Source organism: Planktotalea frisia, assembly GCF_001890925.1.
GTDB lineage: Bacteria > Pseudomonadota > Alphaproteobacteria > Rhodobacterales > Rhodobacteraceae > Planktotalea > Planktotalea frisia.
In genome coordinates this window covers 1-57,478 of the sequence record NZ_MLCB01000057.1, presented here as the reverse complement: position 1 = coordinate 57,478, position 57,478 = coordinate 1, and the positions used below count along the sequence as shown (strand labels likewise).

At 53.6% G+C, this 57,478-nt stretch carries 55 protein-coding genes; 25 read left to right on the top strand and 30 right to left on the bottom strand.

Annotated elements, in window-relative coordinates; translation table 11 throughout:
* Positions 1-113 precede the first annotated feature (113 nt).
* The 6 genes from PFRI_RS03430 to PFRI_RS03405 all read right to left on the bottom strand — a co-directional run bounded on the left by PFRI_RS03430 (position 114) and on the right by PFRI_RS03405 (position 5,452).
* Positions 114-629 carry a DUF2799 domain-containing protein gene (locus PFRI_RS03430; protein ID WP_072629344.1) on the bottom strand — a complete coding sequence of 172 codons (516 nt, stop codon included), beginning with the start codon at positions 627-629 and terminating at the stop codon, positions 114-116.
* Between the two features lie 127 nt (positions 630-756).
* Positions 757-1,779 (bottom strand): aspartate-semialdehyde dehydrogenase, encoded by a 1,023-nt coding sequence (locus PFRI_RS03425; RefSeq protein ID WP_072629343.1) that lies wholly within the window; start codon positions 1,777-1,779, stop codon positions 757-759.
* Between the two features lie 114 nt (positions 1,780-1,893).
* Entirely contained in the window at positions 1,894-3,063 is a 1,170-nt protein-coding gene (locus tag PFRI_RS03420) for an MFS transporter (protein WP_072629342.1), read from the bottom strand.
* Positions 3,064-3,225: 162 nt separating this feature from the next.
* Positions 3,226-4,341, bottom strand: coding sequence for a CaiB/BaiF CoA transferase family protein (locus PFRI_RS03415; protein ID WP_072629341.1), 1,116 nt, complete (start codon positions 4,339-4,341; stop codon positions 3,226-3,228).
* A complete protein-coding gene (locus tag PFRI_RS03410; RefSeq protein WP_072629340.1) occupies positions 4,338-4,934 on the bottom strand; it encodes a DsbA family protein in 597 nt (198 codons plus the stop codon). The genes PFRI_RS03415 and PFRI_RS03410 overlap by 4 nt, the downstream gene beginning before the upstream one ends.
* 11 nt (positions 4,935-4,945) lie before the next feature.
* Positions 4,946-5,452, bottom strand: coding sequence for a DUF721 domain-containing protein (locus PFRI_RS03405; RefSeq protein WP_072629339.1), 507 nt, complete (start codon positions 5,450-5,452; stop codon positions 4,946-4,948).
* A 110-nt stretch (positions 5,453-5,562) separates the two neighbouring features.
* Between PFRI_RS03405 and mutY the strand changes: the two genes are divergently transcribed.
* Together mutY and PFRI_RS03395 are read left to right on the top strand one after the other, a co-directional pair.
* Positions 5,563-6,654, top strand: a complete 1,092-nt coding sequence (gene mutY, locus PFRI_RS03400; protein WP_072629338.1) for an A/G-specific adenine glycosylase — start codon at positions 5,563-5,565, stop codon at positions 6,652-6,654.
* Positions 6,651-7,784 carry an alkane 1-monooxygenase gene (locus tag PFRI_RS03395; RefSeq protein WP_072629337.1) on the top strand — a complete coding sequence of 378 codons (1,134 nt, stop codon included), beginning with the start codon at positions 6,651-6,653 and terminating at the stop codon, positions 7,782-7,784. Before mutY ends, PFRI_RS03395 begins: the two co-directional genes overlap by 4 nt.
* Positions 7,785-7,887: 103 nt before the next feature.
* On the opposite strand, the gene PFRI_RS03390 is transcribed toward PFRI_RS03395, so the two are convergent.
* Both PFRI_RS03390 and PFRI_RS03385 read right to left on the bottom strand, forming a co-directional pair.
* Positions 7,888-8,640, bottom strand: a complete 753-nt coding sequence (locus tag PFRI_RS03390; protein WP_072629336.1) for a phosphate/phosphite/phosphonate ABC transporter substrate-binding protein — start codon at positions 8,638-8,640, stop codon at positions 7,888-7,890.
* A gap of 72 nt (positions 8,641-8,712) precedes the next feature.
* Complete coding sequence (locus tag PFRI_RS03385; RefSeq protein ID WP_072629335.1) at positions 8,713-10,305, bottom strand: GMC family oxidoreductase; 1,593 nt, start codon at positions 10,303-10,305, stop codon at positions 8,713-8,715.
* Between the two features lie 110 nt (positions 10,306-10,415).
* Between PFRI_RS03385 and PFRI_RS03380 the strand changes: the two genes are divergently transcribed.
* The 4 genes from PFRI_RS03380 (at position 10,416) to PFRI_RS03365 (ending at position 14,760) form a co-directional block, all read left to right on the top strand.
* Positions 10,416-11,648, top strand: coding sequence for a TRAP transporter substrate-binding protein (locus PFRI_RS03380; protein WP_072629334.1), 1,233 nt, complete (start codon positions 10,416-10,418; stop codon positions 11,646-11,648).
* A 120-nt stretch (positions 11,649-11,768) separates the two neighbouring features.
* Positions 11,769-12,614 (top strand): TRAP transporter small permease, encoded by an 846-nt coding sequence (locus PFRI_RS03375; protein ID WP_072629333.1) that lies wholly within the window; start codon positions 11,769-11,771, stop codon positions 12,612-12,614.
* Positions 12,614-13,972 carry a TRAP transporter large permease gene (locus tag PFRI_RS03370; protein ID WP_072629332.1) on the top strand — a complete coding sequence of 453 codons (1,359 nt, stop codon included), beginning with the start codon at positions 12,614-12,616 and terminating at the stop codon, positions 13,970-13,972. Before PFRI_RS03375 ends, PFRI_RS03370 begins: the two co-directional genes overlap by 1 nt.
* Positions 13,973-13,980: 8 nt before the next feature.
* Entirely contained in the window at positions 13,981-14,760 is a 780-nt protein-coding gene (locus tag PFRI_RS03365; protein ID WP_072629331.1) for an IclR family transcriptional regulator, read from the top strand.
* Positions 14,761-14,845: 85 nt separating this feature from the next.
* Here PFRI_RS03365 and PFRI_RS03360 read toward each other — a convergent pair whose 3' ends face one another.
* From PFRI_RS03360 to PFRI_RS03345, 4 genes are all read right to left on the bottom strand, one after another.
* Positions 14,846-15,142 (bottom strand): hypothetical protein, encoded by a 297-nt coding sequence (locus PFRI_RS03360; protein ID WP_072629330.1) that lies wholly within the window; start codon positions 15,140-15,142, stop codon positions 14,846-14,848.
* A gap of 115 nt (positions 15,143-15,257) precedes the next feature.
* Positions 15,258-16,778, bottom strand: coding sequence for a trimethylamine methyltransferase family protein (locus tag PFRI_RS03355; RefSeq protein WP_072629329.1), 1,521 nt, complete (start codon positions 16,776-16,778; stop codon positions 15,258-15,260).
* The gene (locus PFRI_RS03350; protein WP_072629328.1) at positions 16,775-19,180 is read right to left on the bottom strand and encodes a GcvT family protein; all 2,406 of its coding nucleotides are present in this window, start codon (positions 19,178-19,180) and stop codon (positions 16,775-16,777) included. The genes PFRI_RS03355 and PFRI_RS03350 overlap by 4 nt, the downstream gene beginning before the upstream one ends.
* Before the next feature lie 87 nt (positions 19,181-19,267).
* Entirely contained in the window at positions 19,268-20,248 is a 981-nt protein-coding gene (locus tag PFRI_RS03345; RefSeq protein WP_072629327.1) for an AraC family transcriptional regulator, read from the bottom strand.
* 107 nt (positions 20,249-20,355) lie between these two features.
* Between PFRI_RS03345 and PFRI_RS03340 the strand changes: the two genes are divergently transcribed.
* Together PFRI_RS03340 and PFRI_RS03335 are read left to right on the top strand one after the other, a co-directional pair.
* Positions 20,356-21,546 carry an acetyl-CoA C-acyltransferase gene (locus PFRI_RS03340; RefSeq protein WP_072629326.1) on the top strand — a complete coding sequence of 397 codons (1,191 nt, stop codon included), beginning with the start codon at positions 20,356-20,358 and terminating at the stop codon, positions 21,544-21,546.
* Positions 21,543-22,682 carry an acyl-CoA dehydrogenase family protein gene (locus PFRI_RS03335; protein ID WP_072629325.1) on the top strand — a complete coding sequence of 380 codons (1,140 nt, stop codon included), beginning with the start codon at positions 21,543-21,545 and terminating at the stop codon, positions 22,680-22,682. The genes PFRI_RS03340 and PFRI_RS03335 overlap by 4 nt, the downstream gene beginning before the upstream one ends.
* Here the strand turns inward: PFRI_RS03335 and PFRI_RS03330 are convergent.
* The 3 genes from PFRI_RS03330 to PFRI_RS03320 form a co-directional block, all read right to left on the bottom strand.
* Positions 22,670-23,086, bottom strand: a complete 417-nt coding sequence (locus PFRI_RS03330; RefSeq protein WP_072629324.1) for a hypothetical protein — start codon at positions 23,084-23,086, stop codon at positions 22,670-22,672. The genes PFRI_RS03335 and PFRI_RS03330 overlap by 13 nt on opposite strands.
* A gap of 133 nt (positions 23,087-23,219) precedes the next feature.
* Entirely contained in the window at positions 23,220-23,924 is a 705-nt protein-coding gene (locus PFRI_RS03325) for a winged helix-turn-helix domain-containing protein (protein WP_072629323.1), read from the bottom strand.
* A gap of 14 nt (positions 23,925-23,938) precedes the next feature.
* Positions 23,939-24,178 carry a hypothetical protein gene (locus PFRI_RS03320; protein WP_072629322.1) on the bottom strand — a complete coding sequence of 80 codons (240 nt, stop codon included), beginning with the start codon at positions 24,176-24,178 and terminating at the stop codon, positions 23,939-23,941.
* A gap of 170 nt (positions 24,179-24,348) precedes the next feature.
* On the opposite strand from PFRI_RS03320, the gene PFRI_RS21065 reads away from it, so the two are divergent.
* The 3 genes from PFRI_RS21065 (at position 24,349) to PFRI_RS03300 (ending at position 26,885) form a co-directional block, all read left to right on the top strand.
* A complete protein-coding gene (locus PFRI_RS21065; protein ID WP_139292079.1) occupies positions 24,349-24,876 on the top strand; it encodes a hypothetical protein in 528 nt (175 codons plus the stop codon).
* A 172-nt stretch (positions 24,877-25,048) separates the two neighbouring features.
* Positions 25,049-25,669: a ribonuclease HII gene (locus tag PFRI_RS03305; protein WP_072629347.1), complete on the top strand. Its 621-nt coding sequence runs from the start codon at positions 25,049-25,051 to the stop codon at positions 25,667-25,669.
* A gap of 100 nt (positions 25,670-25,769) precedes the next feature.
* On the top strand, positions 25,770-26,885 hold the full coding sequence (locus PFRI_RS03300) for a site-specific DNA-methyltransferase (RefSeq protein ID WP_072629319.1): 1,116 nt from the start codon (positions 25,770-25,772) through the stop codon (positions 26,883-26,885).
* Positions 26,886-26,960: 75 nt separating this feature from the next.
* Here the strand turns inward: PFRI_RS03300 and PFRI_RS03295 are convergent, their stop codons facing one another.
* Positions 26,961-27,854 (bottom strand): hypothetical protein, encoded by an 894-nt coding sequence (locus tag PFRI_RS03295; RefSeq protein ID WP_139292078.1) that lies wholly within the window; start codon positions 27,852-27,854, stop codon positions 26,961-26,963.
* Between the two features lie 189 nt (positions 27,855-28,043).
* Between PFRI_RS03295 and PFRI_RS03290 the strand changes: the two genes are divergently transcribed.
* Positions 28,044-28,655 carry a GyrI-like domain-containing protein gene (locus PFRI_RS03290; RefSeq protein WP_072629317.1) on the top strand — a complete coding sequence of 204 codons (612 nt, stop codon included), beginning with the start codon at positions 28,044-28,046 and terminating at the stop codon, positions 28,653-28,655.
* Positions 28,656-28,657: 2 nt separating this feature from the next.
* Here PFRI_RS03290 and PFRI_RS03285 read toward each other — a convergent pair whose 3' ends face one another.
* From PFRI_RS03285 to hisD, 7 genes are all read right to left on the bottom strand, one after another.
* Entirely contained in the window at positions 28,658-29,179 is a 522-nt protein-coding gene (locus PFRI_RS03285) for a hypothetical protein (protein WP_072629316.1), read from the bottom strand.
* A 65-nt stretch (positions 29,180-29,244) separates the two neighbouring features.
* Complete coding sequence (locus tag PFRI_RS03280; RefSeq protein ID WP_072629315.1) at positions 29,245-30,339, bottom strand: alpha-hydroxy acid oxidase; 1,095 nt, start codon at positions 30,337-30,339, stop codon at positions 29,245-29,247.
* Positions 30,339-30,893: a sulfopyruvate decarboxylase subunit beta gene (gene comE, locus PFRI_RS03275; protein ID WP_072629314.1), complete on the bottom strand. Its 555-nt coding sequence runs from the start codon at positions 30,891-30,893 to the stop codon at positions 30,339-30,341. The genes PFRI_RS03280 and comE overlap by 1 nt, the downstream gene beginning before the upstream one ends.
* Complete coding sequence (gene comD, locus PFRI_RS03270; protein WP_072629313.1) at positions 30,890-31,396, bottom strand: sulfopyruvate decarboxylase subunit alpha; 507 nt, start codon at positions 31,394-31,396, stop codon at positions 30,890-30,892. The genes comE and comD overlap by 4 nt, the downstream gene beginning before the upstream one ends.
* 39 nt (positions 31,397-31,435) lie before the next feature.
* Complete coding sequence (locus PFRI_RS03265) at positions 31,436-32,416, bottom strand: alcohol dehydrogenase catalytic domain-containing protein (protein ID WP_072629312.1); 981 nt, start codon at positions 32,414-32,416, stop codon at positions 31,436-31,438.
* Positions 32,413-33,174 carry an SDR family NAD(P)-dependent oxidoreductase gene (locus tag PFRI_RS03260; RefSeq protein WP_072629311.1) on the bottom strand — a complete coding sequence of 254 codons (762 nt, stop codon included), beginning with the start codon at positions 33,172-33,174 and terminating at the stop codon, positions 32,413-32,415. Before PFRI_RS03260 ends, PFRI_RS03265 begins: the two co-directional genes overlap by 4 nt.
* A 3-nt stretch (positions 33,175-33,177) precedes the next feature.
* Entirely contained in the window at positions 33,178-34,485 is a 1,308-nt protein-coding gene (gene hisD / locus PFRI_RS03255) for a histidinol dehydrogenase (protein ID WP_072629310.1), read from the bottom strand.
* A gap of 200 nt (positions 34,486-34,685) precedes the next feature.
* On the opposite strand from hisD, the gene PFRI_RS03250 reads away from it, so the two are divergent.
* From PFRI_RS03250 to PFRI_RS03195, 12 genes are all read left to right on the top strand, one after another.
* Entirely contained in the window at positions 34,686-35,027 is a 342-nt protein-coding gene (locus tag PFRI_RS03250; RefSeq protein ID WP_072629309.1) for a RidA family protein, read from the top strand.
* Positions 35,028-35,105: 78 nt separating this feature from the next.
* A complete protein-coding gene (locus tag PFRI_RS03245) occupies positions 35,106-36,218 on the top strand; it encodes an S-(hydroxymethyl)glutathione dehydrogenase/class III alcohol dehydrogenase (protein ID WP_072629308.1) in 1,113 nt (370 codons plus the stop codon).
* A 159-nt stretch (positions 36,219-36,377) separates the two neighbouring features.
* Positions 36,378-36,752, top strand: a complete 375-nt coding sequence (locus PFRI_RS03240; protein ID WP_072629307.1) for a response regulator — start codon at positions 36,378-36,380, stop codon at positions 36,750-36,752.
* A gap of 107 nt (positions 36,753-36,859) precedes the next feature.
* Positions 36,860-38,767, top strand: a complete 1,908-nt coding sequence (locus PFRI_RS03235; RefSeq protein WP_072629306.1) for a sensor histidine kinase — start codon at positions 36,860-36,862, stop codon at positions 38,765-38,767.
* Positions 38,760-39,161 (top strand): response regulator, encoded by a 402-nt coding sequence (locus PFRI_RS03230; RefSeq protein WP_170124841.1) that lies wholly within the window; start codon positions 38,760-38,762, stop codon positions 39,159-39,161. The genes PFRI_RS03235 and PFRI_RS03230 overlap by 8 nt, the downstream gene beginning before the upstream one ends.
* A gap of 225 nt (positions 39,162-39,386) precedes the next feature.
* Positions 39,387-40,682: an ABC transporter substrate-binding protein gene (locus PFRI_RS03225; RefSeq protein WP_072629304.1), complete on the top strand. Its 1,296-nt coding sequence runs from the start codon at positions 39,387-39,389 to the stop codon at positions 40,680-40,682.
* Positions 40,683-40,855: 173 nt separating this feature from the next.
* Entirely contained in the window at positions 40,856-41,800 is a 945-nt protein-coding gene (locus tag PFRI_RS03220) for a carbohydrate ABC transporter permease (protein WP_072629303.1), read from the top strand.
* An 11-nt stretch (positions 41,801-41,811) separates the two neighbouring features.
* The gene (locus PFRI_RS03215) at positions 41,812-42,648 is read left to right on the top strand and encodes a carbohydrate ABC transporter permease (protein WP_072629302.1); all 837 of its coding nucleotides are present in this window, start codon (positions 41,812-41,814) and stop codon (positions 42,646-42,648) included.
* The gene (locus tag PFRI_RS03210; RefSeq protein ID WP_072629301.1) at positions 42,649-43,410 is read left to right on the top strand and encodes an SDR family oxidoreductase; all 762 of its coding nucleotides are present in this window, start codon (positions 42,649-42,651) and stop codon (positions 43,408-43,410) included.
* Positions 43,411-43,414: 4 nt separating this feature from the next.
* Positions 43,415-44,308: a helix-turn-helix domain-containing protein gene (locus PFRI_RS03205; RefSeq protein WP_072629300.1), complete on the top strand. Its 894-nt coding sequence runs from the start codon at positions 43,415-43,417 to the stop codon at positions 44,306-44,308.
* Positions 44,305-45,726 carry a mannitol dehydrogenase family protein gene (locus PFRI_RS03200; RefSeq protein ID WP_072629299.1) on the top strand — a complete coding sequence of 474 codons (1,422 nt, stop codon included), beginning with the start codon at positions 44,305-44,307 and terminating at the stop codon, positions 45,724-45,726. The genes PFRI_RS03205 and PFRI_RS03200 overlap by 4 nt, the downstream gene beginning before the upstream one ends.
* On the top strand, positions 45,714-46,748 hold the full coding sequence (locus PFRI_RS03195; protein WP_072629298.1) for an ABC transporter ATP-binding protein: 1,035 nt from the start codon (positions 45,714-45,716) through the stop codon (positions 46,746-46,748). The genes PFRI_RS03200 and PFRI_RS03195 overlap by 13 nt, the downstream gene beginning before the upstream one ends.
* Here the strand turns inward: PFRI_RS03195 and PFRI_RS03190 are convergent.
* From PFRI_RS03190 to PFRI_RS03170, 5 genes are all read right to left on the bottom strand, one after another.
* Positions 46,745-47,932: a cytochrome P450 gene (locus PFRI_RS03190; RefSeq protein WP_072629297.1), complete on the bottom strand. Its 1,188-nt coding sequence runs from the start codon at positions 47,930-47,932 to the stop codon at positions 46,745-46,747. The genes PFRI_RS03195 and PFRI_RS03190 overlap by 4 nt on opposite strands.
* A gap of 9 nt (positions 47,933-47,941) precedes the next feature.
* Positions 47,942-49,504, bottom strand: a complete 1,563-nt coding sequence (locus tag PFRI_RS03185) for a sulfatase family protein (RefSeq protein WP_072629296.1) — start codon at positions 49,502-49,504, stop codon at positions 47,942-47,944.
* Positions 49,505-49,519: 15 nt separating this feature from the next.
* A complete protein-coding gene (locus tag PFRI_RS03180; protein ID WP_072629295.1) occupies positions 49,520-51,856 on the bottom strand; it encodes a TRAP transporter permease in 2,337 nt (778 codons plus the stop codon).
* A 79-nt stretch (positions 51,857-51,935) separates the two neighbouring features.
* The gene (locus tag PFRI_RS03175; protein WP_072629346.1) at positions 51,936-52,979 is read right to left on the bottom strand and encodes a TAXI family TRAP transporter solute-binding subunit; all 1,044 of its coding nucleotides are present in this window, start codon (positions 52,977-52,979) and stop codon (positions 51,936-51,938) included.
* Positions 52,980-53,081: 102 nt separating this feature from the next.
* A complete protein-coding gene (locus tag PFRI_RS03170; protein WP_072629345.1) occupies positions 53,082-54,686 on the bottom strand; it encodes a GMC family oxidoreductase in 1,605 nt (534 codons plus the stop codon).
* Positions 54,687-54,796: 110 nt separating this feature from the next.
* On the opposite strand from PFRI_RS03170, the gene PFRI_RS03165 reads away from it, so the two are divergent.
* Entirely contained in the window at positions 54,797-55,564 is a 768-nt protein-coding gene (locus PFRI_RS03165; protein ID WP_072629294.1) for an SDR family oxidoreductase, read from the top strand.
* Here the strand turns inward: PFRI_RS03165 and PFRI_RS03160 are convergent.
* A complete protein-coding gene (locus tag PFRI_RS03160) occupies positions 55,561-56,520 on the bottom strand; it encodes an AraC family transcriptional regulator (protein ID WP_072629293.1) in 960 nt (319 codons plus the stop codon). The genes PFRI_RS03165 and PFRI_RS03160 overlap by 4 nt on opposite strands.
* Before the next feature lie 148 nt (positions 56,521-56,668).
* Positions 56,669-57,274 carry a hypothetical protein gene (locus tag PFRI_RS03155; protein ID WP_072629292.1) on the bottom strand — a complete coding sequence of 202 codons (606 nt, stop codon included), beginning with the start codon at positions 57,272-57,274 and terminating at the stop codon, positions 56,669-56,671.
* Positions 57,275-57,478: the final 204 nt, after the last annotated feature.

Here is a 57,478-nt window from a genome sequence, read left to right as displayed (position 1 = left end):
ATAAAGAATATGAAATCCAAACCCGCAAACTCTCGTTATGAATGAGGGAGCCTAGGGGGGCAGGTCACCGGCCATTTCAGACAACAGCCCGAGATGAACCTGATAGAGCAAACCTAGAGCGAAGAAACGAACGAACGCTGTAATTCCAGCAAACGTATATTGCGCGAAAGTGCCCGACGTTCTTGCACAAGAAGCGCACGTTTCTCCCTGCTCTCTTCTGCGATCAAGCTGCGCTCTATCTCATCGATGCGGTACTGCGCTTGAGTAATCTCTTCGTTGAATGCGCGATACTCCAAGCCTTTCTCATTGGCAGCCCGTAGCGATTGGGTTTGCGTGGCAGGGCACACAGGACGCAACTCATTGCCCTTTTTCCCCTCTGAATAGGCTTTCGCAGGGACGCAGTACGCAGGCAGGCCACGTTGACGGCCCTTTTCCCAAAGGCTTTGCACAGGACGCACATCGCTTTTTTCACAAGCCTTTGCATGGCTTTGCAGATAATCGCTGGTACGCCCGTTGGTGCCATCTCGGAAACCGATTTCTTCCCAATTTCCTGTGAGGCACTCTTCTTTCGAGAGCGTGGCGCAGCCAGACACTGTGAATGAAAGCAAAAGAATGAGAACGACGCGCATAAGGGAATCCTTGGAGTTAAAGCTCGCCCCAACCTTGCAATCCGACACCTATGTTATGCAATAACACATCCCTCAAATGAAAAACCCCGCCCAAAGGGACGGGGTAACCAAACTCGATGACAAGCGTTTAGCCTTTTTTCAGCACACGATTGCCAAGCGTCTCTGCGATCTGCACAGCGTTCAAAGCAGCACCTTTGCGCAGGTTATCGGACACGCACCACAGGTTAATTCCGTTATCAATCGTGCTGTCCTGACGGATACGCGAAATAAACGTCGCATAGTCGCCAACGCACTCAACGGGCGTGACGTAGCCACCATCCTCGCGCTTGTCGATCACCATGACACCGGGGGCTTCGCGCAGGATGTCGCGGGCCTCATCTTCGTCGAGGAAATCCTCGAACTCGATGTTGATCGATTCAGAGTGACCCACGAACACAGGCACACGCACACAGGTCGCTGTAACCTTAATTTTCGGATCGACGATCTTCTTCGTTTCCGCGACCATCTTCCATTCTTCTTTGGTTTCACCACTATCGAGGAACACATCGATATGCGGGATCACATTAAACGCGATCTGCTTGGTGAAGGTTTTCGGCGGCTTGTCGTCGGTCGGGTTGTAGATCGACTTGGTCTGATCCCACAACTCGTCAGCGCCGCCTTTGCCTGCACCAGAAACGGACTGATACGTGCTGACGACAACACGCTTGATGCGCGCGCGGTCATGCAAAGGCTTCAGTGCCACAACCATCTGCGCAGTCGAGCAGTTAGGATTCGCAATGATATTTTTCTTGGAATACCCATGGATCGCCTCTGGATTCACCTCTGGCACGATCAATGGAACATCCGGATCATAGCGATAAAGCGACGAGTTATCGATCACAACGCAACCGGATTTTGCGGCCACAGGCGCGTACTTCTTGGTGGCGTCAGAGCCAACAGCGAAGAGCGCAATGTCCCACCCCGTGAAGTCGAACGTGTCCAAGTCTTTCGTCTTCAACGTTTTTTCACCAAAGCTGACTTCCGTACCCATGGATTTACGGCTCGCCAATACGGCCAGCTCATCCACTGGGAACTTGCGCTCATCCAGGATGTTCAACATTTCACGGCCCACATTACCGGTGGCGCCAACGACGACGACTTTATACCCCATCGGGTTACTCCTTTACGGGTTTGAAGACGTGCGGGCGCACATCAACGCGGCTGCTATACGCCTATCTTGAGCATTGGAAAAGGGGGGCGCGCACTGCGATAGAGCGTTTGTGACTTAATCGAGCCTGTCTTCGCAAAAAGCATAGATCGCAAGGCCGAAAACCAGCAATCCCCCATAGAGCAAAAAGATCGCATGATAGGGGTCAGCCGGGCTTAGCGTATCCGTTGATAGGCTGGCATGCATGCGGCCAGAGATCATCTGCACCAGCCCAACACCGCCAATTCCAAAGAGGTTCATCAACGTCACCCCCCGCCCCGCCAGATGCGCCGGCACGAACGCACGCCCATGCGCCATCATCAAAGGGAAAGACATGCCAAAGAAGCCAACAAGACTAAAGAGTAAGACAGCCTCCCAATAGCCGCTCGCAAGACCTAACCCCAATGCGAGGCAAGTCAGAGCGCCAAAACTATTGCCCCCAAAGATCGCCCATTTGCGCGTCCCCAGCAAACGATCCAAAGGCCCATAACACAGCGTCCCCGCGATCATCGCGCTCGCCATGATAAGCGACGCGGTGCCAGCATTGCCACCGAACACCTCAGTGACATACGGCCCGATCCACAAACCTCGGATCGCCCCTGTTGGCGCATAAGCAACAAACATCAGCGGAATGATCAACCACAGCGCAGGCATCTTCAGAAGCGTCAGAACAGAGCCACCCGCATCACTCTCGACCCTCTCAGGATCTTTGATCGCAAAGAACAATCCAATGGCGATCAAACCCGTAATAACAGCCAAAACCATCACCGTTTCGCGCCATCCAAACGCATCAACCGCGAGCGCGAGCGGCACAGAGCCCGCAAGATTGCCCAAAGATCCAACGCCAATCATCACAGAGGCAAGTGTGGCAAACATCGCCGCTGAGTAGACCCGTGCAAAAACGAAAAAGCTCGCCATCAACACGGGTGCACAACCGACCCCAATCAGTAGCATAGCGATATTTAGATGAAGCGGCGTATTCGCCATTGCAAAAACAAACGCACCTCCGGCACCACCAAAAAGCAAAAGCCAAGACGCTGTCCGCCGAGGTCCAAGCGTATCAAGCGCCCAGCCAACAGGGATTTGCATGGCCGCGAATGAAAGAAACCAAAGCCCCGATGCCATGGCCAAATCGTCCGGCGCTGCGCCTAGGTCAGCCCCTAAAACATCCGTCATGACTGCCAGAAAAGCACGGTAGAACTGACTTAGCACATAGGCCAAACTCAAAAGGAATAGACCCGCTCTCATCGCATTCTCACTTTTTCAGACGTCCTGAACTGAGTGTCAGAGAATTGATGCATCAGCAAGCGCCACTCTACGCTTCCTCTCTTTCCAAATATCCTGTGGGGGTCTGGGGGAGTGAAACTCCACCAGTTGGTCGGATTGCTTTAGCAATTCGAAATACATCAATTAGGTATTGTCTTCACCAAGCTTGGGCGACGGCCGATCCAGCGCAAGCTCTGCATCCGAAAACACATAAGGCGCGCGCACACCTGCGATGCCATCAAGCTCGATCTGCATACCGCGCGCTTTGATCTGGGGATCAGCCAGCATCTCACCCATATCGTTGATCGGACCTGCGGGCACACCATGCGCTTCACAAGCTGCGAGCAGTTCGATCTTGGACATCTGCAAGGTTTGATCTGTCAAAAGACGCGTCATCTCATCACGATTTGCGATGCGATCTGCGTTGGTTGCAAAACGTGCTTCAAAACCCATCTCCTCAACACCTAGCAACAAACATAACCGCTGGTACTGCGGATCATTGCCGGTCGCGATGATGATGTGGCCGTCACTGCAATCAAACACCTGATAGGGCGTCAAATTCATATGCGCGTTGCCCATCATGCCGGGCGCGTCACCTGTCGCGAGATAGTTCATCGCTTGGTTCGCGGTTACGGCCACCGCCACATCCAACAGCGCCATGTCGATGTGCTGGCCTTTGCCCGTCGTGTGACGTTGATGCACAGCTGCCAAAATACCAGACACGGCATAGACGCCCGTAAAGATATCCGTAATCGCAACGCCCGACTTTTGCGGCTGACCACCGGGTTCGCCAGTGATGGACATCAAGCCTGACATGCCTTGGATGATAAAGTCATACCCTGCGCGATGCGCATATGGGCCCGTCTGACCGAAGCCCGTGATCGAGCAGTAGATCAGTTCAGGAAATTCTTCCTTGAGCGACGCATAGTCGAGGCCGTATTTCGCCAAACCACCGGCTTTGAAGTTCTCGATCAGAATATCCGCATCTGCGATAAGCGCCTTTAACTGCGCTTGCCCGTCGGCGTTGCGAAAATCGATTGTCACCGATTTCTTACCGCGATTACACGCGTGGAAATAAGCGGCGGATGTGTCACCCTCTCGTTCTATGAACGGAGGGCCCCAGCGACGGGTATCATCGCCCGCTGGGGCTTCGACTTTGACGACGTCTGCCCCAAGATCTGAAAGTGTTTGGCCAGCCCAGGGGCCCGCCAAGATACGCGCCAGTTCCACGACTTTCAGACCTTGCAGCGGCGCGCTCATTCTGCCAGTTTTTCGTCAATGATCGCAGAGAAATCCGCGTAATTCATGTTGGAATATGGCTCACCGTTGATCAAGAAAGACGGCGTGGAGCGGATGTTGTCGCGCTCTGCGTTCTCTTGATACCAAGCGACCAACGCCTGCGCGTTGTCTGCATCCTCTAGGCAGGCATCAAGGGCGTCGTTATCAAGACCACCTTTCAGGCCAATCTTGCGCAGCTCTACAACAATCGCAGCTGGGTCGCCTGCACGTGACCACAAGGACTGCTCTTTATAAAGCAAATCCGTCATCCCAAAGAAGCGATCAGGCCCAGCGCAGCGCGCAATCATCGACGCCCAGAGACCGAAGCGATCAAAGTAGACTTCGCGATAGATGAACTTCACTTTACCTGTCTCGATATAGTCTTTCTTGAGGTCCTTGTACGGACCCGCGTGGAAAGAGGCACAGTGTGGACAAGTGTAGGATGCGTATTCGATGATCTCGACTTTTGCGTCCGCGTCGCCTTGGATCATGTCGGGGATTTCGCTCTCTTGAGCGGATGCCATCGTTAGGGTCATCATGACCGCTGCTGCGGCAGAAAGTAGGGTGCGAAGCATTCGGCTTCTCCTCAGGTTTTGGATTTGGTTAATACGTTTTGTGCCAGCCGCTCAAGGGCCATGCGCAAATCATCGCTTTTTACACCACCCGCAGATTGCGCAGCGGCTTGTTTGATCTCGGGTGTTGGCTCGGGTTTCTTTGGCGTCACTTCGCGTTCAAACACAGCGCGCCCTTCGGCAAAACCAACAGGTGCGGTCTGGGTTATTTTGATACGGCTGATCGCGTTGTAGCCATAGACCGCATTCACCTTGGTGCGAATTTGTTCCTTTTGCATCTCAAGAATTGGCGCATTCGATCCGGTTGTGAGAATTGTAAGCGAAGCGCCAAACCCCTGGCGACCATAACTAACATTCACAGGGCGTGCGATCGCTGCGATGTCTTCGCCCACGACCTCTTCCCAATGGGTCAGCAAACGCGATTGAGCAAAGCCACGCGACTCGGACGCTTTGCGAATGCGCTGCGTCAGCAGGCTCGATGTACGAGCGAAGCCTTTCGAGGTTGCACGGCGTTGCGCCATAGGGTTTGTCCTGCCTTGCATCTTGCGATTCTGGTCTATCTGAATTCCGGCCTATCTTAGAGTGCATGACGCAGGGTGCCAGCGAAACCATCCATTAAGGTATATAAAGATTGCGTGAACCAATTGATCCTTTGACGCTCTTGCAGTGGTATGATCGCCACGCACGCATCATGCCTTGGCGGGTTAGTCCCGGGGATCGCTGTGCAGGCGTGCGTCCTGATCCTTACCGCATTTGGATGTCTGAGGTCATGTTGCAGCAAACAACCGTAGCTGCCGTCAAAGAATATTTCGTCCGCTTCACGCGCCGTTGGCCGAGTGTCACGGATTTGGCCGCAGCGAAGGACGCGGATGTGATGGGCGAATGGGCGGGTCTTGGATATTATGCGCGTGCGCGAAATTTGCTGAAGTGCGCGCGCGTAGTTGCAGATGAATATGACGGCATCTTTCCAGACACCCACGATGAATTGCTGAAACTGCCGGGGATTGGACCCTATACCGCAGCCGCCGTTTCCTCGATTGCATATGATTTGCCAGAGACGGTTTTGGACGGAAACGTAGAGCGCGTCATGTCGCGGCTTTATGATGTGCACACGCCTTTGCCTTTGTCCAAGCCTGAATTGATGACGCTGGCGCAGGCTTTAACACCCCAAGAGCGCGCGGGGGATTATGCGCAAGCCGTCATGGATTTGGGGGCTACGATTTGCACGCCCAAGAACCCAGCATGCGGGTTGTGCCCTTGGCGTGATCCTTGCAAAGGGCGCTTGGCGGGGACGCATGTGGAATTGCCCAAGAAGGTTCCAAAGAAGAAAAAGCCGATCCGTTTGGGCATCGCATATATCGCGCGACGCGTGGATGGGGCGTATTTACTAGAGACACGGCCAGACAAGGGATTACTCGGTGGAATGCTCGGCTGGCCCGGAAGCGAATGGATCGAGGGCGTGCCTGTTGAGGCAGAGCCAATGAAAGCGCAATGGAAAGTGATCGAGGGCGAGGCGCGCCACACGTTCACCCATTTTCATCTGCGTTTGATCGTGAAAACTGCGCTCGTTCCGATGGATCGTTCACCTGATACCGGTGAATTTATGCCATTGGAAGAGTTTCGCCCGTCTGATCTGCCAACCGTGATGCGCAAGGCCTTTGATTTAGCGACAGGTGGCAGTAAAACGACGTCAAAAGATGCGCCAAGGAGCAGAGCCAAATGATTTCATCTGACACAGCCGCGAAAGTGCAAAGCGCTTTGCCGTTCTGGATTTCGTTCCTATTGATCCCTGCGGTCTGGCTGTCTGCCATTGTTGGCGGCTGGTGGGTGCTGATTATTCCTGTGCTTACGTGGTATCTGTTTTCGGCTTTAGACGTTGTGGGCGGTTTGAACCTTGAGAACGTTAATCCCAATACGGCGGACGAACATCTTTCGCTTTATGTTTTGCTGACGAGCCTTTGGGTGCCGATCCAGTTTTTAACCATTTTTGGGTTGATCTACTATGCGGGCCAAGCAGAGCATCTGGGCACTTGGGAAAAGATCGGGCTGTTCTTTAGCGTTGGTGCGGCGACGGGAACGATCGGGATCAACTACAGCCACGAATTGATGCATCAAAAGAACAAGCGTGAGCGTTTCTTGGGGGATGCGTTGCTTGCGATGGTTTTGTATTCGCACTTCCGTTCCGAGCATTTGCTGGTGCATCACCGCTATGTTGGCACTCCGCGAGATCCTGTGACGGCGCGCTACGGCGAAGGATTTCACCGCTATTTCCCGCGTGTTCTGCGCCAGTGCTGGCATTCTGCCTTTGGCGCAGAGAAGGCGATGTTGGCGCGCAAAGATTTGCCTTGGACGGATTTGAGTAATCCGTTCTTTCGCTACTGGGCTTTGCAGGTTGGTTTCATTGTGTTGGCGTTTTTACTTGATAGTGTGGCAGGGATTTTGCTGTTTGTCTTCCAAGCCTTCATTGCGATTTGGCAGTTGGAGCTGGTGAATTACGTCGAGCATTATGGTTTGACGCGTAAGCATCTAGGGGATGGCAAATACGAACATGTGCAACCGCGTCATTCATGGAATGCAGCGCATAAGGCGTCGAACTGGTTATTGATCAATTTGCAGCGTCACTCGGACCATCATTACAAACCGGACCGCCGCTTTCCACTTTTGCAAACCTACACAGAGGCAGACGCGCCCCAGTTGCCATACGGCTATCCGGTGATGACGATGGCAGCGATGTATCCGCGTTTATGGAAGAAGATCATGAACCCGCGCGTGCAGCGGTGGCGTGAGATGTATTATCCCGAGATCACGCAATGGCGTGCTTATAACAAAGCGTTGAACCCATTGCCCAAGTAGGGTTTGCGCCGCGTGCCGCGTCGCTAAGGGAGGGGGCCAGCCCCCTCTTGGCCAAAGGCCAATTCACCCCCCGGATATTTATGAAGAGAGGAAGCGAAGGCGTTTAGCTTTTGATTTCTGGTGGATTTGGGACGGCGAGGTAGTCGGCTTTGGATATTTTCACCAGTGATTTTAGGTGAAGTGCTGCTTTGTCGGCAGGATCCATACGTGTGATAGCGTTTTGAACAGCCGTGAAGACTTTGTCAGGATCGTTCCTTGAAGAAGTGATGAGCGGGAGGCCCGGAGTTGGGGCGGTCCACTCAAGCACACGCAGCTGTTTGGCAAAGGGTTCGTATTGCATAATCAAGCGCCATGTCATGCCATCCAGAGCAGCGATTTCAGCACGGCCATCAGCAACACAAGCTGCGGATATGTTATGCGAGCCTGTCTGGATGAGTTTGTCGAACCAGACACCTTTACCTCTGGCATGCGCATAAGGGGCGGCGTAGCCTGATTGCGAATGAGGTTGATTAAAAGCGAAGGTCGCGTCTTTGAAATCACGTAGGTCAGTGCGAGGATCATTTGCGCGCACGACGAAAGGACTGCGATAATAGCCTGCCGCGCAATCAGGAAGGCCGTAGTCGGGTGTGCCGACCAGCGTGACTTTGTCTTTCAGGCGTAAACGGTAGGGCATGCCACAGGTTTGGCTAAGGACCAAGTCTGGGTCTTCCCACACAACAAACGCAGACGCATTTTGGGACAGTTCTAAAGGGCTGTCCATGCCAACCGCAGCCAGTTCATCTCGGATAAGCATCCAATAGCGTCTGTGCGCCGCTTCGAGTTCAGGACGGGCGTACATCATAAGGCTGGCGATCATGTTTGCTCTCTCAAAAAGTGTCCAATCGAGGACATCCATAGAGATGCAGAGCCAAGGTGCAAGAGCGGGATTTTACCCGTTCAGGATAAGATCGCTCGCCTTTTCGCCAATCATAATTGCAGGGGCATTGGTGTTGCCGCTGACGATCTCTGGCATGATGGAGCAATCCGCGACCCGTAGTCCTTCGATACCATGCACACGTAATTTATCATCAACAACTGACATCGCATCGTTGCCCATTTTGCAGGTACCCGTGGGGTGATAGATGGACGCCGTGTTATTGCGCACCCAATCAAGCGTCTCATCATAGCTCTCCATATCGAGGGACGCATGCGGGCGGAACTCTTGGGAAATCTTGGAGGCAAGTGGTTCTTGTCGAGCAATCGTGCGCGCGATGTTCACACCTGCGACCGCGGTTCGGCAATCCGTCTCGGTAGAGAGATAGTTTGGGTGGATTTTTGGATAAGTCATGGGATTGCTGTCGGCGAGTTTGATTTCGCCTTTGGATTCGGGGCGAAGCTGACAGACCGACATTGTGAAGGCAGAGAATTTATCCGCACCTTTGCCCGGGTTTTCGGCGGACAAGGGCTGCACGTGGAACTGGATATCCGGCGTTTCCAAGTCTTCGCGGGTTTTTAAGAAGCCAGTCGCAAGGCTCGCGGCCATCGTCATCGGGCCAGAGCGGGACGTGATGTATTTCAGACCGATCTTGGCTTGACCAAAGAGCGAGCCGACCTCGTCATTCAGAGTTGGTTCATGGCATTTATAAACGAGACGCGCTTGCAAATGGTCTTGCATATTCTTGCCAACCCCTTTGAGCGGCGCGACGACTTCAATGCCGTGTTCTGCCAATTGCTCAGGATCCCCGATACCGGAGAGCATCAGAAGTTGAGGCGAATTGATCGCGCCGCCAGAGATGACGATCTCTTTGCGCGCGGAGACGATCTGATCTTTGCCGGAGCGGTCTTTGTAGCGGATGCCAGTGGCGCGCTTACCCTCAAAGATGATGTTCTGCGCTAGGGCGTGGGTGATGATCGTGAGGTTCTCGCGCGACTTCGCAGGACGCAAAAAGGCGGCAGCGGAAGAGCAACGTAGGCCATTTTTTGCAGTTAGCTGAAAAAAACCGACGCCTTCTTGATCGGCACCGTTGTAGTCGGGGTTGAACTTGTATCCTGCCGCTTGCGCCGCTTCGACCCATGCGTCTGTGATCGGTCGCTCTATGCGCATGTTGGAGACGGAAAGCTCACCTTGATCATTGTGAAACTCATCCGCGCCACGTTCATTGCGCTCAGATCGTTTGAACAGGGGCAGGACATCTTCCCAGCCCCAACCGACATTACCCATCTGACGCCAGCGGTCATAATCCTGTGCTTGGCCGCGTACATAAAGCAATCCGTTGAGCGAAGATGATCCGCCCAAAACTTTGCCGCGCGGCCATTCGATGGAGCGTCCGTTCAAACCTTCGTCAGGTTCGGTTTTATAGCACCAATCGACTTTTGGATTATGAATAGTTTTGAAGTAGCCTACTGGAATGTGGATCCAAGGGTTCGAATCTTTACCGCCTGCTTCAAGAAGGATGACTTTATTTTTAGGGTCTGCGCTTAGGCGATTAGCAAGTACACAACCTGCTGAACCAGCCCCTACGACGATAAAATCAGCCTCCACAATGAACCCTTTCGATATCAATTCAAAAAAACTCTATGCAAATTCGAAATTGTAAGCTAGCCTTTTTTTGAAACAAAACGTCTCATTAATTAGCAAACCGGGAGATAGCTATGAGCACAAGTAACAAAATCAATCACCTAACACGTCGGGACCTGTTTAAGGTCGCCGGTCAGTACGGCATGAGCTCGACGCTTATGGCTGCAGGTGCCTTCGGCGGCGCGATGAGCCTTGCAAACTTGGCTTCCGCAGCAGAATCCACATATGAAAAGCGCTTCGCAAAAGAGCCTAAGCACACGCTTAAGTTTGGTGCGGCTGGCTTTAACGCACGCAACCTTCTGATCGAGCGCGCTGGCGCTTTGGAATTCGCTCGTGACCTCGAATCACGCTCCGACGGTGAGATTCGTGTTGAGTTCATCGGCGACAACCAGATCTGTGGTCAGGTTTCTTGCGTTGAGAAATGTCAGCAGGGCATCGTAGATATCTACGCGGCGTCTACACAGAACTCTGCAGGCGGCGCGCCGTACCTCAACGTTCTGGACTATGCTTACCAGTTCCGTAATCGCGCAGACCAGTATCACTTCTTGTATCACCCAGAGTCCCAGCGTCTTTTGCGTGACCCATACGAGAAGCGTCACGGTCTGAAGTTCCTCTTCTCTCATGCTGAGCTTCGCGGCATCCAGCTGGGTCTGAAGTGGGAAGACAAAGAGACAGTCACATCTGTTGATCAACTTGCTGGCACGAAGAACCGTGTAACAGGTACACAGCTTGGCCGTATCGCCATGACTGCTATGAACCTGAACCCGGTTCCAGTTGCTTGGGAAGAGACGCTTGACGCGCTTAAGACAGGTCTGATCGACGGTGCGGAGACATGGTCTTCTGCGGTTGCTTACGCGAACATGGCACCTGTGGTGTCCCAGTCCGTATATCTCGACTTCTTCTGCGGTACAGAGCACACAGCAATGAACGCAGGCGTCTTTGACGGTCTGTCCGGCGAGTTGCAGGACGTTGTCATGGAAAGCTCTTACTGGGCACAGACACACGTTCAAGCGGCAAACGAAGCTGCGCTTGTGAAGACGGTTGGTGTTTCTGATCCGATCCTGCCAAACACGATCTTCGCGAAGAACAACGTGCGTAACGCGTTCCTCTCCAAAGAAGAGAAGCGTAAAGCAGAAGAGATGTGCTCACCCGAGTTCCAACCACAGTTGTGGGAAGAGTGGCGCGAGCGTCTTAACGGTTGGTCCGGTGGTCACGACACATACCAGGACATCTACAACATCTCCCGTGAGATCGACGAAGATACGCTTCCAGAGAACGTGGAACCACGTCGCTGGTGGAAAGCATAAGTCTAAAACGGCTTATCGACTAAACGGGCCGGTCCAAAGAAATTTGGGCCGGCTTTTTTGTTCCCAGAGCGCGAGAATGCGTCATAGTGGGCGAACTTAATTCATAAGGGAGGGTGCCAGATGTCAATCTGGTCGGACATGGTCACAATCGTCAGCGCGACGCTGAGTGGCGACATTACTTTCAAAACCGTACAGGCCTATCGATCTGAGGGCGCTTGGTTCGTTTTCGGGCCGTTGACGATCCTCGGTGCAATCGCGTTCTATTACCGCGAACGATTTGCAGAGCGTCTGGAAGAGCGGTTAGGCTATTCCGCTACTAAGATCACGCATCCGATCATTTCTGTTCTGTTGCTCATGGGAATGCTTGCGGCCTTCCTGCCTGCGATGAACAGCTTACTCGGTACGCTGACTTTGGGATACCTTCCGGTCTTGGTGGTCTTTGGCCCCATTCTTCTGATCATGTTTGAACGCACACCCGAGCGTACAATCGTGATTTATTGCTACATCATCATGGCTTCGATCATTTTCATTGGCGTGGTTCAGCGCTTTGTCTTTTCGGTACAAGTACCTTGGTCCACGACCATCCCACCGCTCTTGTTCATGATCATGGCTTGGTTCGGCGCGACGTTTAACATTCGCCTGCGCACACACCTGAGCTTTTCCGAATTCCGCACAAAGTTTGGCCCCAAAGGCCAGCTATTCTGGCTGACGTTCGACAACGTTCTTTGGCTGATCTTCTGCGTCATTCTCGTAACGACAATGTCACGCGGAACGGTAAACACTTATGACAACTTCGCCATCGTGCTTGGCACGGACGACACAATGCGCTGGTGGTTCGTTGTGACGATGCCTGTGTGTTTCATCCTGCTCTCTACGCGCGCTATTGAAAACATGGTCGAAGATTTCGCAAGATACAAAGCGGGCGAACAGCTCATCAAACAAGCTGTTATCGGGGGGGACGTCTAATGGAAGATTCAACTTGGATCACGATTATCTCTCTGGCCTGCACGTTCCTATTCATGATGGGAACGCCGGTTTTGCTGGTGATCTTTTACTGGGTCGTCGGCTGTAGCTTCGTTATTGAGTTAACACTTGATAACACAGGCGGCGAACTTCTGAACGTCTTCAAGGACGGTTTTGCATTGCTTGCGATGCCACTGTTCATTCTGACGGGAGACCTGATCAACAAATCAGGTATCGCCAAAAGATTGTCCGACTTCGCATATTCCTGCCTTGGCTGGATCCGTGGTGGTCTGGCGATGGCAGCGATTGGCGCTTGCGGATTGTTCGCGGCGATTTCTGGATCGAACTCGGCAACGACTGCAACCATCGGTTCAATGCTTCACCCTGAAATGGTCAAAGGCGGCTATGATGAGCGCTTCTCGGCCGCGACTGCTGCGGCGGGCGGTACGGTGGGTATCATTATTCCACCCTCGATCATCTTCATCGTTTACGGCTTCCTGATGAACCTCCCGATCTCTGATCTGTTCATCGCGGGTATCGTGCCGGGGGCCTTGATGGTTCTGGCCATGATGGCGACGTGTTTCGTCGTTTGCTCTATCAACGGTTGGGGCATCATCATTGCTCTGTCTTTCAAGCGTGTTTTGAAAACAGCAGTTGGCGCATGGCTCGGCTTCTTCGCAATCGGTCTGGTTCTTTGGGGGATTTACACAGGTAAGTTCTCACCCACAGAAGCGGCGGGTGTGACCGTTGGCTTTGGTATCATCGTGGCGCTTGCCAGCTATCCGCTGAACAAGATCATGGGCACCACGGAGGACACACCAATCGAGGAACGCTCCATCACATCGATGTTTGTTGTTGAGGGTTTCACACTGAAGGATATTCCATCAGTTGTGGTGCGCTCTGCTCAGATCTCTGGCATCTTGGCACCGCTGATTGCGGTCTCGGTTGTGATGCAGCAAATCCTGTCGCTCTTGGGCGCGCAGGAAGTGATCGGTGGCTTTGTAACAGGCATGGGTGGCTATTATCCGGTTCTGTTCACTGCGATGGCGATTGTGTTTGTGGCGGGTATGGTTCTTGAATCGCTCCCTGTGACGATCATTCTGGCGCCGATCTTGGCACCGATTGCGGCAAGTGTTGGCGTTGATCCGATCCACTTCTCGGTTATCTTCCTTGTGGGTGCATCTATTGGCTTCATCACGCCACCGTACGGTCTTAACCTTTACGTCGCATCCGGTGTGACAGGGGTTCCGTATTTCAGGCTACTGCGCTATTCCACGATGTACCTCGTGGCGTTGATCAGTGTTTGGTTCTTGGTCGCGCTTGTGCCAGATTTGGCCCTGTTCCTCGTACCAAACAGATAAGAGTATTGATGCCTGACGACTTTCAAAAAAACCAAGAGACGCAGATTCCTACGAATTTGCGCCTCTTGTTAGTTGTCGAAGAAATCGCCAAGGCAGGCACTCCTTTGAAGCCCATGCAGCTAAGTTCCGCGCTTGGGCTTCCTAAACCAACAATCCATCGACTTTTGCAAACCGCCGAGGCCGAAGGGTTTTTGCAGCGTGACTTGGATGGCCGCTCTTATGGTCCCGGTCCGCGTTTGCGCCAAATTGCGGTGCATACAATGTCATCCGAGCGCTTGCGCACAGGGCGTTTAGCAATTCTCAAATCCGTGGCTGAAGAGATTGGCGAGACCTGCAACCTTGCCACGCCAGATCGCGAAGGCATGACCTATCTTGATCGCGTCGAGACGAAATGGCCGCTACGCATTCAGTTGCCGATTGGCACTCAAGTACCGTTTCACTGCACGGCAAGCGGGAAAATGTATCTCTCGACCTTGCGCGATAGCACGTTGGAAGCAGTCCTGAACGCGCGCCCGCTCGAAGCGTTGACAGAAAAAACCATCGTAACAAGCGAGGCCTTGCGTCAAGAATTGGCTCAAACCCGCAAGCGTGGTTATTCGCAAGACGATGAAGAGTTCATGCTGGGCATGACCGCGATTGCGGTGCCCGTCATCGACAGCGCTGGCCGCTTGATGGCGACTTTGTCTGTCCACGCGCCAGAACAACGCCATGCGGTGACGGATTTGGTAAAGTTCCTGCCTGACCTGAAATCTGCAGCAGAGAAGTTGTCAGAGTTGCACAGCAATTAAGCCCTGTTTATCAGTTTTTCCCGAAAGCCGAAAATAGCAAAAGGGCAGGCCAAAACCCGCCCTTCCTATGTGTCAGCTCTGGCAATTAGTTTGTGCTGGACGTCGAACCACCACCTGATATCGCGCCCACGGCGACAATCGCGCCGAGACCAAGACCTATGGAACCGGCCGCACCTAGGCCACCAAGTCCAGTTGCGAAACCAGTGACTGGTGGAATGCCGACCGCTGCAGTCGGCGCTGGGGCAACAGCAACCGGCACTGCGCCAGTTCCAACACCGAACGCACCACCAGTCTCAACGACACCAAACGCTTGTGCATTTGCGCCAGTCGCAACGGCCAAGCCAAGAATAAGTGCAGGGCTAATTGTTTTAAAAAAACTCATGTGAAGTACTCCAAAAATATGTCGCGCCCCTGAACCGGAACGCATCCCCCAACTCCGTTTTCACACGCAATAGCGGCGTTTATGACACAACAACCGCTATTGCGTCAAATTAACCTTAACTGACAGGCGCTGCACCGCCTGCTTTAGTCGCTTTCGCGATGTAGTCTTTCAGATCACCCACGGCTTGGCCATCTGATTTTACAGGATTAGGCCGCGCTAGGATATCCTGCCAAACCCCTGTCGCACGGGTGTTTGCATCGATCGCTCCACGCTCTTGCCACGTGCCATAGTTAGAATAATCCGCAACGAGGGGCTCATAGAACTCCGTCTGATAGCGTTCCATCGTATGCGGCGTACCGAAGAAATGCCCGCTGGGCTGTACATCCGCGATTGCATCAAGTCCAAGATCCGCGCCCGCTGTTTCGCCAGCAGCGCACAGCTCGGCCACCATTTGCAGCACTTCCATATCCGTGATCAGCTTCTCGTAAGACACGGTGAGACCACCCTCCAGCCAACCAGCCGCGTGGATGATCACAGTCGCCCCCGCCATGAGACAGCCCCACGTGCCAAACTGCGTCTCATTGGCTGCCTGCACATCGTTGGAATTTGCAGCACTGCCTGAGGCAGAGCGCCAAGGCAGGCCAATCAACCGCGCGAGTTGACCCGCAGCCAGCGAAGCGCGGAAGTGTTCCGGCGTACCGAATACAGGCGCGCCCGACTTCATATCAACGTTAGAGGTGAACGTGCCGTAGCACACCGGTGCACCCGACTTGGTGAGTTGCGTGAGCGTGATCGCGGCCAGCGCTTCGGTATGGCTGAGCGTGATCGCCCCCGCGACCGTGATCGGCGCCATCGCCCCCATCAAGGTGAAGGGCGTAACGATAGACACCTGTCCCGCTTTGGCGAAATCAATGAGACCTTGCGCCATGGGGATATCAATCGTGCGCGGCGAGTTGGTGTTGATGATCGTATAGCACTGCGCGCCTGCGTGAAATTCAGCGTCGCTTAGCCCACGAAAATCGCGCAACATCTCAAAGCTTTGCTCGACCTGCGGCGTACCGCGTGAAAACACGAAAGGCACTTTATCCGTCAGCGTCATCTGCGCTTCCATCGTCGCGTAGTGGCGTAAGTGGATTGGAATATCCTGAGGCTCTATCAAGGGCGGAACCATGTGCAAAACGTCGAAATGTTGAGTGAGGCGCGTGAGGTCTTGGTAGTCACTCCACGTGCCGGGCCGACGCCCTTTGATGCGATCCGTCGCATGAGGTGCGCCTGCACCGGGTTGAAAGCATAGGTTGCCAAGTTCGAGCACAATATCGCGATCCCTTGCGCCACCCGCGACAGGGATCGACTTAGGTGCACTTGCGAGCGCGGCCTGCACAATATCGCGGCCTATGTAGACCATCTCCGTGCTTTCATCGACCTTTGCACCGCCTTGGCGAAACGTCTCGCGCGCGGCAGGGAGCAGGACTTTGACACCTAGATTTTCCAAAGTATCGAGCGCAGCTTCGTGCATCTTGGCGATATGATCATCGCTAAACGCCTTCATCAGTGGAAAGGGATTTTTCAGATTGCGGTAATCGGTTTTGCGTTTTGGCGCATCATCCGCCTGCCGCGCTTTGCGCCCTTTTCTCATGGGCGCATCGCCTTGCCTTTGGGATCGTAGGGCGAGGGCGCGATCACCTTCGCTGTGCGCTCCACACCGACGATATGCACGGTCAGGTCCATGCCCTCCGCCGCGCTTGCCACATCGACGAGACCCATCGCATAGGATTTGCCCATCGTGTGGCCATAGCCGCCAGAGGTCACAAATCCGATCTTGTTACCATCCTGCCAAATCGGCTCATACCCGCTGGCATCCGCACCGTCCGCTTCAATCTCCAGCGTCACTTGCACCTGCGCAGGACCATTGCCATCGCGCTCTGCAAGTGCTGCATCTCGACCGACAAAACCCTCTTTGTCAAAATCAATCCAACGGTCCATCGCGGTCATCGCAGGGGTGTAGCCTTGTGTGAACTCCGCCGACCAAATCCCGTAGGATTTCTCTAGCCGCAGGCTTAGCATCGCGTTGAAGCCGATCTCTTTGATGCCAACATCTGCGCCCGCTTCCAGCAAGGTTTTGCGCAAAGTTATGTGATCGCCCATGCGGCAGTGGATTTCATATCCAAGCTCACCTGTCACCGACATACGCCCAACCTTGCAGCGCAACATTCCGATATCAAATGCACCACAGCCCATGAAAGGCAAATCGCCCACAGGACCATCAGAGAGCTTTTCAATCACCTTGCGTGCGTTCGGTCCAGAAAGCGAGAAACCACACACCTCATCGCCCAAGTCACGCACCTGCACATCCGCGCCCATGTGATCATCAAACCAACGCATGTGCCAACGACGCAGATAGTAGCTGCCCATGATCCAATAGGTTCCATCGCCCCAGTTAAAGAGCGTAAGGTCCCCTTTGAGACGACCATCCTCGCCCAGCGCGACCGCCAAACGCGAACGGCCAGCCTCTGGGAGTTTGGTCGCGAAAATGGTGTTCAGCCACGCCTCTGCACCCGCACCCGACACTTCGAAACGGGAAAAGCCTGAAATGTCCAACAGACCGACGTTTTCACGCACAGCTTTGCATTCAGCAGCGACAATGTCGAACGCGTTAGAGCGTTTGAGCGACGGCGTTTCTTCGAACCCTTTGCCCCCGAAATAGAGCGGCACTTCGAGGTCCCAGCTTTGCCCCCACTGGCATCCCGCCTCGGTCATATCTGAATACGCTGGTGCCATCTTCAAAGGACGTCCCGCTGGCAATTGCTCGTTCGGATAGGTCATTATAAAACGGCGCGAATAGAACTGGCCTGTGGTTTCTTTGATGTACTGTTTGTTCTCTGCAAAGACGCCGTAGCGCGCGACGTCCATGCCGTAGACATCCGCCTCTGGCTCGCCATTGATGATCCATTCCGCCAGCGATTTTCCGACACCGCCACCCTGCAAAAAGCCCGCCATGACGGCGCAAGCCGTCCAATAGCCGCGTTTGCCGGGAACTGGACCGACCAAAGGATTTCCGTCGGGCGAGAAGGTGAACGCGCCGTTCACCCATGTTTTGACACCGACATTTTGCAAATCAGGGTAGCGTTCAAACCCCATGATCAGCTCTTTTTCGATGCGATCTGTGTCTTCTTTCTGAAGCTCAAACCCGTATTCCCATGGTGCGCCGTCCATCATCCAATGTTCGTGATCCACCTCATAGATACCAAGCAAAAGGCCCTTCTGATCCTGCCGCATGTAAGTAAAACCCTCGAGGTCGACGGTCATGGGCACCTCGAAATCCAGCTCTTCGAGCTTGGGGATCGTGTCGGACACAAGGTAGTGGTGGTTCAGCGGCGAGACAGGCAGTTCGATCCCTGCCATGCGTCCGACTTGCTTGGCCCAAAGACCCGCTGCGTTAACGACATGTTCGCAATTGATCGTGCCTTTTTCGGTCACAATCTCCCAGCCTTCTAACGTTTGATTCAACTCCAACACGCGATTATGCTCGATCACGTCTGCGCCGTGTTTCTTGGCCGCACCCGCATAGGCATGGACTGTTCCGGTGGTATCGACATACCCCTCTCGATCCGCCCACATACCGCCGAGCAAGCCCTCACCCGACATGATCGGGTTCAGTTCAACCGCTTCTTCGACGCTCACCAAACGGCAATCTTCGATCCCGATGGATTGGAAGGTGCGATAGGCGGATTGCAGCCATTCCCAGCGATCCGGCGTGCCCGCCATCGTCAGACCACCTGTCATGTGAAGCCCGATGTTCTGACCGCTTTCCTTTTCAATCTCGCTCAGCAGATCAATCGTATAGGCCTGCAATTGCGCGATATTCGGGTCCGCGTTCAGCGCATGTATACCGCCCGCTGCATGCCAAGATGACCCCGCCGTCAAAACAGAGCGTTCGATCAGGCACACATCAGACCAGCCCATTTTCGCAAGGTGATAAAGAACCGACGTTCCAACGACGCCGCCACCTATAACGACAACTCTGTAGTGGGATTTCATGGCATGGCCCTTTCACGCATCTTCTTTCGCGTTCATGTTCGAAGGTCGCGCGCTTCTGCTCTGACCCAAAACCGACAAAAAGCGTCGCTAAGTCTTTCTCCAAGCTTCTGGCGTCTGGCCGCTCCACCCACGAAACGCGCGAAAAAACGCGCTCGGTTCTGCATACCCCAAACGATTGGAAATCTCGCTCACGGGCAGATGGGTTTCGCGCAGCAACGTCTGCGCGCGCTCTCGTTTGAGGTCAGCCTTCAGGCTGCGATAACTGTGCCCTTGCTGCAAAAGCTGACGACGCAATGTCGCTGCGGAAATATCGAGTTGCTTGGCGAGATGAGGCAGCGTTGGCCACTCCATCGGTTCCGTCGCTTTCAGCACTTTCATCACCGCACTTACAGTGCCTTCATCGAACTTATATCCAATCAAAAACGTCCCTGGTGCAGCGCGCAAGAAACGCTTCAGGGCAGCGTCGCTCCGGTTCACTGGACGCTTGAGATAACTCGCGTCAAAGCGGAGGGCACCGATGGGGGCTTTAAACACAACCGGCGCGCCAAAAAACTGGCGATAGTCCTTTTTGTGCCAAGGCGCGATGCAAGTAAAACTGAGCGATTGCAGAGGGATACGTGCATCGGCAAGCCAGCATGTTAGACCGTGCAGGATAACCCAATAGGTACGATACGCGAACGCGCTGCGATCTGTACGACTGTCGTGGAGCGTAATCTGTGCTGTGCCTTGGGTGACATCGAGTGTGCCATATGGTTCATCAATCGCGACTTTCAGAAATCTAAGCGCGCGTTGCAAAGCGACCTCAACTGTAGGTGCGGTGCGCACCGCATGTGCCATCAATGTGAAACTTCCAGGCCGCATGGGACGTGCGGCGTTGCCGAAAAATTCATCATTCATTGCGTTCGCGATCCCAAGCCACAGGCGGCCAAACGCCTCTGGACTAACCTGTCCTCCACTAGGTGCATCGATCTGTGCTTGTGTTAAAAGTGCGTTGATATCGACATTGCCACGCCACGCGCAATCCAGCGCTTCACTGACAAATGCGTTAGAAATGAAACCCTCAGACATGTGTGAATCGCATGGTATTATAGCTCACTCATTTGGAATTAATTGATCATAGTTTGCCACTTTCACCTCGTCTATACTCTTTCTAAACACCGCAAAGGAAAAGCCCCATGAGCGCCATTGATCCAATCGTCATCGTCTCAACAGCACGCACGCCAATGGGTGGGTTTGAAGGCGATTTCGCCTCTGTCACCGCGGCGAGACTCGGCTCTGCGGCGATCAAAGCAGCAGTCGCACGCGCTGGGATCGCGCCCGAAGATGTTGAGGAAGTCGCCTTCGGCAATGTCCTGAGCGCGGGTCAAGGCCAAGCGCCGGCACGTCAGGCCGCATTGGGCGCTGGCCTGCCTTTAAGCACGACCTGCACAACGCTCAACAAGATGTGTGGTTCCGGCATGAAAGCCGCAATGTACGCGCATGACATGCTGATCGCAGGCTCTGCCGATGTGGTCCTTGCAGGCGGAATGGAGAGCATGTCAAACGCGCCCTACCTTTTACCAAAAGCGCGCGCAGGACTGCGTATGGGGCATGCGGAGTTAAAAGATCATATGTTCTTTGATGGGCTAGAGGATGCTTATGACAAGGGACGCTTGATGGGCACCTTCGCAGAGGATTGCGCAGAGAGTTATCAATTCACCCGCGAGGCGCAGGATGATTATGCGTTTGCCTCGCTTGATCGCGCAATTGCGGCGATCGAGGGTGGGTATTTCGATGTAGAGGTCACACCCGTCACGGTAAAATCCCGCAATGAAGAGGTGCTGATAAGAACCGATGAACAACCCGCCAAAGCCAAGCGTGACAAAATCCGCAATCTGCGCCCGGCCTTTCGCAAGGATGGCACTGTGACGGCTGCCAACTCTTCCTCGATCTCTGATGGTGCCGCTGCGATGGTCATGATGCGCGCCTCCGAGGCTGAAAAGCGCGGCCTTACTCCCCTCGCCCGCATGGTGGGCCACGCGAGTTATGCGGACAAACCAGGCCTGTTCCCAACAGCGCCCATCGGCTCGCTCACGAAACTCTCTGAGAAAACCGGTTGGGCCTTGCAAGACGTGGATCTGTTCGAAATCAACGAAGCTTTCGCAGTGGTTCCGATGGCCGCGATGCACGCGCTCGACTTGCCCCACGACAAAGTTAACGTGCACGGCGGTGCTTGCGCCCTTGGTCATCCCATCGGTGCTTCGGCCGCGCGGATCATGGTGACGCTGATCGGTGCATTGCAAGCAAAAGACATGAAACGCGGTATCGCCTCCGTCTGCATTGGCGGTGGCGAAGCAACAGCAGTCGCCTTGGAGATGATGCAATGATTTTGAACGAAACGCAGGACGCGATCCGCGACATGACCCGCCAGTTTGCACAAGATGTGCTTTGGCCCAGCGCACAAGCGCGTGACCGCTCTTGCGAATTTCCTCGCGCAGAGATTGATCAAATGGGTGAGTTGGGCCTCATGGGGATGCTGGTTCCCGAAGAATACGGCGGCTCTGAAACAGGCGCGGTGGCCTACGCTTTGGCGCTCGAGGAAATCGCAGCTGGTGATGGGCCTGTGTCCACAATCCTATCGGTCCATAGCTCGGTTGGCTGCGTGCCAATCCTGAACTACGGAACAGAGGCGCAAAAGCAAAAGTATCTCCCCAAATTGGCGAGCGGCGAATGGGTCGGTGGTTTCGCGCTGACGGAACCCCAAGCTGGCTCTGACGCGTCCAACCTTCGCACGACTGCGGTCCGCGACGGGGATCACTATGTGCTGAACGGGGCCAAACAATTCATCACTTCGGGTAAGAACGGCAAAGTTATCATCGTTTTCGCGGTCACCAACAAAGAGGCAGGCAAGCGCGGCATCAGCGCCTTTATCGTCGAGACCGACACGCCCGGGTATGAGGTTGTACGCGTCGAAGATAAGCTGGGGCTGAATTGCACTGACACTTGTCAGTTGGCCTTTAGCAATATGCGTGTTCCTGCAGAAAACCTTTTGGGCGAAGAGGGCCAAGGCTACAAAATCGCCCTCGCCAATCTGGAAGGCGGGCGTATCGGTATTGCCGCCCAAGCCGTTGGCATGGCGCGCTCTGCTCTTAAAGTTGCGCGTGACTATGCGACAGAGCGCACATCTTTCGGCACTGCGATTGCGAACCACCAAGCCGTTGGCTTTAAACTGGCGGACATGGCAACCCAAGTCGAAGCAGGTCGCCAACTGGTCCTGAACGCAGCCGCGCTAAAAGAGGCGGGTATCCCCTGCTTGAACGAAGCGTCTATGGCGAAACTCTTCACATCTGAAATGGCAGAACGTGTCTGCTCGGATGCGATCCAAATTCATGGGGGATACGGTTACTTGTCCGACTACCCTGTGGAGCGCATCTACCGCGATGTGCGCATCTGCCAAATCTATGAGGGAACCAGCGACATCCAACGCCTCGTCATCGCACGCAATCTAGATCAGGTCGCCTGATCTTCAGGCTTGCTCGGCTCTTCATCTGCAAGCTTGTCAAAGGCGCGTTTCATATCCTTGAGCCTGGTGCTTGCGGTGCGCGTCACATGGGTGTCGGCCGCAACAATATGCCCGCCTTTGATCAAAGGTTGGGCTGCTTTCGCTATGCCGCCAAACAAAGGGGCGCGGACAACACCATTCGCTACCATACTTGCATAAAGTTCTGCTGCCGCTGCCTTTGAAATACCCAGCTGTTGCGCAAGCAATGCGGGTGATGCCCTGTTCTGAGCCCGCGCAATTGCGACCGCCCAAGCATAAAGCGGTCCAGTTTTCGCGGCACTTGCAGCTTTAGCGGCTGCAGGTAGTGGAAGCGCTGCTGCAACTGCGCCGCCAATGAGTGTGGTGTTAAATGTACGTCTATCCATTCCTACTAGATAAGCATGATCCAAAGTAATTGCGAGTCATTCGCAAAAACTTCTTCCTCTCTTCAAAAATATCCTCGGGGGTCTGGGGGTGAAATCCCCAGCCGGTCGGATCGCTTTAGCGATCCGAAAAACCCTAAAGCACTTTGATAACGTCTTTATCAATCGCCAGCATATATCCCTTGCGCGCGATATTCTTTACCAACAACTCGCTCACCATCTGATTGCCAAGCCCGTCGCGCAAACGCTTGATCCGCGTGGCTCCTGCCGCTTCTTCACAATCCACGGTACTGCGACCAGAAATGACCGCCTCGATCTCGACACCAGTCATCACGTCATCATCCATGCGCGCCTCGGCCAAGACCGACAAAGTCTCCATCGCGGCATCTGTCAGCTTGAAACCCATATTATTGAGATACACCGTCTTCTCCTCCCGAGAGATCAAAAGCGATGATACTTGGATGCCCGAGCGTTCAATCTGCGCCATGCGGCGGTTCAATACTATAAACATCACCAGAAACACGACAGCTGCGATGAGCAATGACGTTGCAAAGAGCAACAGAACGAAAATCACGAAACGGTAGGATGCAAGCGTTTCCGAAAACGACGTGCCCGATTGTGCCAGAATCTCCAGAAGCTTGATCTCGGCCTGACTGCTTAAGTCGTCGTTCTCTATGAAGATCTGCTCAACCCGCAGATTGAATGCATTCGCATCTGGCAAGTTCGCAAACAAAATGATCGCTGCGAAAAACAAAATACCGACAATCGCCGCCAACCCAATGACGACGATCCGGTTCCCTGTGCGCCGCGAGTCGGCTGCTGTCGCTGTTTCGTCTTGCAAAGCCGATCTCCTAATTAGTTTTCGGAGACTGACAAAACCTTGAGCAATGTCCAGCCCCTTGCAGCCAGTTGCGCTTTTACTTTGTCCTCAGCCGCTGCAACCGTGCAAGGGCCAGCGACAGTCAAAGAACTATGTTCAAGGCGCAAAGGGTTGTCCTGCTTGGCTTTATAAACGGCAGTACAGTCGGCCAAAGCAGCGCTTGCTAAAAGCGAAAGCGCAGCAGCCAGAGCGAGGGGAGTGATGCAATGTTTCATGACACTCTAGATGCGCCGAATAGCAATGTTTTTCAATAACATTGAGCGTTTATAGGCATGTTATCGGATAACACTGCGATGATATTGCCTGCCAGAGGGGGGTGCCCCCAGTTTGATCCCATCAAGCCCGCCAATCACTGGAAGGCATCAAACAAGTCAGGATCAAACACATGCACCGTGCTTTTATTTCTACAGTTGTTGCAACCGCTCTCGCTTTCACAGGCATCACTTCGAGCATGGCACAAGCGGGTGAATACCGTTACGTGCCAGCGCCGCAACCGCGCAGCCATAACCATGTCGATCCAGTTGCTGCAACAATTGCAGGCATCGCAGCCTTGGTGATTGTCGGCAAAGCGATCGAGAACAACAAGAAACACTCCACCAAAAATCATCGCAATGAAAAAGACTATGCACGTCCACAAGTGACCCATAACCAACAAAAAGCGCAAAAGCGCGGGCACGGAAACGGCCACAAAAGCAATCGTGGACATGGCTCAAAACGTCAAAACGCGCATCGTTCGCAACGAAACAATTGGTACGACAATGATCGCCGCGGTCACGGCGCTCGCAATGGTCAAAACGCTCATCGCCAGCAGCGCGCGCGTAACAACCAGCGTGGGTATGAGTGGCACCGTCACGGCAATGGTCACGGTCACAAGCACCCACACGGCCCACGTCACCACCGTGGTCGTCACTAATATCACTTGAGCAGAGCTTGGCTGCGCCACATGACAGCCAAGCATCAAAGGAAGCGCGCAGCCGGACATGGCTGTGCGCTTTTTTCGTTTGCCCTTTTGGCTTGGTCGCAAGCGGTGTATCTTTTGACCTCTCATCTCCTTTCGAAAGCGATCTCTGGTGACGCACCATTCCTTGCTAGGTCCCGACTATTCCTTTGAGCGCGCAGCACAGGCGCGCGGCTTGTCTTTGGTCGCAGGTGTTGACGAAGTCGGACGTGGTCCGCTTGCGGGGCCAGTTACCGCTGCAGCTGTGATTCTTGATCCGGCGCATATTCCCGAGGGCTTGAACGACAGCAAAAAGCTGAGCGCAAAGAAGCGACAAGCGTTGCATGACGCACTTTTGCTTTGTGCGGATGTGAGCATCGCCCATGCCTCTGTCGAAGAAATCGACGATCTGAATATTCTGCGTGCATCTCATTTAGCGATGGAGCGTGCTGTGGCAGGGCTGAAACAACGCCCTGATCACCTTCTGATTGATGGAAACATGATTCCGCGCGGATTAACCGGATCATCCGAGGCCATTGTGAAGGGCGACAGCCGATCTGTGTCGATTTCGGCTGCCTCAATTGTGGCCAAAATCTGTCGAGATTATGTCATGTGGGATTTGGCGCAACACTACCCTGGATATGGCTGGGAAACGAACGCGGGTTACCCGTCCAAAAGTCACAAGTCTGCATTGGAAAAACTTGGGGTAACCCCACACCATAGACGTTCGTTTAAACCTGTACACAACATCTTGTATCAAGAAAAATAACTAACCTATTGTTTAGAAAAAGAATTTGACCCCGAATCAGCTTTGACTCACATTGGGTCTCAACCACAGAGCGAAAAATCGCCGGGACATGAGGCACGATATGACAGACCAAAAACTAGCGCAGGCGCACGCCGCGCTTCCGATTAATACGATTCAATCTGGTGATTGCGTCGAGGTGATGAACAGCCTGCCAGAGAATTCGATCGATCTGATCTTCGCCGATCCCCCCTATAATTTGCAGCTCAAAGGCGAGCTGCACCGCCCCGATAACTCCCGCGTTGACGCGGTTGACGATCATTGGGACCAATTTTCCTCGTTCGCCGCCTATGATAGGTTTACCCAAGACTGGCTTAAAGCGGCACGCCGATTACTCAAACCCAATGGGGCAATTTGGGTAATCGGTTCTTATCACAACATCTTTCGGGTCGGCTCTGCACTGCAGAACGAAGGCTATTGGATCCTGAATGATGTGGTTTGGCGCAAGTCGAACCCGATGCCGAACTTTCGCGGCAAGCGTTTCACGAATGCGCATGAGACAATGATCTGGGCCTCAAAGTCAGAAGGTGCAAAGTACACGTTCAACTATGAAGCTTTGAAATCCTTGAACGAGGGCATTCAAATGCGCTCCGACTGGGTTCTGCCGATTTGCACAGGCCACGAGCGTCTCAAGGATGAAGCGGGCGACAAGGCCCACCCAACGCAAAAGCCTGAAAGCTTACTTCACCGCATTATTGTCGGGTCAACCAATCCCGGCGATGTGGTTCTTGATCCTTTCTTCGGCACCGGAACGACGGGTGCCGTCGCCAAAATGTTGGGTCGCGAATATATCGGGATCGAGCGCGAAGAAGCGTATCGCAAAGTTGCGACACAGCGCATCAAGTCTGTGCGCAAATTTGATCGTGAAGCGTTGCGGGTGTCTACGTCCAAACGTGCAGAACCACGTGTACCGTTTGGCCAGTTGGTTGAGCGCGGCATGCTGCGTCCCGGTGAAAATCTCTACTCTATGAACAACCGTCATAAGGCAAAAGTGCGCGCAGATGGCACGCTGATAGGCGACGATGTCAAAGGCTCTATCCATCAGGTCGGCGCAGCGCTTGAGGGCGCACCAAGCTGCAACGGATGGACCTATTGGTCTTACAAGCGCGATGGTAAAATGGTTCCGATAGATCTGCTACGTCAGCAAATCCGGTCCGAGATGGCTGAAAAGCCCAGTTAAATAAGACCACATTTTTCAAAGAACACCGCCGGTGCCTGTGTCCTGACTTCGCAGCACCTACTAACCCCGCCTTGTCTACAGGGCGGGGGCTTTTCGTATCTTGTGACCTGACGGTTTTATGCGTCTTTTGCTGCTCTGCGAGCTTGAACGAGACGGCACCACTGAATTTGACGCAAACCGTGTTGGAACTTCCGAGGTCTCGTAGAGATCGTTCAAGGTATTGCGATCAAGTTTGTCGTGGAATGCAATTACGCTGAGCTCACTCATCACGCTCTGCAGCGAAACTGCAAAAACCTGCGATCCTGACGCAAACTGCGCTATGCACATTTCCGATTGCGCGTTTATAGAACCTGCATACTCATCGTTTTGCATCGGAATAAAACGCGCTCCAAACGGGCCTAAAGTGGTGACATGGCCGACAACTTCTGTACCTTCTACAATCAGATTTGCTGGAATTTTGCAGTGCCTTCTGTTCTCTAGAAAAGGGAAGTCAAGCACATAGGCTTTCCAAAAGAAAACAATCAGACTGATCAATCCAAGCAGCACGAAAAAAACAAGCGAAAGGTTGAAAAACGAGCGCACGTCTGCACCTGTCCAGCCGCGAAAAGGATTAGTGAAATTGAAGTCAAACCGCTCTAGGATAAGCCGCTCGTTCACACCTATTGTGGCTTGATTTATCACCTGACTGTTTGCGCACAGCTCTTCAAATATCTGTGCAGTTTTTTCAATATTTCGCACGTTCAAAACCTGAACATCACGCCGACCTGAACGTTGCAAAACCGCAAATTCACTTAGCACTTTGTTCAAAAACGGTGCATGCATTGTTTGATTATTGGCTGCTAGGATTGGAAAAATCGTGAGCAGGTTTAGCTGCGAGAGACCCCTTGCCAGGCCATTATTTTGAGCCGCGTTCAACGGTGTACCCGTCGTGAAAAACGCGTTGGTTTGCGCGCGCAATTGATCAAACACGCGCTTTTCTTCGCATAGCGCCAATGCAGCTGATCCAAAGACTGCTGACGTGCATAAAAACAAGATGAACACGACTGATTGAACTCTCCTCACGCTTTTCCTTTCATTAAAACCTTTGATCTTTTCATGGATCGAAATCGTGAAATTCTGGTAAACTCCTGCCACCGCCTTGAGGACAGAGCCAATAAAATGCAGAAAATTGATTTTAAAAAGACTCTAAAAACACTCTACGCACCAAAGGCGAAAGACTTCGTTTTGGTGGACATACCAAAGATGAAATTCATCATGATTGACGGTGCTGGAGTGCCGGAGGGACCAACCTACACAGAGGCTGTATCATGGCTTTATGCTGTCAGTTATCCACTGAAATTCCTGTCTAAACAGCAGCTTGAACAGGACTATGTCGTCCCCCCGCTCGAAGGGCTTTGGTGGGCCGAAGACATGAGTGCGTTTACGCAAGATCGTAAAAAAGAATGGCTTTGGAGCATGATGATCATGCAGCCCGATTGGATCCGCGAAAACATGTTTGATCAAGCTGTCGAGAAAGCTGCGAAAAAACTGGGGCCAAAACCCGCTACGCTGCGGTTTGAAACGTTTGAGGAAGGGCTTAGCGCGCAAATTTTGCACATCGGACCTTACAGCGAAGAAGGTCCGACGCTTGCGCGTTTGCATGATGAATTTATGCCTGCCAATGGTTTGGATTGGAACGGCAAGCACCACGAAATCTACTTAGGCGATCCGCGCAGGACCGCACCGGAAAAGCTTAGGACGATACTGCGCCAGCCGGTAAAACGGGTCTAGCTCTAACGCGTTTCCATCGACTGGTAGTTCACTGTGATCGTTGGATACTTCCAGTCATTTTGGCCTCTTCGATCCTTGGCAACACGTCTTTGCTCAAGCGCGCCGAACACCATGCCACCCAAACCAGGATTTTCGCCAGCCATCTCGCGGCCCGCTTGTTCAGCCGTCGCATCAAAGGCGTTTGCAGTCACACTGCGCGCGATCCCTTGGTAGGTACAGGTCACCGTTACGGGCTTGGACAGATTGCCGTAGTCAGGCAGCAAAACCTTGCCCGGCGTTCTAAAACTGGCGGTGAAATTCGCGCCCCGCATTTGGCATGGGACACCGCTTTGTGGCTCAATGATGGAAATCACTTTAGACATATCGCGCGGCGCGACGACCTGAACCAACGTTTCGTCATAGCCAAACAGCGCGTTCGGGCTTTGCGATGAAAAGGTCACTTCGGTTACGGCTTGGCGCGGGCCGCCAGACGACACACAGGCCGTCAATGCAAGGCCGGATAAGAGTGCAAATGCGATTTTCATTGGTGTCTCCACTCGTTGTTTTGAGAGACATTAGGGAGTGTTATTTGCGACGCAACGCTTTCCGTTTAAGGCAATTTTGTTAGGCCTGTTTGCGCCATTGCAATGCTCAACTCATCGCTGAAAACGTCCCAAAGCTTGGCTAGGCCAGCCTCACCGCCAGCTGCAATTGCGAACTGCAAGGCGCGGCCAAAGAACACATAGTCCGCACCCGCATGCAGTGCTTTGAGCGCGTCCTCGCCAGAGCGCAAGCCGCTATCAAAGAAGATCGGATAGTCGGGGCCTAGTGCGGCGCGCATCGCAGGCAACAAGCTGAACGGAGAAGGCGCGCTTTCAAGTTGGCGCGCGCCGTGGCTGGACACTTGGACTGCATCAACGCCCGCGTTACGCAGGCTCACAGCATCGTCCACATCGAGCACACCTTTGACCACGAGATTGCCGTCCCACGCATCACGCAGGCGTTTAAGCGTATCCCAATCCGCGCGCGCACGGGATTCAGTGCGATCAAACTCATACCCATCCATGTCGAAATTCGCCATCTGCGGCTTTCCAGCGAAGAGGGCCGATAAGGACCAATGAGGGTGCAGCGCGAAGTCGATGAACTGTTTAGGGCCGATGCGGAACGGCATCTTGAAACCATGGCGTAGTTCGCGAGGGCGGCGGCCCACTTCAGGGACGTCAGCCGTCAAAACAAGCGTCTCATACCCAGCCGCTTTCGCGCGCTCAACCAATTTGAATGTGCCGACACCATCGCCACTAAAGTAAAGCTGAAACCATGCGTGACCTTCGGCCACTTCGATAATCTTTTCCATCGGGGTCGAGGCAACGGTCGAGACCCCGTGGGGGACTTGGTATTTCGCAGCGAGACGTGCGAGCATCAGGTCCGCGCCAACACCAGACAGGTTACACATGCCCATAGGCGCTATGCCAAAGGGGCGCTGAGAAGGTTTGCCAAAGAGAGTGGTTGAGAGCGATCGCTCGCTCACGTTTTGCAAGATACGGGGACGCAGGGTGGCTGCATCAAGGGCAGCGCGATTGCGTTTGGCACCCGTCTCTTCGCCAGCAGATCCATCAATGTAGTCGAAGATCATCCAAGGCAGGCGCTTTTTAGCGAGCCGCCGCGCATCACTCGCAGAGTGTATATGCGCGGCGGCCCAAGTCATTACGCTTTCACTGCTTCCATAAAGCGGTGACGGATCACGACAGGATCAAGCGTGATAACAGGCAGTTTGATGTTGCCGCTGTCGCACTTGCACACGATGATTGTCATCTCATCGCTATCGATCGCAGACTGCAAAACCGGACCCAGATCCTTGTCCTGCACTTCGATCACGTTCTCACAGCCGCATGCTTTGGCAACAGCCGTCAAAGACGTCTTCATGCCTGCATATGTCGGTTGATCACCCGTCGAGCCGTAAGAGCCGTTGTCGATGATCAAAAGCGTGTAGTTGCCCGTCGCGTTGTTCGCGATTGTTGGCAAGGTACCGAGGTTGGTCAGAACAGAGCCGTCCCCATCGATAGAGATCACTGGCTTGTCTTGCGCCAACGCAAGGCCAAAACCGATGGAAGAGGACAGACCCATGGTGCCGAGCATGTAGAAGTTACGCTCGTTGTCGTCGATCATGTGCAGCTCTTGGCTGGGCAGACCGATATTACAAACCACCAAATGTGGATTAAGGATCGGGGCGATTTCTTTTAAGATTTCTGAACGGATCATTGGTCGCCGTAGCCTCCCCAGAAGTTCGCGTCCGTAAGGATCGCGACAGGTTTATTGCACATGAATGTGTACTTCAGGATGTTGTCAAATTCTTCAACATCCTTCTGCCAATGGAAGTGGTATGTGGGAATGTTCAACTGCGCCAAAAGCGCCTTGGTGTGAACAGCCATTTCAACTTGGCAAGCAACGGGTTCGCGCAATTCGCCACGATAGGAAATGATCATCGGCAAGGGCATGCGGTAGAACTGTGTCAGCGTCGCGAGCGTGTTAATTGTAACACCAATCGCCGTGTTCTGCATAATGATCGCAGGGCGCTTGCCACCCATGAATGCACCAGCGCACAGGCCCATGCCTTCGTCTTCTTTGTTGGACGGGATGTGGAAGATTTCGTCGCGGTTTTCGACTTCTTCGATCACACCAGCCAGCTGCTTGCACGGCACTGTAGTGACGAAGGAAACGTCGTTCGCGACAAGATCGTCTACGATCTTCTTGTCGATATTCATGGGCTGGGTTCCTTTGTTAAAGTCCGGTTCGTTTTTCAGTTAATTCCATGGATCAAGGATGATCTTGGGCGCGGCGACTTTGCCTGCTCGCAAGTCTTCGAATGCGCCTTGTCCTTCGTTTAAACCACGTGTCTCCGTCCAATCAAGCGCACCGAGGCGGCCGTCAAAAATCGCTTGTGCGGTATCGCGGAAATCTTGGGAAGTGTAAGTGTATGTGCCAATAAAGGTGATCTCCTGCAACGTCATACGGCGCACATCAAGGCCACCGTCGTCTTCGCCAAGACCCACATGCGCGATCACACCACCGGGCATGGCACAGGCAGATGCTGCTGCGCGCGTGGCGGCGTATCCAACCGCGTCGATGACGATCTCGAACTGACCATCCGCTTGCGCGAGCGTCTTTTGCCCACAAGTCTTATTCAGGTAAGCGCGGCGTGTCTCATTGGGTTCTGCAATCGTCACATCATTCGCACCCATCGCTTTCAGAGCCAGCGCAGCGGCAAGGCCAATCGCACCCCCACCGATCACAAGCGCGCGTTTTGCCATACTCGGATGCAAAGCTTCCAGAGCGAGACGCGCGGCGTGCCAGCTAACAGCCAGCGGCTCCGCAAGTGCGGCTTTGCTCAAAGGTATATCATCAGGCACAGTCACCAGATTGCTATCCGGCATTGTAATAAACTGCGCAAACGCGCCTTCGCGCGGCATCATCGAGATGATTTCGCGGTTCGGACACAGGTTCACACGACCTGCTTTGCAGGCATCACATGTCATGCAGGTCACAAGCGGGTTCACCGTTACACGACGACCATCCATTTCGCCGCCAACAATCACACCAGCTGCTTCATGCCCAAGAATAAGCGGCGCAGGACGCCGCGCATCATGCCCCAAGAACGCATGCATATCAGAGCCACAAATGCCGACGGCCTCTACCTTGATGAGATGCTCACCCGTACCAATGACAGGGTCGGGCATGTCGCGGAAATTGAGCGTCTCGACGCCATCATAAACCAGTGCTTTCATTTCGCCGTAAACCCCCCATCGACCATTAGAACTTGGCCTGTGACATAGCTTGACGCTTGCGAGCAAAGGAAGAGCAAAGGCCCGTCCATATCCTCAAGACGTCCATTGCGCCCAGCGCAGGTTTGCGCGGCATTGCGCGCCGCGCGTGCGTGATCGTCGAAAACGGCAGCGGTGAGCTCTGTCGGAAAGAAACCCGGACCAATCGCGTTGGCTGTGATTCCATCAACGGACCAAGCTTCCGCCATCGCGCGGGTCAATTGGCCAATGCCACCTTTGCTAGCACCGTATGCAACACCACCCGGAAACGCGCGTGTTGTTTGCAAGCTCGCGAAGTTGACGATGCGACCCCAACCTTTGGCCCTCATTGCAGGGACCATCGCCTGAGAGATAAAAAAAGGCGCTGAAAGGTTTAAAGCAAGCGTTTGATCCCAACCCTGTGGCGTCACATCATCCGCGACTTCGCGCGTGTTCACACCAGCCGCGTGCACAACGATATCAGGTGCACCAAAGGGGGCTGATATGGCATCAACCAAAGCTTGAACATTGGCACGATCCGCGACATCCGCGACGACGTAGTCCGCGCCTTCGCCAATCTCTTCCTTGAGACTTAGCAAAGCGTCCTCTCGACGCGCCACGCCAACGACATAAGCGCCAGCCGCTGCAAGCGTGATCGCCACACGACGACCAATGCCAGAGCTGGCACCCGTAACGCAGGCGACGCGCCCCGTCAGGTCGAAAAGATCACGCGGATCGCTCATGTCTTAGCCTTCAGCACTTAGATCGAAGTTCTCACCGGGGAAGTATTTCGCCAAACGCACATCAGCGGCGCGTGCGTGCCCCTCCATGCCCTCAAGACGCGAAATACGCGCGGTTGCTTCTGCGACACGCTTGGAGGCATCACGCGTTGTGCGCTGCCATGTGACGATCTTCATATATTTGTGCACCGACAAACCACCTGTGTATCCAGCAGCGCCAGAGGTTGGCAGTACGTGGTTCGTGCCAGAAGCTTTGTCGCCATAAGAGACAGTGGTTTCTTCACCCAAGAAGAGCGAACCATAGCATGTAAGCGTATCGAGCCACCAATCAAGGTCTTCCGCCTGCACAGTGAGGTGCTCTGGCGCATACTCGTCCGAACACTTCGCCATGTCTTCCCGATCTTCGCAAATGATAACTTCCGCATAGTCGCGCCACGCCGCGAATGCGCTCTCGCGGTTGGTTTCGGGCAGATCGTCGATCAGGGCCGGAACCATATCCATGACAGTCTTTGCCAAGTCACGATCATCGGTGACGAGCCAAACAGGTGAGTTATACCCATGCTCGGCCTGAGACACGAGATCAGTTGCAACGATATGTGCGTCTGCGGTTTTATCAGCAAGGATCAAGCTGTCAGTAGGTCCAGCGATCATATCGATGCCGACACGGCCAAAGAGGATGCGCTTGGCTTCGGCTACAAACTGGTTACCCGGTCCGACGAGGATGTTGGCTTTTGGTAAACCGAATAGACCAAAGGTCATTGCCGCAACGCCCTGAACACCACCCATCGCAAGGATGTTATCAGCCCCACAAATGTGTGCCGCGTAGATGATTGCGGGCGCAACACCGACACCGGGACGCGGTGGCGAGCAAGCCGTAATGCTGTGGCAACCAGCGACTTTCGCAGTCGTCACTGTCATAATTGCAGATGCGATGTGGCTGTAGCGCCCACCTGGAACATAGCAGCCTGCTGCGTCCACTGGGATCGCTTTTTGTCCTGCGACGAAGCCCGGCTCAATCTCCATCTCAACATTTGTGAGCGTGGATTTTTGAATTTCCGCAAAACGGCGCACATTGTCATGCGCGAACCGAATGTCAGCTTTCAGTTTTTCAGGGACCTGCGCAATCGCAGCATCGATCTCTTCCTGAGACAGCAGCACTGCGCCTTCATAGCGGTCGAACTTTGCAGCATACTCCAGCGCCTTGGCGTCGCCGCCTGTTTCGATGTCGTCGAGAATACCTTTGACCGTGTCATGAACTTCTGATGCACCTGAGGTTGAGGTCAGAGTTGCCTTCTTCAAATATTCGCGGGTCATGGGCGGAGATCCTATCAGGGTATGAGCGTTTGATTCTTGAGGGCAACATAACTTTGCCATGTCGAAATGCAAGCGCTTACATTGACCTTTGGGAAATCACTTTTGGCGCATCACTTGCGTGGGGTCGCTTCATCATGCATGGCTAATGCAAATGAACCTGTGACAGCACTGTGGCGGACAAGAGGAAGAGGATAATAGAAATGATTGAACGTATTGGTACGGGCGTGCGCTCTTCCAAAATCGTAAAGCATAACGGCGTTGCCTATATTACGGGCCAAGTTGGCGAAGGTGCGACTATCCAAGAGCAAACGATTGAATGTCTTCGTCGTGTGGATGCTTTATTGGTCGAGGCAGGATCATCGCGTGAAAAGATGTTGCGCGTCACTATTTGGCTCGCCGACATGAGCGACTTCAACGGCTTGAACGAAGTGTGGAACGCATGGGTGCCAGAGGGTCATTCCCCTGCCCGCGCTTGTGGCGAGGCCAAGCTGGCCCGCGCTGAGTTAAAGGTCGAAATGATTGTCGATGCGGCCTACGATTAGAGCCGTTTGAACAGACTTGCTTTTGACAGTGGCGTGGTTAGCCTGACCGTCAAAGAATACGATTTGGAAGGAATAAGAATGAGAACTCGCGCTGCTGTAGCTATTGCTGCTGGAAAACCGCTGGAAGTTATGGAAGTGAACCTCGAAGGCCCGCGCGCGGGTGAGGTTCTTGTAGAGATCAAAGCAACTGGTCTGTGTCACACAGATGAATTCACCCGTTCTGGCGATGACCCTGAGGGTATCTTCCCAGCAATCCTTGGCCATGAGGGCGCAGGAGTGGTGATTGAGGTCGGCGAGGGTGTGACCTCGCTCGAAGTTGGCGACCACGTAATCCCGCTTTACACGCCCGAGTGCCGTGAGTGCGAATACTGTCTGAACCCTAAAACGAACCTTTGCCAAAAGATCCGCAGCACCCAAGGCGCTGGCCTTTTGCCGGACGGCTCTACGCGTTTTTCTATGCTCGATGGCACGCCGATCCATCACTACATGGGGTGTTCCACTTTCGCGAACCACACGGTTGTTCCTGAAATTGCTTTGGCAAAAGTCCGTAAAGACGCGCCGTTCGACAAGATTTGCTACATCGGTTGCGGTGTCACCACTGGCATCGGCGCTGTGATCAATACAGCAAAGGTCGAGATTGGCTCGACAGCGATTGTCTTTGGTCTCGGCGGCATTGGTTTGAACGTGATCCAAGGCTTGCGCCTTGCAGGTGCGGATCAGATCGTTGGTGTTGATCTGAACGATGACAAAGAAAAAATGAGCCGTCATTTCGGCATGACCGACTTCGTGAACCCCTCCAAAGTTGATGGCGATCTGGTTGCGCACCTCGTTGAACTCACAGGTGGCGGCGCAGATTATACATTTGATGCGACCGGCAACGTAAGCGTTATGCGCACGGCCCTTGAGGCAGCGCATAAAGGATGGGGCGAAAGCATCATCATCGGCGTGGCCCCTGCCGGTGCAGAGATTTCCACGCGACCATTCCAATTGGTCACAGGGCGTTCATGGCGCGGTACTGCGTTTGGTGGTGCCTCTGGTCGTACTGATGTTCCAAAAATTGTGGATTGGTACATGGACGGCAAAATCGAGATTGATCCGATGATCACCCACAAACTGACATTGGACGAGATCAACCACGGTTTCGATCTGATGCATGAAGGTAAATCCATCCGTGCGGTCGTTGAGTTTTAACGCAACACACTGACGGCACGACGATGATAGCCGCCGGATCCATTGGGTTCGGCGGTTTTTTTGGGCGCGCTTTTATAGCCTTTTTCTTAGTTGCAGAGTTTTGTTAACCTTTTGTTAACTTTTATTTCCGATTGGTAAACCCGAAGAGGACAGCAGACTATGCAAGCCCTACTTTTGGAAGATGATGAATCCACGCGAACGCTTTATGGGGAATGCATTACAGGTGCAGGTCATAAAGTCATTGAATGCGATACACTCGAAAGCGCGTATGCTGCGCTGCGGACCCATCGCATTGATGTGCTGGTCCTCGATCTGGTGATTGGTGATACTAACTGCCTTAGTCTCGCACAGTTCGCGGGTTATGCTGCCCCAGACGCTGAAATCATCCTTGTCACTGGCTCAGGACGTTTTGCGCAAGGTGAAGTGCTGTCTGAATATCCCGGTATCAATTGGATGCTGCGCAAACCGATCGCAATTGGTGACTTGGAAGCTTTGATCGAACACGCAGACCGACGTAGTTCAAAACTTAACTAGCTAAAAACTGCCTAAGGTTGTATGTCTTGGATTGACATATCAAAAAACGGTAGTTTTTCACTGCCTTTGATTGACGTGCCTTGACTGTTCTCACGAAGGACTTGGCAATGACTATCGATGCGACAGCACCGGCTCTTACGACACACACACAACGTATCGACCCGGAGTATGTTGAACGCGAACGGCGCTCCCTCAGTCGACACAGCAGACTGCGAACGTTTCACTGGCTTGCTGTTTTCATGTCGTTGGTTCTCACATTTTCAATTTGGCAATATTCCCGTACACAAACCGCTTTGCGCACCGAGGCGCGCTTTACGAACGCGGCTGAACAAGTCGCGGAACTGATCCAAGAGAGATTGCAGAAATACGAATTGGCATTGTGGGGTGGCGTCGCGGCGATGCGCACCCATGACAACCTGATTGATCTTCATAAATGGCAAACCTTTGCGGCGAACCTCGAAATTGAACATCGGTATCCAGGTATCAACGGCATTGGGGTCATCCATCAAGTCAGAAAAGAGGATCTGGATACCTATCTGACAGAACAACTCCGTGATCGTCCAGGCTACTATATTTATCCCCCGCATGACGGCAAAATTTATCAACCAATCACGTTTATCGAACCAGTAGACATCAATGCCGAAGCTGTTGGCCTTGATATGGTGCACGAACAAAATCGCCATACAGCACTGAACCAAGCCCGTGATACAGACAGCGCGCAAATCACCGGACCCATTGTTCTGGTTCAGGATGAAAGCAAACAACCCGGTTTTCTCTTCTACGCCCCTTATTACCAGAGTGATGATCACGATACGTTAGAGGCACGACGCGTTCAGTTCACAGGTGCGATTTATGCGCCTTTTGTTGTGCACAAACTGATGAGCGGCACGCTTGATAAAGACAGGCGTTCAACTGCGATCAGGATCACAGACGGCAACCAAGTGATTTACGATGAGATTAGTGATCAAGATCTGGATTATGACTTCAATTCATTGGGCGTGCGGCAAATCACGATGAACTTCTATGGCCGTGAATGGATTCTCGACATTCGCGCGGGTCTCGATTTTCGCGCCGAGAACTCGGGCATTGAGTCAATCGCACTTCTTCTCGCAGGTCTTCTTATTGATCTGGCTTTGCTGCTTCTGTTCATCGTTCTCACCAGAGCGAACCGACGCGGGCTGGCCTTTACCGATATGGCAACAGCTGCGCTGGACGAGGAAGCGCGCGTGTTACAAACCACGAATGCCGAACTCGTCCAAGCGCGCAAAGCGGCCGAAGGTGTGAGCGAGATGAAATCTCAATTCCTCTCGACAATCAGCCACGAAGTGCGCACGCCATTGACTGCGATCAGCGGAATCTTGGTACTCCTAGAGCGTGCCCAATTGCCAGAAAAACAGGAAAAACTTGTCCAAGCGGGCAAGAAAGCCTCTGAGAATTTGATCAAGCTGCTGACCGATGTCCTTGATTCATCACGTCTAGAGGCAAAAGCAGTCGAACTTTGGGAACGTGACATCGCCATCAAACCTTTGGTTGAGGAATGGCAAACCCTTGCGCGGGGCATGATTGGTAAACTTGAGAAAGACATATGCATCGTCGCTGAGATATCAGACGATAGCCCCGACAAATTTTACGCTGATGATATTCGTGTCTCGCAATTGTTGAACAACCTCATGGACAACGCAATCCGCTTTACCAAACAAGGTGAGATTTCCATCAAAACCTATCCGATTGCGGCAACTCCAAGCGACCCTGAGATGCTTGTTATCGCAATTGCAGATACTGGGATCGGGATTGCACAAGACGATCTTGGTCTGATCTTCGAGCGTTTCCGCCAAGTTGATGGATCGATCACGCGCGAGCGTGGCGGTGCGGGGCTTGGCCTTGCGATCAGCTATGACCTTGCTCAACTGATGGGAGGGGACTTGAAGGTGTCAAGCGAACTTGGAAAAGGCACAGTCTTTGAACTGTACTTGCCGACACATGGATCTAACGCAAAAGGAATTGACATTGAGTAACAAAATACTTGTCGTCGAGGATGACGCCCTGTCGCAATTCGTTATCGTAGAGATGTGTAAAGAATTGGGGTTTGAATGCTTAACTGCCGATGATGGTGCAGAAGCGCTTGATCTGATTGCACAGAACGCGACTGACATTAAGTTGGTTTTGATGGATATTCACATGCCCAAAGTCTCGGGACTTGATGCCACAGGCGCTATTCGAAGTACGTCAGAGGACCCGCCAAAGAACCTTCCGGTGATTGCAACGACAGCGGATAGCAACTGGCACGACCTGCAGCGCTGCCATGAACATGGGTTTCAATTCCACGATGCCTCGCATGAATGGGCGATACTAAATCAACATAAAGTCGTACGAAATTACAACGCCTCCATGCCTGATAATCACGCCTAAAGCGCTTAAAAATATGGACTTTTCTTCGAAGCCTTCAGAAAATAGGCCCAATTTCGAAGCCTTTCCTTTCAGTCAGCTAATACAAATCTGCCTTCTTTTTGACATTTTGTGAATTTCGTATATCAGAATGTGAAAATAGTAGTAGATAGCGTTAACCACTATCTACGATAAGTGCTGCAAGAACCCACGACGGGTTCGATTCTTTAGACTTCTGGGAGGAAGATAATGAAATCTCTACGTAACACGGCCCTCGGCCTGTCTATGGGTATCGTTGCGGCGTCCACAGCATTTGCTGACGGCCATGCAAAAGAACTCACAATTGCGATCGTGAACAACGGTCACATGATCAACATGCAGAAAGTTGCAGAAGCATACACAGAAGAGACCGGCGTTAAGCTGAACTGGGTATCCTTGGAAGAAGGCGTTCTTCGTGAGCAAGTAACGTCCGACACAGCAACCGGTGGCGGCCAGTACGACATCATCAACATCGGCATGCAGGAAGCTCCAATCTGGGGTGCAGCAGGCTGGATCGAGCCGCTGAACTTCAGCGCAGAATACGACGTTGACGACATTCTGCCAGCGATGCGCGAAGGTCTGTCCCACGACGGTACTTTGTACGCGGCACCATTTTATGGTGAATCGTCCATGGTTATGTACCGCAAGGACCTGACAGATGCTGCTGGCGTCACAATCGTTGACAACGACAGCTGGGACAACATCACGGCGGCAGCCGCAGCGATGCACGATCCAGAGAATGGCGTATATGGTGCATGTTTGCGCGGTAAGCCAGGTTGGGGTGACGGCATGGCGTTCGTGACAACTGTTGCAAACTCCTTTGGCGCTGCATGGTTCGACAAAGACATGAAGCCAACGCTGGACACGCCCGAGTGGAATGCAGCGGTCACAATGTATGTAAACTTGCTGAACTCCTACGGACCTCCCGGCTCCGAAGGTAACTCCTTCAACGAGATCCTTGCTTTGTACAACGAAGGCAAGTGTGGCCTGTGGATCGATGCGACAATCGCGGCTTCTTTCCTCGAAGTTGACGGCGTAGCATACGCTCAGTCTCCAAACGCTGGTAACCCAGTGGGCGCGAACTGGCTCTGGGCATGGGCGATGGCTGTACCTTCTGGGACAGAGAACGCTGATGAAGCAAAAGCATTCATCGAATGGGCAACGTCCAAAGAGTACGTACAAGCTGTTGGCAACCACCCAGACTTCGGTTGGGCAAAAGTACCAACAGGCCAGCGTGCATCTACATACGCTATCCCTGAGTTCCAGGCAGTTGCAGGTTTTGCAGCGGCTGAAATGGCAGCAATAGACTCTGCGGCTCCAGGCGCGACAGACTTGAAACCATATGTTGGTGTTCAGTTCGTAGCGATCCCTGAGTTCCCAGAAGTAGGTACAGCTGTTTCCCAAGAAATCGCAGCGGCTCTGTCCGGCGCGAAATCTGTAGAAGAAGCACTTGCAGCTGGCCAAGCAGCGGCAGACGCAATCATGAAGGAAGCGGGCTACTACTAAGCCAGCTAACCAATAAGTACTTGGCCCGATCTTAGGATCGGGCCTTTTACGACCTTGCCTAGTTATGCGCGTTTGGCTTTGATCGCGGCTTAAAGAACGCCGCAGGTCGCCAGACACAGCCCCGCCAAAATAAACCGTGCCCCGAAACCCCTGCTTGTAAGGTAACTCGAGCTATGTCTTCTAACAACAGAACGCTCCCGCGAATTCTCCAGACCCCCGCAGTTGTACTGCTGCTGATCTGGATGCTCGTACCCCTCAGCATGACGCTGTACTTCTCGTTTATCCGTTACGTGCTGAACAACACGCGCCGCCCAGAGTGGACCACACCAAGCCCTAGCAACTGGCGCGGATTCGGAAACTACGAATATGTTTTGAATGCCAAAGACTTTTGGTTCGCTATTCAAAACTCCGTCTTCATCGTTACAAGTATTCTGATTATCACCGTCGTTCTCGGCCTTGGTATCGCAGTACTTGTGAACCGCAAATTTCCCGGTCGCGGTATCGTCCGTGTTCTTTTGATCTCACCATTCTTTGTGATGCCAGCGGTGAACGCGGTTCTCTGGATCAACATGATCCTTGATCCGGTGCTTGGCCTGAACGGTCTTGCGGTTGCGGGTATCAACAGCGTCGTTGACGGGTTGCGCGATTTTCCAGTCCTAGGCTGGTTCTTCAACCTTTGGCCTGTGCTTGAACCGATATCATTCCGCGCCACACAAACCTCTGCTTATGCTGTGATCATGATGGTCGCTTGGCAGTGGACACCCTTCGCGGTCCTGATCTTCATGACATCGTTACAGTCCGAGGACGAAAGCCAGAAGGAAGCGGCAACTCTCGACGGTGCAAGCCCATGGTCACAATTCATCAACCTCACTGTGCCCCATCTGGCCCGCCCTATCGCGATTGTTGTGATGATCCAGTCGATCTTTCACCTCTCGCTTTATGCAGAGATCGAAATCGTCAGCCGCGGCAGTGGTAACAAAAACCTGCCCTATCTGATCGGTGAATTTACCAACAACAACATTGGTGCCGCGAGTGCCACAGGCATCTTCGCAGTCATCCTAGCCAACATCATCGCAATCTTCTTGCTGCGTATGGTTGGCAAGAGCTTGATGGATTAAGGAAAAAGACAATGGCAACAGTTTCTCAAAACTCCCGTCTTAGTAACGTTCTTTGGCCCGTCGCTGCATGGGTGATCGCGCTTATCTTTTTCTTCCCGATCTTCTGGCTCGTGTTCACCAGCTTCAAGACAGACGCCGATGCGGTAAAGCCGGAATTCCTGTTTTTCTTCACGCCCACGCTGGAGAACTACACAAATATGACGGAGAACTATGACTATTGGCGTTTCGCGATAAACTCGGTCATCACGTCGACCTTCGCGACTTTGTTCGCACTGACGGTTGGTGTTCCGGCGGCTTATGCGATGGCCTTCAACCCGTCGCGCCACACCAAAGATATCCTGATGTGGATGCTTTCCACCAAGATGCTTCCAGCGGCGGCGGTTCTTTACCCAATGACCTTCTTGACCAAGAACTTCCTTGGAATTTACGATACGCATTTCTTGGTAATCCTGGTTTTGTGCCTGATCAACTTGCCCATCGTGATCTGGATGCTGTTCACCTACTTCAAAGAGATCCCGAAAGAGATCATCGAAGCGGGTAAAATGGATGGCGTCTCCACATGGGGCGAGATCAAGGACATTCTGATCCCACTCGCATGGGGCGGTATCGCCTCTACAGCGCTTCTGACCTTCATCTTCTGCTGGAACGAAGCCTATTGGACTGTTCGCCTGACAACGATCGACGCGGCAACATTGTCTACATTGATCGAGGGCAACCGCGCACCTGAGGGTCTCTTCTTTGGACGTCTGTCTGCTGTGTCTACCGCTGCGATTGCACCTATCGTAATCCTCGGTTGGTTCTGTCAGAAGCAGCTTGTGGCTGGCCTTACATTTGGTGCGGTGAAGTAAATGACTTTGAACGCCGCCCCTATAAATCTCAGCGGAAAGACAGTGCTGGTCACTGGCGCGGTCGGTGGCATTGGTGCCAGCACGGTTGCTCATTTCACGAGCCTTGGGGCGGTTGTTTATGCGACGGATATTGCAGACAGCTTTGAGGGCGATGCGACGTACAAATCCTTCGATCTTCTGAGCGAGGTAGGTCTCAAAGACTGCCAAGCCTGGATTGCAGAGATCAAGCCAGACGTGCTGTTCAACAACGCCGCCTTGTTCGACATGGGCTCTGTTTTGGAGGCTGACCTCGATCAATTCGACCGCCTCTTTGGCCTAAACGTACGCGCCTTTTATGCAGTGATGCAAAGCGCCGCGAAATCTATGGTCGCAAACGATCAACACGGCTCTATCATCAACATGGCGAGCCAAGCAGGACATCGCGGCGAAGCACTGGTTGCGCACTACTGCGCAACCAAAGCAGCCGTGATCAGCTACACCCAATCTGCGGCCCTCGCGCTTGCGCCCCATAAAATCCGCGTCAACGCGATCAGCCCGGGTGTGATCGACACGCCGATGTGGAAATCCGTTGATGCACTCTTTGCCAAGTTTGAGGGCAAAGAAATCGGTCAAAAGAAACGCGAAGTTGGCGAAGCTGTGCCGCTTGGTTACATGGGCGCGCCATCCGACGTCGCGCGCGCTGCGGTGTTCTTAGCGAGCGATCAATCCAGTTACATGACTGCACAAACCATCGGTGTCGATGGTGGAAATGTGTTGAGGTAGCGCCATGTCAATCATCCTACCTCAAACCGAATTCGTGGACCGCACCACGCGCTCTATCCGTTATCTGGAGCATGGCTGGCCAACAGATTTGTGCCGCTGGCACGCGCATGAAGAGTATGAGTTGCACCTCATCACAGAGACCCGGGGCAAAGCGTTTGTCGGCGACTACATCGGTGATTTTGAGCAGGGGTATCTCTATCTTACGGGTCCAAACCTACCGCACAACTGGGTCACTGACGAACAAGTCTCAGAGCCTGTACACATCCGCGATATGCTCGTTCAGTTCAGCCACAACAGTGTCGAGAGCTTGGCCAAAGGCTTTTCCGAGTTCGCTGAAATTCGCAACATGCTGAAGTCCGCACAGTCGGGTATTTTGTTCGAAGGCTTCAACGCCACTTTCGCGCGTGGCCACATGGAATCGATCCGTGATCATCAAGGTCCTGAGCGCATTCTTGCGTTCATTCGTTTCTTGGTGCGTCTCAATGAACATGCCGAAAAACGCATTCTGTCCGTGACGCGCCTGAAACAGCCGAGTGACGGCAGCAAACACGCGATGATTGGCACCGTGGTGGATTATGTAGTCGAGCATTACCGCGAAGAGCTTTCCGTCAAACAAGCCGCTGATATGGCGGGCATGACGCAAGCCACCTTCAGCCGGAATTTCCAAACGGTGACGGGTCATAATTTCGTTGAATTCGTGAACCGTATTCGCATCGGTAAAGCTTGTGGGATGCTCTACGCATCCGATGCGCCGATCATGACGATCAGCGGGCGCTCTGGCTTTCAGAACATCGCGAACTTTAACCGTCATTTCCTCAAGATGAAGGGCATGACCCCTTCTGCGTATCGGGATGCCGCACGCAAAGATCTCTTTTCTCAAACGGAGACGAACTCATGAACAGTGCGGCCCACAGGCACATCGCCGCAACAGGCTACGATCGAAGCGCCTGTGCCCTCGGTGTCGTCCATCTCGGCTTTGGCGCGTTTCATCGTGCGCATCAGGCGGTGTATCTTGATGACTATATGGAGCAAACCGGCGATCTGCGCTGGGGCATCGCTGCGGTCAATCTGCGCGGCTCCGAGGGAGCGCAATTCCAAGCGGCTGCCAAGGATGTTGATGATCACGACGGCTACTTCCTAAAGTCTATTTCGTCTGACGGTAACGTTGAGTTGCGCCGTGTGCGCAGTCACGCAGCCTTCCTTGATTGGAGCACTAACACCGCGAAAAGCGAAGCGCTCTTGGCGCAGGCCTCTGTTCAACTGGTTACCATCACCGTGACCGAAAGTGGTTATTACACCGACCCGAATGGAGACCTTGATCCAGCGCACCCCGTGATTGCCGCCGAGATTAAAGGCGATGCGCCAAGCAGTGTTTATGGCTACCTGCGCGCTGCTTTACAAACGCGTATGGACGCTGGCGGCGCGCCTTTGACAATCGCCTGCTGCGATAACATTCGCCAGAACGGTAAAATGTTGCACCGCAATCTGCTCGCCTATCTCAACGCTTGCAACGATGCCACTCTCGCCGCTTGGGTCGCCGAAAACGCGACGTTCCCTTGCTCCATGGTAGATCGCATCACGCCGCGCAGCCCTGACGCGCTTGCGACAGAACTCACGCAATTGATTGGCCGCGATGTGACGTCGCCCATTATGGCTGAGGACTTCATCCAGTGGGTCCTTCAGGACAATTTCGCAGGCGATATGCCCGATCTTGCCAAAGCAGGTGTCACAGTTACGCCGGACGTGGATCCATACGAGGAAACCAAAATCCGCGTGCTCAATGGCGGTCATACTGCGATGTGCTATTTCGCGGCACTTGAGAAAATCGAAACCTTCGATGAAATCATGCGCACCCCGCATCTACTTGCGCATTTCAACGCTTTTGAAACGGAAGAAGTCCTTCCTGCGATCACGATTGAGCTGCCCTTCTCAAAAGAAGAGTATCTTGGCAAAATTGCTGCACGCTTTAGCAATGTGGCGATTGGTGACACCGTCGCGCGCATCTGCGCCGATGGCATGGTGAAGTTCCCGATCTTTATTCGCCCCACGCTTGAGGGCTGTTTGAAGCAAGGCATCATGCCACTCAACAGCATCCGCAGCATCGCAAGCTGGTATGTTTTCGCGCAACACGTTGCGGCTGGGAACATCCCGTTCAAATACGTCGAACCCAGCTGGGACGACTTGAAAAAAATGTTGGGCACTGATGATTTCATCACCTCGCGCCTGCTCTGGGGCGAGCTTCCAACTGCATATCCTGAATTCGCAGACACTCTGCGCAACGAAATTTCTGAAATGGAGCTGAAATGGCCGGTTTAACTCTACGCGACGTGCGCAAAAGCTATGGTGACGTACAAGTCATGCATGGCGTCGATCTTGATATTGAAGATGGCGAGTTTGTTGTTTTCGTTGGTCCATCGGGCTGCGGTAAGTCTACGCTTTTGCGCATGATTGCCGGGCTCGAGGAAATTTCCGACGGTTCAGTCGCCATTGGGGAACGTGTTGTGAATGACGTTGCCGCCTCCAAGCGTGGCGTTGCGATGGTGTTCCAAACCTACGCGCTTTACCCGCATATGACGGTTTACAAAAACATGGCCTTTGGTCTGAAGCAGGCCAAAACGGATCCTGCCGAAATCAAGCGTCGCGTTGATGCAGCGGCTGATATTTTACAGATCACCGACTACCTTGATCGCAGCCCACGTAACCTATCGGGTGGTCAGCGCCAGCGTGTAGCCATTGGCCGTGCGATTGTACGTGACCCTGATGTGTTCCTCTTTGACGAACCGCTCTCTAACCTTGACGCCGCTTTGCGTGTTCAGACCCGTCTGGAAATCGCACGCCTTCACCAGCGTCTTAACACAACGATGATCTACGTGACGCACGATCAGGTCGAAGCGATGACGCTTGCGGACAAAATCGTTGTTCTTCGCGATGGTCGTATCGAGCAGGTGGGTTCCCCCATCGAGCTTTATGAGCGTCCCGCCAACGCCTTCGTGGCGCAGTTCATTGGTAGCCCAAAGATGAACTTCTTTGAGACGGCTGACATGCCTGCTTCTGCTGCGGCCGTTCTTGGTCGTGAGATTGGCGCGAACGATCAGGTTGGTCTGCGTCCTGAGCACCTCACGCCTGCGGATGCGGGCAGCGCGGTGATCCAAGGCAAGCTTGAGCTCGTAGAAAACCTTGGCGAGTACGCGTTGGTGCATTTGGCCACGGCGAACGGCACAGAGTTCATCGCGAAGACCGAAAAGCCACCGGTTGAAGCGTTGGGCGAAACTCTGAGCTTTACGATCAAGCCAGAGCTTGCGCACTACTTTGCAAAAGACACTGATTTGCGCGCTTAAATTACGCGCACAGGCACGCTCGCAAGCGAGTGAATGCTGCTGTTTACAGAAGAAACGACTGGACCGGACAGTTCAAACTGTTCGATCCGGTCAGCCAAAGCGTTCAAGAGACAGGTGATTTCTAAACGCGCCAGGTGCATGCCAAGACAGGCGTGAACGCCATGACCAAACCCTACATGCCCTCGTACTTTCCGCTCGATATCAAAGCGGTCTGGATCAGGGAATTTGCTCTCGTCGCGATTGGCAGCGCCGTAAACCATCAAGGCGCGTGTCCCTGCTTTTAGCTGCACACCGCCCACTTCGATGTCTTCCCCGATATAGCGCGAAAACGCTTTGATCGGAGTGTTCATCCGCACCACTTCTTCAATCGCATTGGCAATCAGCGAGCGATCCGCACGCAGTTTCTGCCATTGCTCAGGATGTTTCGCGAACAGCATCATCGCGTAGCCAATGGCGGAAATCGTCGTGTCCAAGCTCGGCGCGATATAGTCACGCATCAGCTCAACCGCTTTGTCAGGCTCTAACCCATGGGCAATGCCACCTTGCGTCGCAAGGTTTGCCCAGCCATCAGGCTTGATCGCGCCAAGCGTCTCAGGGTCTTCCAAAAATGCGCGCAGCTTTTTCAGATTACCAAGTGCTACTTCTCGCCGTTCGCGGGGATCTCCCATGAGTTCAAACGTCGCGGCACCCCATTCGAGCATGTTGTTGGAACCATGCTCGCCCAGCCCCACAAGATCGCGCACAATGGTAAGCGGCAGGTAAGGCGCAAGCTCGCTCGCAGCATCAAATTCACCCGCGTTGGTCATCGTCTCTGCGAGGTTCTGCGCTTCGGTCTCGATCCGGTCTTTCACATCCTTCAACGCCCTTGGCGTGAGCGGAGAGAACGTAATCGCGCGCGTTTCGTCGTGACGCGGCGGATCAGAGTTGAGCGTGCTACCAATCAGAAACGGATTGATCTCTTCATTGATCGACACGCCCTTGCCCGACTGAAACACACGGTGATTGCGCAGGGATTTCGTCAGCTCTTCAAATCCGCAAATCGCATGAAGGTTGTTTTTGGGGAGCCACACCACAGGCCCCAGCGCGAGCATTTTGTGATAGGCATCGACTGGGTTCTCAACATTAGCGTCATCATAAAAATCGACGTCGCAAATCGGAGCACCGCTGGTGTGGATTTCGGTCACTTTATCGCCTCAAGCTAGCCGCGTCGCGCGCGGGCTTTCGTCCATTTGGTAAGTCAAGTGATCCAGCAAACGCATCGACAGCGTCGCTTTCGTCATCGCGTATTCAGGATCTGCCCACAGGTTCTTGCATTCGCGCGGATCTGCGTTGAGATCATAAAGCTCGCCCCAATCCTCGCCCGCATACACAGTCATGCGCCAATCAGCAGAGCGTAGCGTGCGTGCGCGCACCGCCTTGCTGAAACCCATGCGCGGACCGCCATCATTGTGCTCGATCATCACCTCTTCGCGGTGCGCTTGCGTACCGTCCAAGGCACCAAGGAAGCTTTGCCCTTGCATCCCATTGTAAGGCGCAAAACCTGCGCGCTCTAAGATACTGGCAGAGATGTCGATAGTTGATGCCATCGTATCCGCCTGTACCTCAGCGCGCGTTTCTGGGTCAGACCAGATCATCGGAACACGCGTGATCGAGGGCAGCATGATCGGCCCCTTCAACATCAGATTAAAGTCACCCAAATAGTCACCGTGATCGGACGTAAAGATGATCACCGTGTTATCATATTCGCCCGATGCTTTCAGCGCGTCGATCACGCGGCCAATGTGATCGTCGATCATCGTGATCATACCAGCGGTCAGCGCTTTGGCTTCGCGCACTTGTTGATCGTTCGCGCAGAACGGCATCTGCGGGATCGCTGGCTCTATCCCCGCTTCCCACATCTTGCGTTCATGCAGCATCGCGGGCGTGGGGTTTTCATGCGCCGCAAAGGGTAGATCCACATCGAAATCGTCAGGGTCGTACATGTCCCAATATTTGCCCGGCGGATTGAAGGGGTGATGCGGATCAGGGAACGATACGAAGGCAAAGAACGGATCATCCGCATCCTTGCGACCCTTTATATACTCTACCGCCTTATCCGCGATCCAAGCCGTTGGATATTTGTCCTCTGGAACAGGGGTCCGATAAGCTTGTGGGCATGTGTAATCATGCGCAAGCTCATTCACGGGATCATGAAGCTCTTTCCAATTCGGCACAGTTTCGCGGAACCACTGGCCGTACTGACCGCCACATTGATCACCGTGACTCGTCACCATATCCACATGCTGGAAACCATAATAGGGCGTCTCAAACGGCGCATCAGAGGGTTTGTCAAAACTCGCCGGCTCTTCCTTCGTGTAGCTTCCCACGTCGTCTTTCCATGCCTCTGGAATCAGACGCTCAACCGTATCTGGTTTGCGCAAAGGCGGTTCGTCGGTAAAAGGCTGGAGATGGCTTTTGCCAATGCTTGCAGTCGCGTAACCACCCGCCGCCAACACATCAACAAAGGTATTCGCGCGCTCGGAGAGCAAGCAACCATTGTGGCGCAATCCATGCACAGACGGCATACGTCCTGTAAACAACGACGCGCGGTTGGGCATACAAACAGGCAAGGCGACGTGGAAGTCCTGAAACCGCGTTCCCTTGGCCGCAATCGCATCAATGTTGGGCGTGCGAACTACAGGGTGCCCAGCGCACCCAAGCCAATCGGCGCGGTGTTGGTCGGTAATGAACAGCAGGAAATTGGGTTTCTTGGACATTCAAGTCTCTCCTGTTTAGGCGGTCGCGCTTTCACGATGCATTATACGGTGCAAGATCAAGACCCCCACGCCTACCGCAATCGCGCTTAGATGGATCATCTCGGGTTTGGCCAAAATGGTCGCCGCAATCGCGAGACGGATCAGAACCCAAGGCAAGCCAAGCGGCCCCGTATCATAGCGCGCCAAAGCGCTGGCTATGAGATACAGCGCAAACACTAAACGGGCCAATAGCCATAAGAGCGAGACGAAGCTGACGCCGCCCTCATAGCCAGGCAGGAATTCCTTGCTTGGGCTTGTGGGGTCAATGAGTGCTTGATCAATCAGCAAAAGCTCTGGGTAGAAGGCAAAGATGAAAGGGATCACAAACATCACGATGCCAGAGCGCACAGCGCTGAAACCAGTGGCCATCGGTTCGGCCTTGGTGATCGTCGCCGCCGCAAAAGCGGCGAGCGCGACAGGCGGCGTAATGGCTGAAGCAACTGCAAAATAAAAGATAAACATATGTGCCGTAAACGTCGCAAGACCAAGCCCGATCAGCATCGGCCCCATCAGCAAGGCAACGTTGATATAGGCAGGCACCGCAGGCATCCCCATACCAAGCAGAACCGCCAGTAGCATGGTGATTGCGAGCGCAAGGAACTGCATCGAGAAGGACGCGCTGCCGCCTAGATCAAGCGTGAGCAGGAAGCTCAGAATGTCGATGCCAACGAACTTCGACAGGCCCGTAAAGTTCAAGCAAACATCAATAACAGTGACCGCGAGGAACATCAGATACAGCGTTGAAACCGTTATGCCCGCATCAGCCAATGCATCTAGCGCCTTGCGCGGTGTCGCGCGAAAGTCCTTGTCTAGGAACAAAAGCAAGATCACCAAAGCAGCGCCCCACCACCCTGTCGCACCAGCATCGCCAGCGGCGTTTTGGTAAAGCTGCAAGAACCACGGCAATTCAATCGCGCGACACACGCCGTTGTTAACAATGGTCTCAGCGCCAAGCATCCAACCTAGCACACCACAACCGACCGCATCTTTCTTGGTGAGCAGCAAGATCAGGATCAAAAGGATCGGTAGGAAGATTTGCATCAGATGCAGAACATCTGTGCGCGTTATGCGCATATCGTCCGTAAATTCCCCAAACGCCTCGATCCCCTGTTTACGCGATTGGAACATCGCTGTCAGGAACAGACAGAAGAAATACGCAATCGCCGGGATCGTTGCGGCAATGATTACGTCGCCGTAAGGCGTCGCTGTGAGGGCCGCGAGGATGAATGCGGCAACGCCCATGACAGGGGGCATAATCGAGCCACCAGAGGAAGCAGCCGCTTCGACGCCACCCGCGAACACGCGTGAAAAGCCCGCCTTGATCATCATCGGAATCGTTAGAACTCCGGTAGAGAGCACGTTTGTCACAGGACCACCCGTAATCGTGCCAAACATCGCCGACGAAACAATCGCGGCATGCGCAGGACCACCGCGCAGGTTACGCGTCCAGCGAAAGGCGAGCTTGATCAGCGATTGACCACCCGCAGATTTGCCGAACATCGCACCAAGGATAATATAAGGAAACACGAGGTTCATGATAACGTACATGAAGCGGCCAAGCATACCGCTTGAGTTGTTCACCAACGCATCATGCACATTGGGCACGCCGTCTAGGAACGTCCGCGGTTCACCGCCAAGCTTGGTCATGAAGTACTTGTTGATGTCGTTAGGGCCGTGAAAATACCACACCAGCACTGTGCCAATCGTATAGGCCGCAACCAGCAACGCAACGAGCACGAGCGGCAAGCCCCAAACCCGCACATTATAGGCAAGGAAAACAAGGATAGACACGCCAACAATAGCCACCAACCAAACGCCTGTGGTTGCGACGCATTTGGGGTCTTCGACAGTGTCGGGGGCGGGCAGACCCATAGTCTCGGCGAACTCGATTTCTGCCGCCATGGTTTCCGCCATGATACGAGCACGTTCACCTGTGAAGGCGTCAATGATGCAAACGCTATCAATTTCGATAAGATAGGTAAGCGAGATGGCCCCAGCTGCAACCACCAGCGCAACGTCCATAAACGCGCCGAACCATTCTCGTGACGTGCCTTGCCACGCGCGCCACATGGAGTGCTTCATCGCGACGATCACCATCATGATAAAGAAGACGAGCGGATAGAAATACTCGGTCGAGAATGAGCGCACCCGAAGTTTGTCGATGCCCGTAATGTTCTGCCACATCTGATCCCAACCGGGGATCGTTGGCATACTGTTTACGATACCCATCGCCACGAAAATCAACGCCAGACCATAGAGGTACTTATTCGGAAACAGCGTCTTTTTAGGTTTTTGATCAGTCGTGTCGGACATGGGCCACCTATTGGGTCTAGTGTCGCAAAAGGCGCCGCCAGTGTTTGGCGACGCCTCGTTTAGTTAACTGCGGTTTCGCTTATTCAGCAACAGCACAATCGTCGAGCTCGTAACCCGCTTCACGCCATGCGCGCGCGGCGGCAGGGTGATACTTCACAGGGTTCTGACCACACATGCCGAGCATTGGGTTGTCAAAGTTAACGCTGTTACCAAAAGGCGCTTTTGCTTTCAGCTCATCCATGGATGCAACGTAGGCTGCAACGAGATCATAAACGAGCGTGTCATCCATGTCCTTGTGAACCACGTTGCCACCAATGGTCTCGAACGCGCGGAACACGTCGTCCTCAGATACGAACGACCAGCTGTCACCCATGATTTCACGCAGCTCGTTGATGTCAATCTCTGTCGCTGCTGAACCCGGTGCTTTCATGTATTTCTGCATTGCTTCGGATTCGTATGCTTCCTTGGGCATGGACCAACCGGTCATGTTACCCGCAGCAGCAACTGTCGTCAGACGCGAACCAGGGAACAGCTCTGGCAGAACAACCGCATCAGGCTCACCACCTGAAATCACAGACGATGCCTGACCCCAGTTGGACTGCATGCCCTCATAGCCTTCGCCGTCTTTAAGGCCGGCTACGATCTGGATCATGCTACGTGCGTTCGTAAGTGCGCCCCCGCGTGGTGGACCGTTGAAGATCTTTTTGCCTTCCAGATCATCCCAACCGCCAAGGTTTTTGGAATCGTATGCGAAAAGAAAGAAGACACCGAGCGTCACAGGCGTGATCGCGCGCAGGTTACCCGCAAGCTCCGCGCCCTTTTCTTTGCCAAGCGATCCATAAGGACCAACGCCACGGCTCATCAGGAACGGCAGAATATGCGGTGTGCCAGCGATATCTGTCTTGCCTTCAGCGACGTTCTGAATGGAGTTGGTCAGCGTCTGACCTTCTGCAAGCTGAATGTTGGCGATGCCAAGCGTGCCTGCGATCTCTGTCAGGTGCGCGGGTGACAGGTGCACCGCGCCGCCGGGGCTGGCTGTTTCAGCCGTCAAGTTGACCTGCGCGAATGCGGGCATAGCAAGCATCGCGCCACCAAGTAGTGCGCCAATTACAGTATTTTTCATTGTTTCCTCCCAAAAACTTTTTGTCGACATCAGCATTCCCGAGAACAATTAACATAGCAAGCAATAATCAGACCTAACGCGCGTCTTATTTGATGATGCGCTTTACGCCTCAGTCGACAAAATGAAGTCAGCAGCGCGCCCTGCGATCATCATTGTTGGCGCATTCGTGTTACCGGACACCAGCGCAGGCATGACAGAGCAATCCGCGACGCGCAGGTTATCAACTCCGTTCACCCTCAATTCGGAATCGACCACTGCACTGGGACTGCCCCCCATGCGACAGGTTCCAGCGGGGTGGAAAATCGTGCGCGCATGTTTGCGGATCGCGTCATCCAGCGAATTAGAGCCGACGCGCGTGTCGATACTTGCGCTCGGCCACACCTCTTCGCTTAGAACGTCACGCAACTCTGCTTGATCGAATATCTCGCGCGCCAGCCGGATGCCGCGTCTAAGCGTATCAAGGTCGCTGGGGTCTTGCAGCATACGCGCTTCAAAACGCAGATCATCTAGCGGATTCGAAGATGCCAGCGTCAAACGTCCGCGCGATTTAGGGCGCATGGTCATGGGGTGCACTTGAGCGGCATGATAATCGAGCGGCGGCGTACCGGGAGCGCCCGGAGCAAAGGGGGCAAAGTTGAACTGAACGTCAGGCCGCCCAGACCCAGATGTATCCACGCAGGCACCCGATTGGAGCAGGTTCGAGCTAAGCAATCCGCGTTTCCCCATCATGTATTGCGCTCCATGCCACATCCCGCGCAGCCCCTTGTCCGCGCCATAAAGCCCGAGCTTGCCATTGAGACGACGGGTTACGGGGGTGCCCACGTGATCTTGGAAGTTCGCGCCGACTTCGGGCGCGTCGTGCACAACATCAATCCCATAGCGCGTTAGAATATCAGCAGGCCCAATGCCAGAGAGCATCAACAGCTTGGGACTTTGGAAACTGCCTGCGCTCAGAATAATCTCTCGCTTTGCTTGAAGGGTGACAGGCTTTCCATCTCCATCGCGCGCCTCGATACCTGTCGCGCGGCGACCTTTGATCTGGATGCGCTCAACGGATAAGTGTGTCAGCACGCTCAAATTCTCACGGTTCAGCTCAGGTTTCAAAAAACATTGCGCTGCGGATTGCCGTTGCCCTTTATGCGCCGTGACCTGATACCACCCTGCCCCCTCTTGTTGCGCGCCATTGAAATCGTCGGATTTCGGCAAACCACCAGCGAGGCTCGCTTCGATCAATTTTTCTGAGATCGGGTGTTTAGGCGCAGGTGTATCGACCACCAAGCGCCCCTCTGAGCCGTGAAACTGATCCTTGATCGTCGTGTTACGCTCTTGTCGTTTGAAGACGGGCAGCACGTCTTTGTAAGACCAACCTTTGCAGCCGTGCTCTTGCTCCCAGTCATCATAATCACGCGCTTGACCGCGCATGTAGATCATTCCGTTTACAGAACTTCCGCCACCCAGCACGCGCCCTTGCGGGACAGGAAATGGCAAATCATCCAAAGTTGGATCAGGCTCGGACACGACCACTTCCGCGTCTTGTGATTGCAACGCTTTGAAGAAGGTCGCGGGGATGTGGATCCAAGGGTTCACGTCTTTGCGGCCCCGCTCAATCAGAGCGACAGATGCATCGCTGCGTGCCGAAAGTTCAGCCGCAAGAACGCATCCAGCTGCACCGCCACCGACTATGATGTAGTCATATTCTGCTTCCATGACGCGACGATGCACCGACGATCGCGAAGGTTCAAGCGTGCGATACCCCCTTCTCTGACGGAGATTTATCGCCTACCACTTCACCAACACATATCATCAGGAGACCTCACATGCGCGTAGCACTCACTGGCGGATTCACTGGAATTGGCGCATCTGTCGCTCAAAAACTCAAGGCTGCGGGCCATCATGTCACCGCGTTTGATATCGGTGATCCGGGCGAACATGTGGATCACTGGATCAAGACAGATCTGAGCGATCCGAGTTCTATTGCTGATGCGCTCGCTGCTGCCGAAGGCCCCTTTGATGCGCTGATCAATAACGCAGGCTTGCCCCCGCGCGAGGGTCTGGCAGAGGTTGTTCTCAAGGTGAACTACATTGGACTGTGCACATTCCTTGATGGAATGCTCGACAAGCTCGCGAGCGGCGCAGCGGTTGTTAACACTGCTTCACGAGCAGGTGCCGGATGGCGTGAAAACCTCGATCAGGTCAAAGCTTTGATGGCACTGCAAGGCGACAACGTCGCTGACTTTATCGCTGATCAAAAGATGGATGCGACGCGCGCTTATAACCTCTCCAAGGAAGCGGTGATCGTGATGACTATGGCCCGCGCAGAAGACATGACGGCGCGCGGTTTGCGTATGAATTCCGCTAGTCCTGCGGCTGTGAGCACGGGTATCTTGGATGATTTCGTAGCTGCCTTCGGTGAGAAAGTCGCCGCGAACATCGCACGTGTCGGTCGTCCGGGCTTGCCCGAAGAAGTGGCGGATGTGATCATCTTTCTCGCCTCGCCCGAAAGCGCGTGGATCAAAGGACAAGATATCGCGATTGATGGCGGCATGAGCGCGATGGCGATGTCAGACGCGCTAGGTTTGACTTAAGCCGCTGCCATTTGCGCCAAGGCTTGCTTGCGAAAATCTGTAGGTGATTTGCCCGTTGTTTCGCGAAACGCGCGGTTGAATGGACCAAGCGAGCTGAACCCAACATCGAACGCGATTTCAAGGATAGTTTCCTCTGATGCTTCCGGCGCTTCCAAACGCTTTATCGCCGCATCAATGCGCGCACGGTTAATAAAACTTGCGAAATTGCGGTGCCCCAAACCACGGTTTATCGCTTTGCGCACTTGATGCTCAGGGGCACCAACTTTCTGCGCAAGGCCACCTACGGTCAATCCTTCGACTTGCCAAACACCTGCGTCCATCGCTTCCAAGATACGGCGCACTAGCGCCGTTTGCTCATTCGTGCGCTCTTGCAGCGTTGGCTTGTCAGCGGCATCGGGCACGGTTTCGCCCGGCCAATTACTCAGGTTCGCTTTCAACGCCCAAATGGTAAAGACGGTCAAAAACAGCCAGAACACGCTTGATTGACTAAGCGCGACTTGGATTGATTGGAACCCTTTGATCGGAGTCGAGGTGATGGCTTGCCCAACGGCATAGATTAAAAGAAACGCGGACATCACAGGACGCAAACGACGACGCGCATCCTGCAAATCGCCGCGCGCAGAATAGAGGATAAGCGCTAGCAAAGCGATGAAATGCAGCGCTGCATAGGCGCGAAGCGCTGGTACGATTTGGGGCACAATAGGTACTGAAACAATCGCGATGGTGATCATCACGGCCGAGACAAGCCAAAGCCAACGATAGCGTTTCTCATCCAAGAAGATCGTCAACGCGAACCATGTAATGCCGAAAGCGCCAAGGGTTCCGATGATTTTCAAGCTCCAAATCAATTCTGCGGATACGCCGGGACCATCGGCAAGGTGGCTCATGATTTTCGAGGAAGACGCCACCGCAAGCACCGTAAAAGCCATCTGCGCTTCACGCGCGATGCGGCTCATCCAGATGAGGGCCGTTAAAACAAGAAGGGTGCCCAGCGTGGCCCCCCTTACTGCAAAATCTATGACCTCTAAATCCAAAACGCGCCCTCACACATCATACTCTTATGATGCGCAAAAGCGCATGTTTGTCTAGGACTGTTGGTTGTCTTTACGCAGCCGCATGCACATTCAATTCAACCGATTGGGCTGCAACATGGCGCTGCATCGCTGCATGGATCACGAAACCCATCTGCGGCTCAACCTTCATCAAAAGTGCAGCAAGCCAGCCCGGAATACGCGTCACACGCTTCATTCCAATCACAGCACGGAACCCTTCGATCCCGAGCGTGCAAAGGGGCGACGCCTCAAGGTCCTCGATGCGCACATCAAAGCGCTGACGCGCTGTGAGCAAGTCACGTGCTGTACGCTCCACAAGGTCCCATTCGAGACGCACAGCGCGGCGATTTGCCCAACTCGCCTTTGCGCGTTCCATGGCTTCAAACGGGTCACTGCAAGATGCGTGGTAGCCGCATTCTTTCGTCGGCGTGAACACCATCCAAAGTAATTCACCTTTGAGCGTCACCGCCCGGTAAGCCGCCATTTGGCCGTCATCTGACGTCACCTTGTTGCCAAGATCAAAATAGAGCGGGACCCAGTCTGCCTTTGTAAACTTCATATCTGTACTGTTTGAAAGGATCTCTTGATCGATCAAGGACGTCATCTGACGCTGCTTAGCAAGCTGAAGACGGGCGGCTGTGTGTGAAATCTTTGTCATAGTTTAAGTCCTTCGTGTTGGGGTCATGTGTTGTTTTGAAAAGTGATGATCTCTTTTCGCCAACCCCTGCCCCCAACACGCACCGTTTTTCGAAAATGGATGGTTTTTTTCAGAAACGGAGCGGTATACACAGAGTCCTCGAGCACCCGACTTTTGACGGGTTGACGTCTGACCGTAGAACGATTCAGCTAACCGCATGATCCG

Coding starts and splice junctions, on each gene's coding strand:
- hisD (WP_072629310.1), bottom strand. CDS start 34,485: ATGACCCGCGAATATTTGAAGAAGGCAACTCTGACCTCAACCTCAGGT.
- PFRI_RS03265 (WP_072629312.1), bottom strand. CDS start 32,416: ATGAAAGCACTGGTTTATGATGGCGTCGAGACGCTCAATTTCCGCGAC.
- PFRI_RS03340 (WP_072629326.1), top strand. CDS start 20,356: ATGAGCGCCATTGATCCAATCGTCATCGTCTCAACAGCACGCACGCCA.
- PFRI_RS03180 (WP_072629295.1), bottom strand. CDS start 51,856: ATGTCCGACACGACTGATCAAAAACCTAAAAAGACGCTGTTTCCGAAT.
- PFRI_RS03205 (WP_072629300.1), top strand. CDS start 43,415: ATGTCAATCATCCTACCTCAAACCGAATTCGTGGACCGCACCACGCGC.
- PFRI_RS03425 (WP_072629343.1), bottom strand. CDS start 1,779: ATGGGGTATAAAGTCGTCGTCGTTGGCGCCACCGGTAATGTGGGCCGT.
- PFRI_RS03155 (WP_072629292.1), bottom strand. CDS start 57,274: ATGACAAAGATTTCACACACAGCCGCCCGTCTTCAGCTTGCTAAGCAG.
- PFRI_RS03335 (WP_072629325.1), top strand. CDS start 21,543: ATGATTTTGAACGAAACGCAGGACGCGATCCGCGACATGACCCGCCAG.
- PFRI_RS03355 (WP_072629329.1), bottom strand. CDS start 16,778: ATGAGAAAAGGGCGCAAAGCGCGGCAGGCGGATGATGCGCCAAAACGC.
- PFRI_RS03250 (WP_072629309.1), top strand. CDS start 34,686: ATGATTGAACGTATTGGTACGGGCGTGCGCTCTTCCAAAATCGTAAAG.
- PFRI_RS03160 (WP_072629293.1), bottom strand. CDS start 56,520: ATGAGCCGCATCGCGCGTGAAGCGCAGATGGCTTTTACGGTGCTTGCG.
- comE (WP_072629314.1), bottom strand. CDS start 30,893: ATGATCCGTTCAGAAATCTTAAAAGAAATCGCCCCGATCCTTAATCCA.
- PFRI_RS03260 (WP_072629311.1), bottom strand. CDS start 33,174: ATGAGCGATCCGCGTGATCTTTTCGACCTGACGGGGCGCGTCGCCTGC.
- PFRI_RS03200 (WP_072629299.1), top strand. CDS start 44,305: ATGAACAGTGCGGCCCACAGGCACATCGCCGCAACAGGCTACGATCGA.
- PFRI_RS03170 (WP_072629345.1), bottom strand. CDS start 54,686: ATGGAAGCAGAATATGACTACATCATAGTCGGTGGCGGTGCAGCTGGA.
- PFRI_RS03350 (WP_072629328.1), bottom strand. CDS start 19,180: ATGAAATCCCACTACAGAGTTGTCGTTATAGGTGGCGGCGTCGTTGGA.
- PFRI_RS03420 (WP_072629342.1), bottom strand. CDS start 3,063: ATGAGAGCGGGTCTATTCCTTTTGAGTTTGGCCTATGTGCTAAGTCAG.
- PFRI_RS03360 (WP_072629330.1), bottom strand. CDS start 15,142: ATGAGTTTTTTTAAAACAATTAGCCCTGCACTTATTCTTGGCTTGGCC.
- PFRI_RS03415 (WP_072629341.1), bottom strand. CDS start 4,341: ATGAGCGCGCCGCTGCAAGGTCTGAAAGTCGTGGAACTGGCGCGTATC.
- PFRI_RS03235 (WP_072629306.1), top strand. CDS start 36,860: ATGACTATCGATGCGACAGCACCGGCTCTTACGACACACACACAACGT.
- PFRI_RS03175 (WP_072629346.1), bottom strand. CDS start 52,979: ATGAAAAATACTGTAATTGGCGCACTACTTGGTGGCGCGATGCTTGCT.
- PFRI_RS03285 (WP_072629316.1), bottom strand. CDS start 29,179: ATGAAAATCGCATTTGCACTCTTATCCGGCCTTGCATTGACGGCCTGT.
- PFRI_RS03225 (WP_072629304.1), top strand. CDS start 39,387: ATGAAATCTCTACGTAACACGGCCCTCGGCCTGTCTATGGGTATCGTT.
- PFRI_RS03185 (WP_072629296.1), bottom strand. CDS start 49,504: ATGTCCAAGAAACCCAATTTCCTGCTGTTCATTACCGACCAACACCGC.
- PFRI_RS03245 (WP_072629308.1), top strand. CDS start 35,106: ATGAGAACTCGCGCTGCTGTAGCTATTGCTGCTGGAAAACCGCTGGAA.
- PFRI_RS03365 (WP_072629331.1), top strand. CDS start 13,981: ATGCCTGACGACTTTCAAAAAAACCAAGAGACGCAGATTCCTACGAAT.
- PFRI_RS03410 (WP_072629340.1), bottom strand. CDS start 4,934: ATGCTTCGCACCCTACTTTCTGCCGCAGCAGCGGTCATGATGACCCTA.
- PFRI_RS03210 (WP_072629301.1), top strand. CDS start 42,649: ATGACTTTGAACGCCGCCCCTATAAATCTCAGCGGAAAGACAGTGCTG.
- comD (WP_072629313.1), bottom strand. CDS start 31,396: ATGAATATCGACAAGAAGATCGTAGACGATCTTGTCGCGAACGACGTT.
- PFRI_RS03290 (WP_072629317.1), top strand. CDS start 28,044: ATGCAGAAAATTGATTTTAAAAAGACTCTAAAAACACTCTACGCACCA.
- PFRI_RS03240 (WP_072629307.1), top strand. CDS start 36,378: ATGCAAGCCCTACTTTTGGAAGATGATGAATCCACGCGAACGCTTTAT.
- PFRI_RS03395 (WP_072629337.1), top strand. CDS start 6,651: ATGATTTCATCTGACACAGCCGCGAAAGTGCAAAGCGCTTTGCCGTTC.
- PFRI_RS03430 (WP_072629344.1), bottom strand. CDS start 629: ATGCGCGTCGTTCTCATTCTTTTGCTTTCATTCACAGTGTCTGGCTGC.
- PFRI_RS03280 (WP_072629315.1), bottom strand. CDS start 30,339: ATGACTTGGGCCGCCGCGCATATACACTCTGCGAGTGATGCGCGGCGG.
- PFRI_RS03220 (WP_072629303.1), top strand. CDS start 40,856: ATGTCTTCTAACAACAGAACGCTCCCGCGAATTCTCCAGACCCCCGCA.
- PFRI_RS21065 (WP_139292079.1), top strand. CDS start 24,349: ATGCACCGTGCTTTTATTTCTACAGTTGTTGCAACCGCTCTCGCTTTC.
- PFRI_RS03320 (WP_072629322.1), bottom strand. CDS start 24,178: ATGAAACATTGCATCACTCCCCTCGCTCTGGCTGCTGCGCTTTCGCTT.
- PFRI_RS03330 (WP_072629324.1), bottom strand. CDS start 23,086: ATGGATAGACGTACATTTAACACCACACTCATTGGCGGCGCAGTTGCA.
- PFRI_RS03165 (WP_072629294.1), top strand. CDS start 54,797: ATGCGCGTAGCACTCACTGGCGGATTCACTGGAATTGGCGCATCTGTC.
- PFRI_RS03370 (WP_072629332.1), top strand. CDS start 12,614: ATGGAAGATTCAACTTGGATCACGATTATCTCTCTGGCCTGCACGTTC.
- PFRI_RS03405 (WP_072629339.1), bottom strand. CDS start 5,452: ATGGCGCAACGCCGTGCAACCTCGAAAGGCTTCGCTCGTACATCGAGC.
- PFRI_RS03215 (WP_072629302.1), top strand. CDS start 41,812: ATGGCAACAGTTTCTCAAAACTCCCGTCTTAGTAACGTTCTTTGGCCC.
- PFRI_RS03380 (WP_072629334.1), top strand. CDS start 10,416: ATGAGCACAAGTAACAAAATCAATCACCTAACACGTCGGGACCTGTTT.
- PFRI_RS03300 (WP_072629319.1), top strand. CDS start 25,770: ATGACAGACCAAAAACTAGCGCAGGCGCACGCCGCGCTTCCGATTAAT.
- PFRI_RS03390 (WP_072629336.1), bottom strand. CDS start 8,640: ATGATCGCCAGCCTTATGATGTACGCCCGTCCTGAACTCGAAGCGGCG.
- PFRI_RS03345 (WP_072629327.1), bottom strand. CDS start 20,248: ATGTCTGAGGGTTTCATTTCTAACGCATTTGTCAGTGAAGCGCTGGAT.
- PFRI_RS03375 (WP_072629333.1), top strand. CDS start 11,769: ATGTCAATCTGGTCGGACATGGTCACAATCGTCAGCGCGACGCTGAGT.
- PFRI_RS03195 (WP_072629298.1), top strand. CDS start 45,714: ATGGCCGGTTTAACTCTACGCGACGTGCGCAAAAGCTATGGTGACGTA.